The organism is Streptomyces phaeochromogenes, assembly GCF_001418655.1.
GTDB classification, from domain to species: Bacteria; Actinomycetota; Actinomycetes; order Streptomycetales; family Streptomycetaceae; genus Streptomyces; species Streptomyces phaeochromogenes.
Genome location: NZ_LIQZ01000214.1, coordinates 1 through 56,600 on the forward strand (window position 1 = coordinate 1; position 56,600 = coordinate 56,600).

Consider the following 56,600-nt stretch of genomic DNA (forward strand, 5'->3'; position numbering starts at 1 on the left):
CTCCGGAGCCGTGTGCGCAGGTTCGAATCCTGCCGGGGGCACTTCGCTTCAACCAGCCAGATCATGAGGCTGACCAGCGCATGTGCCGAGCATGAAGAGCGGGAACCAGTCTCACTGGGTCCCGCTCTTTGTCGTTGTTACGCACTGATCGCGATAGACCTGCGATAGAGCCCCGTAACCACCACGGCTGCCCTACGACATCCCGCGCCGATCACTCCTCGCTTGACGCTCCCGCCCAAGCTCGCAGGCGACTGCCGAAGGCGCATTGCCGGAGCCCTCAGTCAGCCCCTTCTCCCAAGGGGTAGCACTCCTGAATCAACACAAGGAGCTGCTGTCGCACCGAGGTGAGACTCTCGAGCGTGGTCTGCATCTGCGCGGCCATCGCATCGAAATCGCTGTCACCGAGTCCGCGCTTAAGCGCCTCATTGACGGCACGGCAATGCTCGTCCACCCACTGCGATCTAGCGCTTACCGCGCACTCAAAGTCAAACAACAGTCCAGGACAGTAGATGTCCATCAGGGTATGAAGAGAACGCCTGGCGGCTTGCCGGCGCTTAGCACCACTCCACCGTTGCAGTACCGGAGCCGAAGGCTTCAGCACCGAGTCAATGTCGCCTTGCACCCTGATCACCCAGCCGCCACCCTGCGCGACGCCAACCCTCGCGAATACGCCCCTGCGGACATTTGACCTGAGGTAAGCAGAACGGGCCTCCGGCAACCTCAGCTGCCCCAACAGGGCGACAGCTTCACTCGTTCGTTCTGCTGCCCCACACCATTCACGCAAGATCTCGTGAAGCTCTATGAGTGCTGCGTGCATATTGGGCCACGAGGGCGTCCCGAGTGCTTGACTCGCGACTCCCTTGAGAACTGCGGCCCCTGCCTTCGCTACGGCGACCTCGGCTCCCGCCATTTCGCCCCCTATGGTCAATTCAAGTGCACTCATCATGCCCTCGCCTTGGGTGGTGCACCAGGGTTTCTGAACCAAGGTGCACCGCGTTGGCGACCTCAAGGGTCCGCTTTCAACCTGGATCTGCTCCGACGGCCCGATCACCTCAGCTACACCTGCGGCCACGCCAGTTCCTTTTCGATCTTCTTGTTCATAGCCTCCTCCTGGCCGTAGATGCACCCCTCGTAGACGCGGTGGATTACCTCAGGCGAATTGCCGACCCTCCGGGCAACCTCAGCCACGGGCACGCCAGCGTTCAGCCACGTCGTGATGCATGTGTGCCGCAGGTCGTACGGCCTCCCTCCGAGAATGGACGCCTGAAGGTCCGGCGACAGGGCGTACTCGCGAGCGTCCCGCCACACGCGCCAATAGGTGCTGCTACCCACAAGTCCACCCCGCTCGTTTGTGAAGAGCCGCCCATCCTTGGCTGTGCCGAACTCCTTCAGATGGGCACGGAGTATGGCCACGAGCGGCGGGGGGATCGGGACCGGCCGGTCTTCCTTGGCCTCCCTCGACTTCAGGCCGCGCTTGTCGTGGCGTTCTCCGCTGTCTGTCCACTGCTTGCCCGACACGGGGTGCGTGTCGTGAAGCGTCAGAACGCCCCACCCCTTCTCCGGAAGGAAGCAATCAGCCTTGCTGAGTCCCACGGCCTCGCTTGGGCGGAGCCCCGCGAAGTACATGACCGCATAGAAGCCCACCAGGCGCCGACCCTTCTTGCGGTCCCAAGTTCCGACGTACGAGACCGAGGCGAGGAGTTGAGCAGCCTGCGTCTTGTTCACGAGAACGCGGGGGTCCACTCGGTCCGATGAAGCACTCTTCACCCTCTTGATAGCGGTGAGTGGATTCTCCGTCAGAAGCTTGCGCTCGATGGCGTATTCAACCGCGGTGTTGAGCGCGCGCCGCCGGCGACGGGAGGTCTCCCCCGCCGCTGGGTTGCCGTCCAGTTTGAAGGAGATCCGATACTGGACATCGCGAAGAACCTTCGGGTCTTCCAATGAGGAGACGAGAAGCGACCTCTTGGATATCCACCCGTAGGCGTCCTCAAGTTCCTCCGGCGGGTCAAGTTCGGCGTTCTTGGGAATGACCGCCCACCGGAAGGCAAGACGCAACTCTTCCGGTGACGGCATTTTCTGTTCCTGCTCCACCAGTGCCAGCGTCACCGCGGCGAGCCCGTCAGCGATTCCCTCACGGGTCTTGGCCGCGGCGGTCGGCCAGCGCATCTCCATGTACTCGCGACAGAACACGAACCAGGCCAGTTCCTCACGGGCTTGCTCCGCGCTGGCCTCGGCTCGTACCTCGGATTCAGGTAGACCGTCCGTGATGCGGAATGCCTCGCCACGGCGCATCGCCTGCCACAGATCAGATCTACGACTATCCGCGAGAGCCACCGTGGCGAAGGTTGCGCTACTGACCTTCCCTCCGACTTTCCAACGCAGTTGGTAGGGACGGGTCTTGCTCTGCGCCTTGGACACCTTCCACAAGCGGACATCGAGAGAAAACCCATCCGGGGCTGAGCTGTTGTTCTGCTCGGCCCGACTGTCGGCGCCCTTCGTCACGCAGTCTCCTCCAACGTCTGGAGCCACCGGCTCAGTTCGGACCGCCGGATTCGCACTGCACCGTTCGGGAGCTTGATGGACTTCGGGCCCTTCTTGTACTGCCGCCAGCGGTAGAACGTCGCTCGCGGTACACCTATCTCTTCGATCACTTCGGGGATGGTGAGCATCTCGTCGCGGGGCTTGGCCACGACTCCTCCTTGAGCAAGAGGGCAAGGGAAGGTGGTGAGACCAGCCGAGAGCCGTCACAGAAACCACGAAATACACAGAAACCCTGGATTGGTGGGCTGACCTGCGGTGATGCCGCGCGGTGTGGGCTGCCACAGAAATCGCGGAAAGCTCCACAGAAATAGAAATCCGGTCTGGCGGGTCCGGTGCCCGGCTATTTCTGTGGCTTCTCGGTTCGTTTCTGTGGCAGCACCCTGCAAGCCCCTGACGCGGCTGTCTGCGCTGGTCAGGGGCTCGCCGGGGGTATTTCTGCGATTCTGTGGTTTCTGTGGCGGGGTCAGGCGGTCGGGTTGGTCAGGCGGGGGTGGACCAGGTAGCGCGGGGAGGGCGGCCGGCCGCGTCCTCCGGTCCGCTGGACGGCTTGGGCGCGCACGTACCCGTGGTCTTCCAACAGCGCCAACACTGGATCCAAGTCATTGGCGGTGCGGAACTCGGAGCGGGAGAGCTTGACCATCAGGTCGCGCTTGCTGACCTCACGCCACCCGTGGGTGCGCAGCGCTTCCAGCACAGTGCGGGCCCGTTCCGCGACGCGGTCGGCGCCCATGGAGTCGAACGCGGCGAGGCTGTGGCTGATGAAGTACTCGGCCAGCGCGATCGCGTCGCGCATGGTCGCTTCCGCCACGGGCACCGTGTGCCCTTTGGTGAGGTGTTCGGCGAGGTGGAGCAGGGCGGCCATGCGTGCGGCGGCACCGACCAACTTGCCACCCCAGTCCCCGATCTGCCCCATGATCCCGCCGCGGGCTTCCAGCATCGGCTCCACCCGCGCCTGAAAGGCGGTGAGGGTGGCGACTGCCTCGGGGGTGAGCTGGATGACGGCGGGGTCGGTCCACTCGGCGAGGAACAGCGTCAGGTCCAGGACATGGCGCCGGTAGGTCTCCATCACCTGCTCGGGGATGGGGTCCGGTTCAATCTTGCGGCGGCCGACCAGCGACTCGGGCACGGAGTAGAGGAACCTGCCGAGCAGGCCGCGGCCCTTGAATCCGTCCTGGCGCCCGATGTCGTCCAGTACCTGTGGCTGGACGCACAGGCCCATGGTGAGGGCGGGGTGTTCGATGTATTCCTCGCGGGTCTGCCGGTCGACCTTGAGGCGGTCTCCGGCGTGGCCTTTGAGGAAGACTCCCATGTTGGGCTTGCCGGAGTAGCGTCCGGCGATGATGTCGAAGATGTCGCCCTCGGCGGACATGACGGCGATCCGGCCGCCCTGCTCTGCCATGCGTGAGGTGACCGTCTCGGCGGTGGTGTCGTCTGCGAGCAACTGTGGTTTGGCCGGCACGCTGACGCTGTCCGCGGTCTGCGCCAGCGCGATCGCGGTGGCCACCATCTCGTCACGCTCGTCGCCGTTCGCGGTGGCTGCTTTGGTGGTGGCCTTGTCGGCCGCCTCCTTGGCGAGGCGTGCGGTCATCTCGGCTTCCACGATGGCCGGTTGGGTCAGCGTGCGCAGTTGCTGTTCCGCCTCGTACAGCGGGTCGGTGAGCAGGCCGAACACGGCCGATTTGCGGTTGGCGGGTGGCAGCGAGACGACAACGTAGAGGTTGGTGGGCTCGCGCCAGTGCCCGCGTACCTGCACCACCGACCGGCCACCGGCCGCGGTGGCCAGCACAGACAGCGCGACGCATCCGGCGAGGTCTACCGGAGTTTGGGTCTCCTCTGCGACCGCGGCCACGAACTCCCGCAGCCAGGACGGCAGCGAGCCGACCGGGAACGCGGCGAGCTTGCGCGGTCCGGCGAGGGGAACGGGGTCCTCCCACACAGGTGGGGGTGGCTCTTCCGAGGTGGACAGTCCGTCCCACAGATCGGGGTTGCCCACAGGCTGTGTGGTCATGAGACCGCCCTCCCTCCGACGGTGGTGGCGTGCGGGCAGATGCCGACGGCACGGCCGCGGGCTCGTTCGTGACGCCCGCAGGCACAGAGCCAGTCCGCGACCGGTACGCCCACGCACCGGATCTGAACACCCGGGGTGATGCCGGTGACGGTGACCGTTTGCGAGCCAGAACCAACAGCAGTGCGGACGCCTTCGGCGACGTCCTGTCGGCCACCCATGGCCGCCTGCGATAGGCGCTGTGTGGCGTTCTGAGACTCTTTGGGAGTATTGGCGGGCTTGATGGTCATGCCGCGCCGCTTTCGGCCGTCCGGAGACCGTTGGTGACCGCGCGGTGGGCGTAGGGCTCGGGGACGCCGACGGAGACGGCCGCGGCGACGATCTGCCATCCGAGGGCGTCCAGTCCGCACGGTCCGGGGCACTGTGCGTGCTGCGTGGCGAGGAACCGGGCGACGCCGAACGCCCGTGAGGCGGCGCCGGATTCGGTGCGGGCGCGCACGAGGGCGAGACCGCGGTCCAGGCCGGTGCGCACGTACGGCTCGGTATGGCGGCATCCGGTGGCAACCGTCCGGTCCCACGTGGCGCGCCCGGGGAGGGAAGAGACCACCTCGCCGCGCGGAGGGGTGGTCTCTTCCTTCACGACCAGCGCACGGACGGCAGACGGCAGCACGGTCATGGTGCCGGTGCCGGGTCCCAGCCAACGGGCGTAGGCCATACGGGACTTGATGTCCACGCCCGGCCGCACCGCGTTGGCCGACTGCATGGCGCCGCGGTAGATCCAGTGCTCACCGCGAGTGGTCGGCACGGTCCGCGTGACGGGCAGTGTCGCCCTGGCCCACGCGAGGGCGTCCGTGTTGTCGAGGTCCACGACCGTCAGGCCGACCCCGCCCGGGTGGTAGGCGACGGCCGCGGCCTGTCGCCACGCCGCGGCCCATGCGGGCGAGGTGATGACGCTCGGGTCGGTGGTTGCGGCGGCCCACGCGTGGCATACCGAGGGGCAGTGGCAGGTGCCTGCGTGCTTCATGTTCGGCCGCCCGCCGCAGGCGTTCTTGGCACAGGTTCGGCAGTTGCCGAACGGCAGCTTGCCCGCCCGCAGCGGGAGTGCCGGCACACCGGCCGCGGCGAGATCCAGGGCGGTTGCGAGGTGATGGCTTCCTGCCGGATGCATGCCGTGGGGCGGCATGGTGGTGCGGTCAGGTGTCATGCTGGGGTTCTCCTGCGTTCTGTTGGAGGGACAGGGAGAACCGGGCGGGCGCGGTCTTGTGGTGAGAGGCGCCCGCCCGGGCACGTCTAGAAGGGCGGTTCGTTGCTGTAGCCGTCCGGTGCCCACGGGTCGCGGACGGTGCGGCGTCGTCGCAGCCACCGGGGAAGGCGCGGCAGGGGCAACAATGTCCAGCGGCGGTGTTCGTTCCAGCACGTGCAGGGGTCCCACTCGGTACCGGCGTACTCGCCGTTGTGGTCGCCGTAGTCGTACTCGAAACCACCGTCGCGCTCACACTCCCGGCAGTTCGGCCGGGGCGTGTCGGTCAGCACCAGCGTCCGGCGGAGCCACCCACCGGTCACCTGGATACGCAGCCGGGGCAGGGCGCGGCGACTCATGCGGACTTCCTTCCAGCGGTGGGGAGTTCGGGCAGGCCCGCGGTCTCCAGGGCCGCGGGGTCGAAGCCGGGCAGCATCGCGCGGGCGGTGAGCGCCTGCGCGAGGGATTCGGCGTAGGCGGCGCCAGTGCGGGCCACCTCGATCTGTGTGCTGCCGCGGATCGTCTCGACACGCTCGACGTGGGCGCGCTCCTCGCGCCGCTCGCTCACGCGCCGCTCGTACGAAACGCGCGTGCGGCGGTCCTGTCGCCAGTACCGAGCGGCGAGCCCGTAGGCGACGGCCGTGGCAAGCGCCCAGAGCAGCAACGGCAGCGAGAGGCCGTCGGCGTACCCGGCCACACCCGCCAGCGCGAGCCCGCCGGAAGCGGCGAACGCGGTCCCGGCGATGACGGGGTCTCCGGCGCGGCCGACGCTCGCGCACGCTCCGGCCGCCGCAGCGGCGAGGGACAGCGCGGTCATCAACACGGCGTTGCCGACGGAGTGTTCGGCGCCATTCGCGTTCCAGATCCGCGCCAGGATCAGCACCGTGGACGTGGCGAGCGCGGGCGCGGCTTTGGGGGCGATGAGGGCGAGCCAGTGGCGCGCCACGATCTGCTCATTCACGGCGGTCTCCTACAGGTCCGGGAGCGCGCTGACCACAGCGCTCATGAGTTCGTTGACGGTGGAGGCGGCGCCGGTGGAGGCGAGGTAGAAGCCGAACATCACGGCGACGAACGCGGAGCCCGCTCCGAGGGTCTTGGAGCGCAGCAGCATGAACAGCACGAAGCCGAAGAGCAGGGCGAGAGAGATGGTCACGGCCATGGCGAATCTCGCTTTCGGGCGAGGTGGAAGGGTTGATACGTTCCGTGGGCCCCGGGTGCTGGCAAGTTCGGGGCGATGACCAGCGACCGCGCCCACCTAGCGTCTGCTTGATGCGGGGTCCGTCTCATGACGGGCGGTCGCCGGCCGCATGCTCAGCCAGTGCCCGCGCGGTAGATGCGGGCCCACCGGTTGTAGAGCCAGCGGCCCACACGTATGCGCTTGCCGGTGGCCTTGCAGCGGCGGCAGTCCTTGCCGCGCTTGGGCCGTCCCTTGCGGTCGGTCTTGAGCGCGTGGCCCATGCCGCGGCACTTGCGGCAGTTGCCGAACGGCGAGGACGCACACACCGTGGCGTAACAGATTGTTACGCCGAGAATGAGGGCGATAGCGAGCAGGGCAGGGGTCATGGCGGGCCCTCCGGGCGGGTTTCAGGGGTTTCCGCAGGTGGGCCGCTATCCGCTAGCGGCCTGATCACAGCAGGTTTGAGGCGCTAGCGGGGTCGCTAACGTTAGCGGGGGGTGCCGCTAGCGCTAGCGACCCCGGAAGCTCAGCCCGCGTCCCGCTTTCCGTCACGCTCCGCAATCGCGGCCGTGATGTGGGCACGCTCGATGCCGCGCCGGTTGACGACCTTGCCGTCCACGCGGCGGCCGACCTGGATGGTGGCGATGCCGTGCGGCTTGAGCGCCGCGGCGAGCGCGTCGGGGTCCCATCCCTCGTAGACGTCGGGGCGCAGTTCGGCGAGCCGGGACACGACCGTCTCGGACCACACCTTGAGTTCCTTGGCCGGGACGACGGCGAGGATGTCGGCGAGCAGGTCGTAGCCTGCGCTGACGCTGGTCTCCGGCTCCTGCCCGAGGGCGTATCCGGCGAGCGTGCCCGCCTTCTCGCGGACCGCGCGGGCCCGCAGCGCAATGCGCTCCGCTTCGACCGCGTCGACGAACACGGACCGCACGATGCGGGCGTCCGCTCCCTCGCCGACGAAGTAGCAGATGCCCTTGTCGGCCCAGCTGAACATGGTGGCCCGCACACCCCGCTTGTACGAGGACGTACCGAGGACCATGTCGTTCTCCAGCTGGCCCATGACCTTCAGGCACCACCGGGCCGACGCGTTCGCGCTGATGCCGGTAGGCAGCGACTTGGCGTCCGGGCGCTGCGTGGCGAGCAGGAGCACGATCCCGGTGGCCGGGCCGCGCTTGACCAGGTCCGTGCAGATCTCCTCGAACTCCGCGCCGTACTTGGGGTGTTCGAACCACTTCTGGCACTCGTCCACCCCGATCACGATCGGGTGCAGACCCAAAGAGGGCTTGTCAGCGAGTTCGCTGGTCACCTTCGACTCGGGGCAGATGTCCCGGGGCAGGGAGCGGATCACCTTGGCGCGGCGGCGCAGTTCGCCGCGGACCTCGCGCATGTCGGCGAGCGCGTATTCGAAGTCCTCTTCGTCCTCGCCGGCGCGGTGCCGGTAGGCGACCGCGTCGCCGACCGGGTCAAGGTCGCCGGTGCCCTTCATGTCGTAGGTGTGCAGCTCCGCCCGCGGGTCCAAGGCTGCGATGAGCATGAGCAGCCTGAGCAGGAAGGTTTTGCCCATGCGCGGGATCGCGCCGATGACGCCCGCGATGTACATCAGGGTGATGTCGACCCAGCGTCCGCGCTGGTCGGTGGCGAACGCGGCAGGCTTGAACAGATCCACCGCGCCCGCCTTGGCCAGCGGCCACGCAGGTGCCTTGGTCTTGGACATGTCCTGATCGCCCACCCACAGCACGAGACGCCCGGTGTGCTCATCCGGGACCGCTTCGGGCCACACGCAGCCGAGCGGGCGGCGCAGGCCGGAGGCGAGGCGCTCGCGGCGGTCCATCACGTCCGTGACCGTCACCCCGTACGGGAGGTCACCCTCCGCACGCCAGCCGGGACCATCCCGGGTGATGGGCGCGGTGAACGCGAACCCGTCCCGACCCTTGCCCTGCGCCTGATTGATCGCGGGAATGCCGAGCGCACCCAGGGCCCGCAGCACGATGTCACTGGTGAGCTTGACCGCGGTGGGCAGCTCCACAGCCTTGTGGATGACCGGAGCATCAGCCTTACGTCCGGCGCCCCCGAGCGCCAGCGTGACCGCACCGACCGACACGGCCTGAAGCCAGCCCGGAGCGAGCACGTAGATAGCCAGCGCGGAGCCGAGCCCGATGAACATCGCCAGCACGGCCACCAGGGTGCGCAGCCGGACCCGACCATCCCGCTGCCGGGACAGCTTCAGGTACTCGGCTGCGTCCTCGCGCCGGACCGCGGCGAGTCGCACCGGCTCACCCTCACGGTCGGCCACCCACCGCATCGTGGCGCCCACGAACTTCGCGGCACCGGACGGCGCCTGGAAGGTGAGGCGGGCGGCGTAGACCGGGGAGCGCAGTGCGTGATAGCCGACCGAGTGTGCGTAGTGGCGGGCCACCCACGCCGACGCGGTCCGCAGTTCCGCGAGGGACTTGAGCCAGATGGGAACGACCGACCGGCGGCGGGCGCCTTGCAGGCGACCGAGGTAGCCCGGACCGGCCGCCTTCGCGGTCGGATGGTCGACCATCACGGGGGCGGTCGGGTCGGCCGACTCGACCGCCGACCGGTCCAGCGCGGAGTCGGCCGACGGGTTGGTGTCGGGTCGGGCGGTCGGGTCGGGCGACTCGCTGCGGGCGGATCGGGCCTTGTCGAGGTCGACCACCTCGCCCCCGGACGGGGCGGTCGGGTCGGCCATCTCGGCTTCCAGCCGGTTGAACAGTTCGTTGTCGTCATCGGGGTGATTCACTGACAGTTCCTTCCACTTCAGGGTGTGAGGGAGAGCGGGCCCGGCCGTCGCTGTAGGAGGTGAGCGGTCGGGCCTGCGGATGAGCATGAAGTGCGGCAAGCAATTTGGAACGGGTCCGGCTGTCCGCAGTTGTCCGCAACTCAGCGGACAACTGCGGACAGCCGTCAGGCGGCGCGCTGTTCTTCGAGGGCGATGCACAGGCCACAGATGCCGTACGAGGTGGGGATGCAGTAGCCGACGTCCAGTTGGCAGCTCGGGCAGGTGCGGCGGGCGAGCATCGCCAGCGCGAGCGCACCCCACTTGCGAGAGGTCATCGGGCGGACCGGCTTGGCCAGGTCCTCGCGGTAGAGGTATGCGACGCGTACGCCACCGGCGCGCCGGTTGACCCGCATCACCTGTGCCGCGATCGGCTGCCCGCCCGGACGCAGCCCCTTCGCGCGGAGCTGACGGCGGGTGGTGTAGCCGTCCGGGGCGAGGCGCCACGGGTAGGTGGGCACGCCGTAGCGGGCGCCGGTCGGGTCGAAGCACTTGCCGTAGACGGCGGACATCAGGCCGCCACCTCGACGACCGGTGCGTCAGTGCGGGCGCCGGTGCGGCCGGAGCGGCGGCCGGTGACCGTGGCGAACAGTCGGCCCAGTCCCGCGTGGCGCAGTCCGGCGCGGCCCTGTTTGGCCGCGTACATCGCCTCATCCGCCCGCCGCAACAGACCCGACAGGTCGTCCGCGGGGAAGTCGGAGGCGCGGACCCAGCCGAGCGAGACGGTGGTGTGCATGTCCGGGTCCTGGCCGTCGACCGGGCGGGCGAGCACGCCGTGCAGGACGGCGAGCAGGTCACCCGTGGTCCCGTGGTCGTCGATGACGACGGCGGCGAACTCATCGCCCCCGAGCCGTCCCACCACCCCGGACCGGCCGACGTGGCGGGCGAGGCGCTCCGCGGTCGCCTTCAACAGGGCATCGCCGGCGGCGTGGCCGTGGGTGTCGTTGATCTGCTTGAAGCGGTCCACGTCGGCCAGCACCACTACCGCGCGCGGGTCTTTGAGCAGGGCCGTGGCGCGGCGGGTGAACCCGTCGCGGGTGCGTAACCCGGTGAGCGGGTCGCGCCGTGCCGTGTGCAGGCGAGTGCGTAGCCACCAGACGTGGGCTGCCCAGGCAGCTATCAGGGGCAGGGTGGACAGCAGGACCGTGGGCAGGGTGCTCATGCCGCTGCCCCCTCGCCGATGTCGTCGGTCGCGTCAGGCTGACGTGAATCGGTAACGGCGTTGTCGACCGCGTGCAGCGGGCGGTCGTTGGCGCGCTCGGCTTTCAGCGCGTCTCGGAGCTTGCGGGCGTTGGCGGCCGAGCAGTGCACCGCGGTACGGACGGCTTCCGCGTTCAGCTCCGCATCCGTCCACGTCGCGGTGAGCGTGCGCGCCTTGCTCAGCAGCTCTTCAAAGGAGCGCTGCGGAGTGCCCTTGGCCTTCGGCTTGGGCTGACGGCGCGGGCGCGGCGTGGCCGCGGACGGTTGTGCCGGCCGATTCTCCACCGGCGCCGGTACAGGAGTGTCCTGGTCGGTGGCGGGGGCGAGTTCGCCCATGCGCAGCATCACGCGCTCGCGCCGCGGTGTCTTCGTGCGCCACTTGCGGCCGTAGCGTTCGCGCAGGTCCGCGCGGGCCAACTGCCGCTCCTTCTCCCGCGCCAGCGCCTCCGTGTAGGAGGTGACCTCCCACAGCGTCATCCGGCGCCACAGCGCGAACGTGGAAGGAAAGGCCAACAGCCAGCGGGAGAACCTGATCTTCTCCATGCGGCGGCCGGTGGCCGCGCCGATCCGCACGGCGTAGATGTGCGCGCCGATCTCGGAGAACACCACCCACAGCAGCGGCATCGTGCCGTGCGCAACCTTCGCCCACACGTCGTGTCCGGCGGCGACGTTGAGTCCGCAGGTGATCAGGGTCAGGATCCAGGGCACGAACCGCACCCAGGCGAGCGCCATGTCCATCCGGATCAACAGCAGGTTGGCCACGGTGAACACCGGGATAGCCACGTCGATGCCGACTGGCAGCATCCACGCCTCGCTGAAGCCCCAACGGGTTGCAGCCTCGGAAACGGCGTCGAAGGAGGAGATCAGACCGAGCGCACCGACTCCGGCCGCGGCGAGCGCGCCAAAACCGGCGAGCCCCATCTCAGGCTTGGTCAGCGGCGGCACCCCGGACGCGGGCGCCTCGGGGGCGAGGGGTGTGGCGCTCATGCCGCACCTCCCACGGTGATCAGGGCCGCGATGATGAGCAGCGCGCCGCCCGCACAGGTCAGGTCGACCGCGCGGCGCAGGCCGGTGAACTTGGCGACCGCGATGCGGGACAGGCCCGCAATGTCCGCGGCCCGGTCGGTCGCCAGGGCGGCAGTGATCTGTTCGGCGGTGAGCGTGGCCCACAGCGGAAAGCCGTGCCGGCCGCGCAGGTTCGGGCGCACCGACCGCAGCAACAGCCCGGCCGCCGCAACCAACAGCGCCATCCCGAGACCGCCCACGATGCAGGCGGGCAGGGACAGCGGCATGTCCTTGGCGACCGTCCACGATCCGGCGAGGACCGCACCGACGAACGCGAGCAGCAGACCGGTCTTGGTGTCGGTCCGCGTGATCTCCGCTTTCACCTCCGCGTGCGCGGCGGCGAGCATGGTGTCCTGGGCGCTCATGCCGCAACCCCCTTGCGTGCCACGCGGCGGCGCCGGGCGGGGCGGGCCAGCGGGATGACGTCGAACAGGTCCGGGTTGTCCTCGATGACCTGCGCGGCCATGCGGATCAGGTCGTCGGGAAGGTCGGGGTCATCGGCGAGGATGTCGCGCGCCGCGTCCTCGCGGGCCGCGCGCTCTTCGTCGCTCTCGCCCTCGACCCCGAGCCACAGCTCAACCGGGGTACCGAGCGCCAGTTCCGCGAAGTCCGCGGCAGAAATGGCCTGTTGGCGGCCGATGTACGTACGCATGAAAGATCTCCGGAGGGTGGAGGGACAGGGAAAGGCCGGGCCGGTCGCGGTGGTTGGTGAGAGGCGACCGGCCCAGGAGATGAGCGGCCCCGTACGGGGCGGTGGTACGGGTCAGCGGTTGCGGACGCGCCCGGAGAGGCTGTTCGCGGACACGCTCAGGTGGCGGGCGCCGGAGATCCGGACGTCACCGGAGACGGAGTGGGCGCTCACGGTGCCGGAAGCGGCGCCGGTGGCCGTCACGGCGATGTCGCCGGAGGTGCTGTTCAGGTTCGCGGCGCGGCCGTTGTAGAGGTGCACCTCGATGTCGCCGGAGACGGAACAGGCGGCGACCTGCTCGCTCACGTGACCGACGCTGATGTCTCCGGAGGTGGTGTTCGCGGTGAGCTGCCGGACGCCCCCGGCGTCCAGGTCGCCGGAGACGGAGCGGAACTCCATCCGGTCGACGTCGCCGGACACGAACGCGTCCGCGGAAGTGGAGACCACCGCGAGGGAGGACCCGACGGGCAGCATGACCGTGGCCGTGATGGGGCTGACGGTCTGGGTGTTGCCCATGCCGCCGGAGACCACGCGGCCGTTGATGACGGTCACGCCGGTCACCGATCCGTAGACCGTGCCGACGCTCTGCACGATGCGGTTGCCGCGGGTGCTCTGCACCATCACGTTGCCCGGCATCTCCGGCACCTCGATGGCCAGCGCCTGCCCGTCCTGGCGGGTACTGGCCCGGTTCACCGCGTCGGCCGCGGGCCCCGTGCTGTCGTCGGTGTGCAGCGTGATGCGGGCGGTCGTGACGCTGCTGAGCACCTGCACACGGACGTCGCCGACCGGCAGCGACAACCCCAGCACGATCGGGCCGGAGGTCTGCGAGGCAAAGGTGCGCTCGGTCATGGTCAAGCTCCTCAAAGGGGCGTTGGAGTGGGACACGGAACGTGCGAACGGGACGGCCGCGGTCGTGAAGTGGTGAGAGACGGCCGCCCCTCGATGTGGTCGTGCCTTGCGAGCCAACGGAGCGCGGCTCCCCCTCACCGCACCTGCGAGAGATGCGGATCGGGCAGCCGGCCGGCGCACCAAGGTGCGGCGGAAGTTGAGGTGGTACGTGTCTCCTTCATCGCGACCGCGCTCCCGTGTCAGGTAGAGCTGTCCGGCCTCGAAGTAGGCGTATGGAGACGTGACCTTTCGGTCTGAGCCCTCCGGTGAATGCCAAGGCGCCGGGTCGCCTCCCCCCGTCCGATGCGGGGCTCCTGGTCGTGCGCTCGTTCGGTTCGCTGACGCGACTCGAACAGGAGGAACATGTATTACGTGTTCCTCATCTTGCAGAGAGAGGTTCGCTCCGTCAAGCCCTTCGGCTGTTTGAGGTCTGCGGGCCCCTCGTGCTCGATGCACCTACAGACTGGCGTCGGCAGCGGCGACGATCGACTTCGCAGTTGTACGGCTCAGGTCGTTCCTAGCTACCGTGAAGTCGAACCAAGTCGTCCCAGGAAGTCGGAGGTTGGCCGTGGCGAACGAGCGACTGCGCGGCGCGATAGTGGACTTGGGCCTCACGCTCGATGAGGTCGCCGAACGACTCGGGGTCGCGGCCAAGACGGTCGAGCGATGGATCAACGAACCCGAGCGCAAGCCATATCGCCGCTTCCAGTTCGCAACAGCATCGCTGTTGAGGTGCGAGGTGTCGTACTTGTGGCCGGACGAACGCACGTCAGCTGAGGTCGCGGCCGCTGGCAACGCGGAGTTGGTCAGGCTCTATCCACACCGATCCGTCGTCATGCAAACCCTCTGGACAAGCCTCTACGCCAAGGCCACCCGTCAGTTTGACCTGTTGGTGTACTCCGGGTTCTGGCTCACAGAAGACGCGTCGTTCCACCGCATCGTGAAGGAGAAGTCGGCCGACGGAGTGCCCATCCGCTTCATCCTGGGAGAGCCCACTTCGCCGGCCGTGGCGGTGCGCGGCGAGGACGAAGGGATCGGCGCAGCGATGGGAGGCAAGATCCGGAACGCTCTCATCAACTACGGTCCGCTCTTCGACCTCCCCGGAGTGGAGTTCCGGTTGCACGGTACGACCCTCTACAACTCCATCTACCGGGCCGATGACGAGATGCTGGCGAACGGCCACCTCTACGGCGTGGGCGCCTACATGGCCCCCGTATTGCACCTGCGACGCGTTCCCGGCGGCGAACTCTTCGACGCCTACGCTGAGAGCGTTGAGAAGGTCTGGGAATCGGCCCGCCCGATCTCTGAACCTGCCGATTGGGAAGGCACTGCCCGATGAGCCGCATCGACTACTTCCGCGACCCGAACGCTCCTCACGCCAACTCGGTGGTGCCCTCGGTCACCGCGGTCGTCCGAGACGACGGGGGACGGTTGCTGCTCATCCACAAGACGGACAACGATCTGTGGGCACTGCCCGGTGGTGGCCACGACATCGGCGAGCGCATCGGTGACACGGCCGTCCGTGAGGTCGCGGAAGAGACCGGCATTGACGTTGAGGTAGACAGCATCGTGGGGCTCTACACCGACCCTGAACATGTACTGGCGTACGACGACGGAGAGGTCCGGCAACAGTTCTCCATCTGCTTCCGAGCCCGCCCCGTCGGCGGTTCCCTGCGTACGAGCAGCGAGTCAAAAGAGGTCCGCTGGGTTGACCCAGCGGACCTTGACGGGCTGGACATTCACCCGTCGATGATGCTGCGCATCCGCCACGGCCTCGATGACACGCGGCGAGAGCCCTACATCGGCTGACTGTCGGCGGAGACCTGCGCCAACCGGCCCTCAACACGCTTCGCCGCCGCATGGATCTCGGGGGCCGCGCGCTGGATGAACCGCCCGACGATCGTGTCTGGGCCGTACCGGTGCACGATCTCATCCATCCGCTCGGTCGAGGAGGTCGGCGTCCCATCGGGCGTCGTCGTCATGTCGCAGTACAGCAGGGCGTCGACCAGGTCCGGACGCTCTAGCTCGAACTCCCCTTCTAGCTCCTGCCTCAGCCCGCGCTCCTCGGCTTCCAGCAGGGCGCAGGAGTGGTGTGCCACGAGACGAACGACCCGCTTGTCTGCCCGCTCTTGGTCTCGGAGGAATCGCGCGCCATCCAGGGGGTGAAAGCCGGTCGTGGCGATGGCCGGCGAGTACCCAATGTCATGCAGCACCGCAGCGGCTTCCAGCAACTCGGCATCGTCACCCATGATCGGGCCCAAGGAGCGAGCGCGCTCGGCAACCCCCAACGAGTGCGCCCACCGGCGCGGGAGCGGATCGGACAGCAGCGATTCGGAGAGCGAGTACGCCCACTCAGTCAGTCCCATGGCGGCCAAGACTAGGGCCGGGTGGTCGGAGTGGGGAGAGCACGCACAGTTCGCCCCTTGCCGTGAACGGTAGCGAGCAGGCCGTTTCCCTCCATCTGGGCAAGGACACGGCGAACGGCGGTACGCGAGGCGCCGAAGCGCCCGCAGAGTTTCGCTTCCGACGGGTACGTGTCGCCCACGGAGAGAGAATCCTCCGCAATCAGATCAGTCATTCGCTCCGTCAGGGAGCGGCGGTCACCGCTCCGGACGACCCGCCACCCGATGCCAGGAGCGGAGTGAACAACTCCGTCCGCTTCCAACGTCTTGAGCGCTCGGCGGATGGTGTTGCGGGAGACGCCGTGCGAACTCATGAGGGCAGCCTCCGACGGCAGAGTGTCAACGTCACCCGATGCGATCTGTTGACGCAGCACCTCAGAAACCTGCAAGTACGTACCTCTCGGACTCGCCTGCGGCACGTGATCTCCCCTTCCTCAACCCCATCGGACCCTCCCCTGGTGGATCCTGGCTCCAGCTTCCCATAAAGGGGCACCTTGGAGCCCTGCCGACCTCGATCCGGCATCTCCTCGGTCTGCGCACCCCACCCCAACGCCTAGTCCATGAAATACGTTGCTCGCGTTGGCCAAGGAACTGCTTTCCCATCCAGCTGGATGCTGAGCCGATCGCCACTCTGTCGGCGCCTCGCGAGCGCCTCAACCAACTCATCATATGGCAGCGGTTCAAATAGACCGGGAAGAAAGATCGTGTGCTCACCGAGAACGACAGCCACGCAACGAAGTTCACGAGGGCGCTCCACCAGGATAATCCGCCTCTCGTCAGGGGACGCGCCAGGGGAGCGGAGAAAGTACGTCTGCAAGATATTCACGTCTGGCTGCTTGAGCTGGTCCCTGAACGGATCCATCACCTCTCTGAGGATGTACCCCCAGCCCAACGCTGCAAAGGCCGCCAGGTACGCCGCACGAATCCAAGAGACCCTGGCGCGCACTTCATCAAATCTAGTATGTACGGTGAATGAAAAGTTAGGCTGGTCATCCCCACTATCGGCGTATGCGTTAAGCGCCTCAAAGTGAGCAGCCTCCACCTTCGGATCATTCTTCTTCGGTACACCAAAAATCTGAACGCCACTCTCTGTCCGTTGAGCTACTCCCCTGAGTGGAATGCCATCAATGTAGACCGTGGCCGAAAGCTCACGGCCAGTCACCTGCCCACGCATGAAGGCATCAGAATCAGCCCTAGTTGCTGCGTGTGAATCAAAATCTGAGCCCGCCGTGTTGTTGCAGCTTTTACATGTCAGAAGTAGTGGGCGCCCACCGACACTCTTCGGCGGAACGTCCTCGATAGTCAGAAGGCCAACCTCCACGGCTGCGCGAGGGTAGGCCACTAGACAGCACGGACAAGCATAGAAATCCTCGTCCGGGAGTTCGTCGGCAACACCAAGCAGTTCAAGCACGTGCCTGAGCTTGGGCGCTCCCTCATCGAACCATCTCAACCGCTTATCCATAGCTCCCTAACTTACTGAACCTAACCATCAAAGCGATCGCAGTCTCGCTCCATCGAGAAGCCTAATTTCACAATTACGGCTTGTTGGACTTCCCACCCTTCCGCCCAATCACGGACCGCAGAACCTTCAGGATTTCCAAGCCGCGTTCATGGAGAACCGTGACCACTGCACCAAGGAATGAAGCCCCGGCAAGAGCTGCGGTAATCAGGGTGGTAATGAGCTCGGCGTCCATTACGCTGGCCCCCGCTCGCTGAGGTAAGTCGTGAATCCGGCACTTAGCAGTGTAGTGATGAGCAAGATGAATGAATTTCGGCCGAGAACCGCTGGATCAATATTCTTGTCATCCGCACCAGCGGCGAGGAAGGTTGCAAATAGCAAGACAGCAACATTCCAAAGTGTCCAGAATAGAGGAACATTTTTGGCTCTCATATGCGCCTGCGCGATCGCCGAAGCCGCTAGACCCATGCATACGATATACAGGTCAGCACGGGCGCAAAACTCGAAGAAACCAGGAGCCTGATGATTCTTCAGAGAAGTCTCCTGAACCAATTGCGCAATTGGCGGAAGGATCGCAAAAACAACGGCACACATAAACCATGTGCCAAGTTTCTGCAAAGGCGTGTGCTCGGGTACTGGGGCGCCCACTGACGCCGGCCCTGCGCTACCAGCACCAGAACCTCCACCTTGGGGCGAGATGGGAGGATTAGTCGTGTTTGCCCCTTGAGGTGAGGCAGATGGAGGTGGAGTGGACAATTCGCAGAGCCCTCGATTCAGCGCTTCTTCTTCGGCACCCATTCTCTTACCGCAACGGGAGCACCAACGTCTCGACTTCCGAGAATACGGACAGGCTAGAACATTCGTTCCAATTTTGGTCGTTCGCAAAACCGTCCCACTCGGTCAGACTCGCCTCGATCAACGCCCAACCCTTCGGCCGCTGCCCTCGACCAGCCGAGATACCCCAGGTAGCAGCTTGGATCAGAAACCCACCCTGCCTTAGGTAACACCACCCACCCCACAAAACTCATAGCGCCACGACCGTCTCACTGGACCCGAAATCTTCCCGGGAACCCACTCAACTCAGGCGACATGCTTCCCAGTTCTGCGTAACCTCGTTCCTTGGCAAGTACAGCATGTGGCTGGCATGGTCACCTTACTGATGTGGCATCTCCGGAAGATTCGCGCTTTCCCCTGATGATGGGAACACGCCCCTGTTTTGAAGTCAGTTTGTGTACCCATTCATCCTCTATAACAAGGACTACAGGCACCGCTGAATCACCGAGGCCGTTGTCCGCACGGGCGGAAACTTACAGTTATGGCACAACCGACCACACCTAGAATCTGGGACTCCCAGAACACCACAGACAGACGACGCATGGTTGCCGCGTTCGCCCGCCTCTACACCGACGCCAAGATCGTGTTCACTCTCCGCGTCGCCGCCGTCTTCATGCTCGCGATCGCCAGTGCCGTAGTAGCGCTCGCCAAGCCTGGCTTACGTACCATGATCGGCGGCGGCGGCGGCATCTTTCTGCTGGTGCTCTCGTTCGTCATTGGGAGCATCGAAAAGTGGTTCCGGACGCGGGCGTCGGCCACCCAGGAGAAGTTCGACACCGATGTTTTCCAGTTGCCTTGGAACAGTCTTCATTCCGACCATCCCCCTCAGCACGTCATCTCCAAGGCCGCGGCACGCTACAAGGGAACCCGCGATAAGGACTGGTACACCGATACTGGAATGACCCACCGCCCGTTTGATGTATTGACCTGTCAGGCTTCCAGTTTCGGTTGGGGAGCCACGATGCACCTAATTTGGGCATGGATGCTCGTAGGAGTAGCCGTAGCCATGGCCGGGATCGTCGCAATCGTTGGATGCCTGGTTGACCTTTCAGGTGGAGACATATTTGTCTCCCTCATCATCCCGTCTCTTGCCCCATTCAAGGAAGTGGGTGAGCAGATCAAGGCAAACTTTGAGGCGGCGAGAACCAAGGAAGCTGTTGAGCGCAAGGTCAACGACATGTGGGCAAAAGGCATGGATGGTTCACATGTTACGACGGATGAAGAATTGCGCTCTATACAGGACAAGATCCTGCTCCTTCGCCAGAGCAATCCGTACGTCCCCGACTGGCTCGACGACGCATTCCATGAGAAGAATGAGGCGGCCATGCGATCCGGTGTCGCTGACAAGGTCGCACAGGCTGAGCGTCACGGGCACGCAGGCTGAAGCCGGGCAGTACACCATTGAGATCGCCGGATGCCGATAGGCGTCTCGAAGGCTTGAGACACCATGGAACGAATCAAAGGCAGGAACCACGAATGGCAGAGACCACGCTCGGCTACCTCAATGACTTGATGTCGAAATACACTCCGTCCAGCACCTATTTCGACGCAGCGCGGACTCATCGCTGGGGGATCCAGAATCGACTGGACTCATGGCTTGGCGTGAAAGAAATGTTCGAAACTGGCTCCCTGAAACACGGAACCGGCGTGTGGTTCTACAGCGATGTGGACTACATTGTAAGCCTTAAGGGTTCCCGTCCGACACAGGCCACAGCACTCAACAAGGTTCGCGATGCCCTCAAGGACAAGTACCCCAACACCACGGTGCGCGTCAGTCGGCCTGCGGTTGTCTGTGAATTTGCCAAGGGGAGCGAGACCGTCGAGGTTGTCCCGGCCTTCGATGCTGTTGGTGGTGGCTACTGGATCCCTGACCCCAAGACTGGCGACTGGATGAAGTCCCACCCCAAGGACCACAATACCTACGTCAATGACGCCAATAAGAAACACTCTGGTGCGGCAAAGAAACTAGCCCGCCTGGCGAAAACATGGAAATATAAGCGCTCTGTCCCTGTGTCGTCCTGCTACCTCGAAATGCGCGCAGCAAAGTACGCGGACGGCGAAACAGAGTGGGTCCTACCTATCGATATCTATCGATACCTGAAGAACCTCCGCGACATCGAACTCGCAGCGATGAATGACCCCACGGGATTGGGTTCACGCTTCAACGCCTACTCGTCCGATTCCACCAAGGCCAACGCCATTTCCAAGCTCGATACCGCAGTCAGCCGAGCCTCAAAAGCCAAGAACTACTATCACGCCGGTGACCACACCCAAGCAATCGAACAGTACAAGTTGCTCTTCAACCAGTAGCAAGCCAGAGCCCTCCCGCCCCGTGCATGGATCGATACACCGGGGTGCCCGCCACAACCCATCGCCTGCCAGGTGCGGAGCCGCGTCACGCAGAAGTACTACCCGTAGGTGTTCATGGGAGCAGGATGTCGCGACAGCGCCCGCACTGGGAGGGGTGCGCATGGTACGCGATAGAGATCGGGCGCTGAATCAACTGACTACGACGTATGGCCAGGTCAGAGCAACTTTGGAGAGTGCTCTTGGCATGCCCTCCGGAGCCGTGTGCGCAGGTTCGAATCCTGCCGGGGGCACCCTTTATAAGGTGCCCAAAGACCCCGCCATCAGCGCTTTAGCTGAGGACGGGGTCTTCGCGTATGTGCAGGCAGATGCCGCTGAAAGCAGACGTTTGCCAGTGATCACGTTGTAATAGCGTGTTGATCTTGAGGGGCTTCGCCGCAGGTCACGCGACCTTTTCAGCTCCCTCCAGCGTAGTAGTCCGGGCACGACGAAAGCCCCGGATCTCTCCGAGGCTTCGCGTCGATCGGTCCTGCGGACCGTTTCACTTTTCGGGGATGTCGCCCTCCTCTCCCAGGCCCTTCAGAATCCGGTCGTTCATCTCTTGCTCCTGGCCGTCGATGCACTTGGCGTAGATCTTCAGCAAGACGTCAACCGAGTGGCCGGCGCGTGCCGCCACTTCCGGTGCGGGCACACCGGAGTTGAGCCACTGGGACACTCCTGCGTGTCGCAGGTCGTACGGCCGGAAGGCGAGCACCGACGAGACCTGTTCGGGCAGGAACGCCAGCTCTCGCGTCTGCTTCCACACACGCGAGTACGACGAGGCAGCAACAACGTTGCCTCGCTCACTGGCGAAGAGCCGACCGTCCTTGGCAGTGCCGAACTCCTTCAGATGCTCCCGGAGCAGGCCAACCAGCGGAGGCGGGATGGGCACGATGCGCACCTCGCCCTCCGCGCGCTGCTTCAGGCCCCGCCGGTCGTGCGCCTCCCCGGAGTCCGTCCACGCCTTGCCTGCCGTCGGACGCGTCTCGGCCAGCTCGATACGTCCCCAACCCGAGGCAGGGAGTACGCAGTCCGACCGACGCAGGCCGAGCGCTTCACCGGGGCGCATAGCGGCGTAGTACAGGCACCCGAAGAACGCCCGCAGCCGTCGACCACTCGCCCGTTCGTAGCCGCCGACGTACGTCACCGCAGCCAGCAACTCCCGCGCCTGCCTCGGATTGACCACGACTCGACGGTCAACCTCTTGCACCGCCCGCTTGCCACGTTTGCGGCGCACTCGGCTCAGCGGGTTGGACTGTAGAAGCTCCAACTCCACTGCGTATTCAAGCGAGTTGAATACGACCGCACGACGACGCCGGTAGGTCTGCGTGGCCGCAGGCTTGCCGTCCAACTTGCGGCCAAGACCGTCGATCAGCTCATGCACGCGAGCGATCTCCAGCAACTCGGCTACGGGCAGAGAGGCTCGCTCGATCCAGCGCACCGCCGAAGCAATCTCCTCCGGCCGATCCTGCTTCCTCCGTGACACAGGAAGGAGGTATGAGCGCAGCGCACGCCGTACTATCTGCGGCGTTGGCCGTCCCCGAACCGGTTTGACCAGTACAGGGACGACCGTCGCCAACGCGTCGGTCATGCTGTCACGCTGCTTCGCCGACGCCTCAGCCCAGCGAGCATCGATGTACTTGAGCGCCAACTCCAGGTACGTCAGCGCCGCCTTGCCACCACGCAGCGAGTCGGGCAGCCCCGATACCGTGTCGAAGGGCTCGCCCTTGTCAACGGCTCGCAGCAGCTTGGCCCTGAAGCGGTCGGCGAGTGCTGTTGTCTTGTACGACTCGCTGAAGGCTTGCCCGTCAACAACCCATCGGACAAGGTGAGTTGGCTTCTTGGTCGTCTTGTTGACCGAGAGCTTCCAGACGGAGACCTTGTACGACTTCACGACGCGGCCTCCTCTGCGCGCTCCGCCAACCAGTCGTTGAGCACGTCGCGGCGAACCCTCAACTCCCCGTTGGGTAAACGGATGCAGGCCGGCGCAAGGCGCAGTTCTCGCCAGCGATAGAAGGTGCGCCGGGAGATCCCGCCCAGCTCTTCGAGCACCTGCCGCACGGTGAGCAGTTCGGCCGTCTTCTCACGCGCCATGAAGACCACCACCCTCCCGTACGGAGGCCGCCAGGAGTGCCGCCTCCGGCGAGTAGCCGCGCCCTGCATAGCGCCACTGGCCGACGGTGACGGTTGTCCGCCCGCTGATACCGAGGGCGGTCCGCTGCTCCTCCGCACGGTGTTCTGCACGCGCCTCTCGGAGTGCGGTCAGAGTCGTCGAGTAGCGCCGTGACTTGGTGGAGAAGTGGCCGCCGTAGCCGAGCATGTGGGCCCAACGGCGCAGCCCCAGAGGCTCGAAGGGAGGTAGACCGCCGAGCCACCAGCACGTACTGATCATGCGGAGAACGTGAGCCCGTACCGGCAACAGGACCAGTTCCCGCGCCTGGTGAATCCGGCCGTCGACCGCGCCGGCGGACTCGGCACCCTTCGTGGCGTACTTCGCGATGTAGCCCGCAACAGCCACGGAGGCCAGCCGCTCCCCCGCTCCGAACGCCGCGATGGGCCGCACGTCGACCTGTTCGCCGAACCGCAGCACGCGAGTGCCGACGACATCCATGCCAGGAGCGATGAGCCGCACGCGGCCGACGACCGCCTGTATCGCGTCCATCAGCAGAGCCGTTGTGGCCCAACCGGGCGGAGCCGAGGCCGGTCCGTCCGGTCCGTCGAGGCGGACCACGGCATGGAAGTGGACCAGGCCCCGTCGCTGGTACTCGGCCACCTTCGCGTACGACAACCGGGCCACGTCCCCGAGTTCGGTACGGGACAGCCCGGCCCGCCGTGCGATCTCGCGACGCAGCTCCAGTGCGAACCGGTGCCACAACTGCCCGGCGTACGCCTGCCAGAGGACAGCCCCGGCGTAGTCGTAGCAGCGCGGGCACAGAGGCTCACCGAGACGGGGCTCACCCTCTGCGTGCCGCTCATGGCATCCGACGGGCGAGCCGTGCGGGCAGCACTCCCCCACCTTCCGGGGACGGCATGCCCGTACATGCTCCGCACGCTCACGACGGGTATGAACCGGCCCGAAGCCGGGAGCGGTGAGGGTGGCAAACACCCGAGGGTGCCCGCTCACCGACTCCGTGACGTTCTTGCCACCGACCAGTCCAGACCGGATCAGTTGATAGGTGTCGGCCCGGTAGAGACGGGAGCAGGACGGGCAGACCGACGCACGCCGGTTGCCGCATGCGGTCAGGAGGCGACCGCCGTAGACGTCCGACGCGTACGAGAACAGGGCCTCGCCCGTAGTCGTGTCGACGACGGTTGCCCCGCCGACCAGGTGGATCGGGTTGGTGCAACCGGCGAGGCTGACGATGTTGCTCCGCCAGGCTGCGAACTCCGGCTCTGCTGCCCTGGTGAGCAGGGCAGCAACGTTCTTCGGCATGGACGCGGTCATTGCCGACCACCGCCTCCGAACGCATGCCACATCACGGCAGCGATTGCTTCCGTACGGGTCTTGGCGCTGAACCGGAGCGTCGGGTCCGTGAGCCAGAGTGCGGCGGCATGCGCCGGGCACAGATGACGCTCGAAGCCGTCGAGCCCGACGAGGACGATCTGTTCCCGTCCGTCGCAGGTCGACACCTTGGAGTCGACGACCCTGAGTTCGCACTCCGGCAGAGGGGATTTGCGCGAACGATGCGCGGTGGACAAAGTGTGAGTACTCCTTTCACTGCTCATGTGGCGGATGGAGTGGGTTCCTGACGGGGTCGGGTTTGGCGACTTCGCGCCCCGTCGGGAGCCCGTCATACGGGCGATCACTGCTGTTCCTTGGGCGGGATCGCGACGACGCTGTACGCGATCGGTCCGAAGGTGCGACGTGCGTCGTAGTAGCCCTCGCCGAGGTCCTCCACCGGGACGCCGAGCGGAGCGGCGACGTGTTCCGTGCCCTCCCTGCGAGCGGTGGAGTCGGCCGCGTCGACGAAGACGCCGAACGATGCGTTGCGCGGTACGAGGACACTGGGGTTCGCGGTGAGGAAGTCCGCCAGCTCGCGCAGGCCGGCGATGAGCGCAGCCCGGTCGCCGGAGCGGATTTCGTACGTGGACATGGCTCGCCCACCTCTCTGTTGTTCGGAAATCAGGTGAGGTCGCTTCAGAAGCGGAGTTGACCGAGAAAGCCGCTGACCGCGACGAGGACCGCCTGAACCACCGGCGCGGCCACGGTCTTTGCCACCAGGAAGCCGAAGGTCCCGCAGAGCAACGTGTCCGCCCAGCGCAGGTAGCGGATGCGCAGCAGGAACCAGATGAACAGGCCGAGCAGCAACACGGCCGACACGGACACCAGCACGACAGCCCCCTCTCACTTGGCCGCAGTGAGCAGTTCGGGCAGGACCGGGGCGAGGTGCGCGTACTCGGCCGCGATGGCTTCCGCGTCCACCTCGGTGACGAGGTGCGAGCGGGCACGTTCCCAGCCGTCGCCGGAGGCCAGCACGGCCGTACCCGCCTGTTCCGGAGTGATGGCCTGTGCGGCCTTGAGCGCGTCGGGGTTGAGATCTCCGAGCGCCATTTCGGCCGTACCGGGATCGGCCACCCGGTGGCACACGCGTCCGCCGAGTTGGGCACGCAGTGCCGTGACACCTGGACCCAGGTCGGAGCCCACCCGTTGGCCGGCCACGACGAGGAACACCCCGAGCGCCGCGCCGAGTTGAGCGAGACGGATCAACGCCGTACCGGCCGCGTGTGCTTCGTCCTTCTCGTTGCGACTCGCGACGAGAAACAGTTCCGCGATCTCGTCGACGATCACGACGACGGGTACCGGGCGTTCCTCGTCCGACAGACCCCAGATGTTGCGTACGCGAGCCGCCCGACAGACGGTCATGCGGTCGAGGGCCAGGTCGACGAGCGCCGCCAGGAGCCGAACCGCTTGCTCACGATTGGTCGCCAGGGCGGACAACCGGGGTTCGTAGAGCGACAGTTCCATGCCGCCCTTGCAGTCGATGCCGACGAGCGCGACCGGTTGCGGAGCCAGGCCCGCGACAAGTGCATTGATCAACGTCGACTTGCCAGACCGGGTGGCACCGACGATCAGCCAGTGCGGCACACGACGCAGGTCGATGACCCAGCCGGCACCGGTTTCCAGCACACCCACAGCGACCCGGAGCAGTTGAGCGGGCCCGCGCTGTTTCGGCAGTCGAGGAGCGGCGAGCGGATCGGCCACGGAGGCGGCGATTCGTACGACTCCCGGCCTCCAGGAGGTGACCCGCACCCCATGGACCTGCCAGTCCTCCGCCATGGCGGGCCCCGCCTTGACGAAGTCCTCGGGCACCTGGCCCGGCAACAGCCGTACCAGCATCCAGAATCCGCCGCCGGTCGGGCGTATGAGCCCGTGCCGGGGGACGCGCGGCTGAGGTGGAGGCGCCCCGTTGCCGACGAGCCCGGACACCACAGTCAGCGCTGGCCGACGGCTCACGGCGAGTCCACACCCGGCCATCAACGGCCGCCAGGTGCGCACCACTTGGACGACCATGACCGGGAAGCCGAGTAACAGCCACCAGGCCACGGGGTAGCGGCGGCGCAGGGCCGGGCCTGCGAGAAGCAGACCCGACACCAGCACTACGGCCACCACCAGAACCCAACTCGGCCAGACCGTCCCGGCCGAGGAGGTGGAGGAGGCCAGCGTCATCACTGCCCGGCCCCCTTCCCCGCCGGAGCGCTCAGGGGCCGGATCTCCGCCGCACGGAATGCGACCCCATGGCGCCCGTCGTTCTCCCACGGCGTGGCGATCAAGTCCCGTACGGCCACGGGCATACCGAGCTGGACACCGGCCGGCTCACCGGCGACGCTCACGTTCACCACGTCCGCCGATGACCCGGCCATCAGGCAAAGACCGACCTGGTACACGGTCTTGCCGGTGTCACGGTCAACGCGAAGCTGACCGGTCTCACGATTCGCTACCCGCGGAGCCGGGGGTACGGCACAAATGATCCCCGTGAACTTCGCGGTGTCGATCGGAAGGCTTGCCACTGATCTGAACTCCTCATCTCTGGCACCCGAAGGCCGATCCTTCGGGTTGCTAGACCACCCGTAGTACGGGCGACCGGAGTCCACAGTGCGACCCGTAGTACGGGTTGTCAACCGTCTTGTGATGGGAGAGGCTGTCCATGCAGATGGACGATCTGTCCACGGAGATGGATAACCGAGAAGCGATCACGGCCACGGAGGGCCCGCATGCCGCCGAAGAACACGCAGCCGAAGTATCGGCAGATCGCCGACTACCTGCGCGAAGGCATCCTGAACGGCACCTTCCCCGCCGGCCAACCGCTCCCCTCCGAGGAGGCGTTGGCAAAACAGTTCGGCGTGACGCGTCCCACAGTCCGTCAGGGCCTCACAGAGCTACGGGCATCCGGCCTGGTCGAGGTGATCATGGGCCGAGGCACATTCGCCCGCTCACCCCAGAGCCGCCCAAGCCTCACGCGCCCGCGCGGCGTACGCCTGGCCCCCGACGGCCGGTACATGGAGGCTGACGGCATCCAGTGGACGAACGCCGAGCCACCGGTCGCTACTCGCACGGACGCCCCCTTGGCCTTGGCGGATCTCCTCCGCATCCCGCCTGGCGAGCCGATGTTCACGTACGACGCCTTGCAGACCGCCGACCACGGCCGACTCCGCCAACTCCACCGCACATACGTGCCGTTCTCCGTCCTGGTCGACACGAAGCACGAGGAGGAGGCACCGCTACCGGCACCGGAGCTGTACGTCACGCTTGCCGAGCTGGGCCACGAACTCCACTTCACGGAGTACGTCCGCACGCGCATGCCCCTACCGGACCAGGCCCAAGCCCTCCGCCTGCCCGAAGGTGTCCCGCTCCTGCATGTCATCCGTGTAACGCTCACGGAGGGGGACAAGCCGCTCGCGCTGGAGGAGTTCCACCTTCCCGGTGACGACCTGGAACTGTCGTTCAGGCTGTAGCCAAGCCTCAGTTGGCTCAGACTTTCTCCACGTCATCAAGGCGGCTCGCTCCGCTCCCCGCACGCGGCCCGGCCCCCGGCCGGGCCTGCGCTCCTGTCTCCGCCCCGCTCCAGCCCGGCCGGTGTCCGTACCGCGCTCAGGTGGGGGAGCCGAGAGCCGTGAGGCGGATACTCCGTGGTGAGCGGCCGGGATCGGCCGGCACCGGGATGGAGGGGGCGCCGTCACCGACTGCGGGCCCGTAGGGGTGCGAAGGGGCTCCCATCCCATCCACCGTCGACCCAGGCAGAGCCGAGCAGACGCGGCCCAGGGCGTCAAGGTCGTTCGTACAGTGGCGCGCTCCACCTTGACGCCCTGAACCACGCCCGCTCCACGGAGTGTGGGTCGACGGCGGACGGGATGGGAGCTGGGTTGGTTGGCGAGCCGAGGAAGGGCCAGCGGAATTCGCGAGATCGGGTATCAACCCAGAAGATACGAAACCTTCTCAACGGCGTCAGGGAGCTTCGCTACAACTGGACATGCTTGATGCCCACCCCTCCACGACCTCTGTAGGTAGTTGGTGGCCACTCTCTCAGCCACCACTACATCGGCATACGCGGCAGCGCATCCCAAATAGAGCATATCAATCAGATCATTCGGCTCCCACCTAGCGCGGATAGCCAGACGATGACCAATCGCATCCCCGTACACCCGGAGCGAGGGCATGGAATCGATTCGCTCATAGAGCTCAACAGCCAGCCGTTCCTCTATGGGAATACCCAAACTATGAGCCGCAGCGACACCCTCTAATACCAAATCACTGATAGCCAAAGCTCGCCCATCGATCGCCTTCTGCTTGGGCGATCGCGCCTGGAATTCTGGATCCATACTTACTCTATTGAAGTGCTCATGCCAACCTGCAACCGGAGACGGAACCCGCTCCGGATTCATAAGGACGTCGTAAATACTAGCGAATGCTGTGAGCCTGTTAGTCAATTTCGACAAGCCCGGCGGAAGGTCAGATGTGGCGGTGACTCGCTCCTTCGTGTCCATAGCGCCAGCAGCCAGGCTAAAGACGTCGAGCTCAGGGAGATCAGCGCAAGCTGTGTACGCTTTCGATAGCGCTTCACCCATTTCATGCGTTCGCACCACTACAGGACTCCGCATCTGCCATCCCCGTGAAATCCTGAGGATGGTAGACGCGAGATTCTGCCGCCTTTCGTCAAATAGCGCCGAGGTCTCAAGGGCGTGAGCGGATGACACCGGAATGATCACACGCCCTGCCTCGGCGTATTCAATCAGGCGCTCTGCAGCTTCAAGGTCTTCATCATTTCGAACCCGAGCGCGGTCAAAAATAGAGTTACATAGCGTACTCCAGTGACATTGATCCAGGTAAACGACTGGAGGGCGGGTTGACTTAGAAGCTGCCCCCTCCGGGTCCACCTCAAAAATATCTCCACGCACGCTTTCTAGGCGAATTACCTCACTGGAAAAATCGTAGGACACTTTCCTAAGTGTGCTGCCTGGATCACCGCCACCCAAGTTAAATTCCACTACACGACCATCACGGAACTTTATTCTTACTTCTCCCGTGACCGGATTCTCGGCGATCTCTTCGAATGCCTGGCTGATCTTGTCAAGATCAGGATTATCCTCTGTCATTGTTTACGTCTCCCCTCGCGCCCAATGCCTAGACCACGCAGTACGAGGCCTCGTCAGAGACCGACCGTATCTGGTTGATGATCCGAGAGGAGCCTCAGCGCGCCATCCAGCCGGACATCACCTGCTGACATCAACGACGGCGCACACAGGCAGCCTTGAACCACCCACGATGCCCGACGCGAGGGCCTCGGGGCTCCCTGGCGGCTGATGCATCGAACTGCTAGAGCTCGCAAGATGCCGTCGACAGAAGCCAGCGCCCGACCACGGCGTGGTTTGGCCGCAACTTTCACCTCCGGTACGGAGTGTTACCTAGCAGAGTGACCGACACCCTCCGCTGTTGAGACAGTTGGAGCAGGGCCGCATTAGCCAAATAGAGTCGACAGAGTGCCAACCTGCTGGCACAGTCATGCTCCATGGAGACAGACATGCAGACTGCCGTAATCTGGTCTGGAATCTTTAGTGACGCGAATTATTTCGGTCGCTACTTTCGAGACGTAACGCGCCACGGCGACGATTCGTTGAACTCCGTGTTGGCCTTCTGCATGGCGCCATATCTCTCGCTCGCCATGCACGAATCTCTGCAGAAGGCGGGAAAGGTCGATGCCAACATCTCCGCAGTTTTCGAGAAGGATACAGTCGCCATTAGTGCCCGGTCTCGGCATTCATTGAAGCTCTTCGAAGACACCAAGCGAGGCATTGAGGGGCAGATTTCGTATTTTCGGGACGAGGTGTTCACTGCGCATTCTGCCAAGTTCCTCGGTAACACGTGGCTTCCGCTGGCTCGCTTTTTGGAAACCGATCTCGGCCTGTATAGCTATGGCGGGCGACTAGTGACAACAACCCATGCCGCGACGTTCCATCTCGGCTTTGATCCGAACGAGCTGCTCGCTGAGGAAGCTGGATCTCATATCCGAGCAGTCTTTGAGGAGTACGGATCGTACTTCGCAGGTTTGGGAGCCAGCCTCGATGATCAGGGGGCGGATACTTTTGTAACTTCGTTGAGCGCTTCGGTCCTGGATGAGTCACGCGATGTGCGCGCCAGCAAGTACTACCACAAGGTCTTCAATGGACCAGACACGCCCGAGCTAAATGCAATACTCACAACCTTCCGAGCGATGCTCAATTTCGCCGAAATCGTCGTGTCGTCTGGTATCGATCGCCAGCACCTCGACTACACGGCTTTTAAGATCGGATACCTTTCGCTTTATCAGGTATTGCGCAGCGTGCGTATTCTATTGGACGATGCGTCCTACCGTCTCACGACTCGCTCCGCTGCGATTGCTGATCGCATCGTTAATTTGGAATCAGCACAGGATATCCTGGATCCGAAGGTCAAGCCTTTCCGTAACATGCTGATGCACTACAATCTGTCGCCCAAGGTGGACATGGCCAAGGTGGACTTTTCTCAGCCCTTCTTTGGCACAGTCCCCATCTATTTCCCTCGACACGACATCTCCAGCTTCATTCAGCTCGTGAATCAGTGTAGCGCCATCACTGCATCGCTTTTTGACGAGTGGGCAGAAGGGGATTAAGGCGCACGGTGGAACTATCGCCAAGGCTGACGGTTGTGCGATGAGTCCCTTGGTAAGGCTTCTTGGGCTCCGGCTGTACCGCAGCGAAGTACAGCAACCGCAATGACCTGTACGAGGCGGTGGCAGCCGCACGGAACTGATGCGTGGCCCATGCGACCGTCGATGACCGATCCACATAGAGCTACGGACAGAAGGCCACACCACCCCGTCGGGGCCCGCCACTGGGCCGTCTGCTGTCGTTCAACCGCCACCAACAGTGAAGCCAACCACTAAAGCGCAGCGGTGTAGCCCAGATCTGCGACGAGGTGGGTTGCTGAGACCACTGCAACACCCAAGGCGCAAAGACCAGTCTCGCATGCCTATTGGGTCACCGCCGGTCTCAGGAAATGTCTCGACCAGGGATTTGATAAAAAGGCTCCGGCAGTGATACGTCCCATCTATCCATCGCTGAGTGAATCTCGACTGCCAGTCGCGACGAAGCGTCATGCCGAGGATTCAGTAGCACGTTGCGACCGTTCGATGCTATGAAATCGAATCCTGGAGAAAAAGCCCACAGATCAACCTTATACGGGTCGATACCCAGGAGCGTGCAAATATATCCGAGACCAGAGTCAACCGCGCCGAATTTATCGCGTTCAGCAAAGAGTCTGCCACACAGATCCATGAGGGCGTACCCTTTAGGTGCGACTTCATAGATCGTACCGGAGGTACGAGGATCTGAACTCGGAACGATGAAACCGGTAAGGCTTAGGCGGATAATCCGCTCCTTGACCGGGCCGGCACCGATTCCGATCTTCTTGGCGAGCTGCGTGTAGTTACCGAAGCCGGAATCTTCAACTTCCGCTAGGACAGCGAGACTAAGTCCGCTGGTGCCGCTCCATGTCGCGAACGAAGAGACGTCTCGGTCGGTGATCCCTCCTAGCACGACCGACAGCAAGAGGTCGCGGGAGACGGATTCTTTCAACTCCGAGTGAACTAGTTTCCGATGACTTTCCGAGTCCGCGTCAAAATCCTCAGGGACCCAGAAGACACGCAGCCGATCAAGCCTCTCCGAGAGCCCCGTTTTCTTATAGTCAGAGATAGCTTCATAAAGGACAGCTTTGTTCTTCATGGTGCTGCGCGCCACGTAAATGAGGGCATCGGATTCCGATTCGGATAGCAGCATCCGAACATCCTTATCGATGCCCTCGGTGTGCTTCCAGAGAGTCTGACCTGAGACAGCCCTCTTCCAGTTGGTTGCCAGATCACAAGCGAAGTCGAAACGCTTACGTTCCGCCTCTTTGTATGCATACAGGCGGGACTCGGACGCGGCATCCATGATTTGCAGAATCGAATCAGAAAGAAAAGCGTGCTCCGCAGACTCGGCCACTGCGCCCCCCGTGGTCACTCAACGCTGATGCACGGATCGTACGGGGCACCACTGACATGCGCCCTCAGCAAGCCGCCTGCGCAGGCCAGTTGGACAGCAACCCGACCCAGGCTGAGCACCAGCGGCCTCTGCTCCTAGACTTGACGGTCGGCTCTGACACCCGGAACCGACCATGCCGTAAGCGGTGCTCACCCTCTACATCGCTCAGGACGAGGGCGTGAAGCCATCTGACTGGTCGAGGCGGAACTCGGAGCTCGGGGCCGTCGGGGTCCAACCCTCACGCAGGGCAAGCCGAACAGTCGCAGCAACACCGGACGGCAGTACAGGCTCAACCTCTCGACCAATCCAGTTGCTCGGATGGGGGTGGTTGGTCGTGACCACAAGCGTCATCCCTGTGGTGTCGGCATGCTCGACCGCGAACGTGCACGGCGACCAGGCCAGACCCTGGAAGTACGTCGGCCTGCCTCGCAGCCGCCAGCGGTAGGCCGTGGCGTCGACAACGACCCGTCGTGATCCCTTGCGGACCAGTGCCATAACTCCCCCTCCAACAGCGAAGATTCTAGCGAGCCCGACCCTTCCGTCCGTCTCAGTTTCCGTCTCATTCAGCGCCGTTCACGGCAGTTCAGGCGAGACCGAAGGCGGTAGGCCCTCAGACCACCGACCGCGCTTGAACGCAGGTGAACGGCCCCGTTCGAAGCCTCAGGGACCACCACCACAGTTGGAAAGCGTGTTGGTCCAACACTCGGAGATGGGCGACGGGCGTAAAGCAAGTGCCGGCGCACGCGCCATGGTTGAGGATGCCGCCATGACCAACGACCTGGTGGCGTTCCTCAAGGCGCGCCTGGACGAGGATGCCGACCTGGCCCGGCGCTGTGACATGGCCGGATTCTCTGCGGAGTGGATCGCGCACAAAGCCGCAGTCGACTTCGGCCGAGGTGATCTCACCAGCTTTCACACCGCAATCGCGCGGCACGTGGCCCTGCACGACCCTGCCCGCGTGCTGCGCGAAATCGAGGCCAAGCGGCACGTGCTGAACCGTCACACGCTCAGCCCGGCCGAAGGTGATCCCGAGCGACCGTGGGAGGGCCGTGACGACTGCCAGTTCGACGGCGACCTCTGGCCCTGCGATGACCTACTCGATCTCGCCCTGCCCTACCAGGAGCACCCCGACGTTCCCGAGCGCTATGAGGCGAACCGGGTAACCGAGGAACGGAACGACCGCACCACAAGCGCACCAGATAGGGCGGGGAACAGCGGGGAACCACGGTGAAGACAACCGAGGCCGTCGAAGCCGTACCCCCACCGTTCGCCCTGGTCAACGCCAAGATCACCCGTAAATGCCCGCAGCTTCCCAAGTTGAGGGCGTGAGCTCGATTCTCGTCGGCTGCTCCGGTTTGCCTGTCAGGAAGGTGGCCAGGCCTCTTTGTTGGCCAGACCGGCAAGGCGTGAAGTATATGAGCGCACCGTTGCCGGGTGTTGTTCCGTCTGAGGGGGACAGGGGCATGCGTTCGGCACCGGTTTGGGGGTTTTGCCGTCGAAGCGGGGAGTGGGTGGCTACGGTCGCTGGTGCAATGGGGCGTAGTGGCGCGCCGCAGGTCGGTGCGGGGGCGGGGGATGGCTATGTCGGAGCGTTTGTTGCTGGAGGTGGCCGGGGACGGCCTATTGACGGTGTTGGCGTGGCCGGAGGGCGAGTCGTATCCCAGTCGGGTAGGGGATCCGGTGACGTTGACGTGGCCGTTGGACGGGCCGGTGCTGGAGGATTTGCGCTGGTATCTGGAGGAGTATCTGCGGGCGCCGTTCGGCGTGTACGACGAGCGGGGCCAAAAGGTGGCCGCCCGGGTGCCGGGGTGGGGTAAGCAGATCTTTGAGGCGGTGTTCGGCGCGGGGCCGGCCCGGGATGCCTATCTGCGAGCGCGGGCGCGGGCAGAAGATCGGGACGGCCGGGTGGAACTGGTGGTGGTGTCGGGGGCAGCAGCGCCGTTGGGGTGGCCGTGGGAGCTGATGGCTGACCCGGGACGCCCAACGCCGCTGGCGCTGGATGCGCAGGTGACCCTCTCGCGCACCATGCCGACGGCAAGTTGGGGGAAGGTCTTCAAGGTTGGGGGGTCGCGGCTGCGGGTGCTGATGGTGATCTCCCGGCCGCGCGGCACCCGGGACGTGGGGTATCAGATGATCGCCCGTCCTATGCTGGGCCGACTGGCGGCGGTGCGCGGGCAGCTGGAGCTGATGGTGCTGCGCCCGCCGACCCTGGCGCACCTGCAGCAGGTGCTGGCCCAGGCGCGGGGGGCGGGTGAGCCGTTCCAGATCGTGCACTTCGACGGGCACGGGGTGTTCGGCCAGACAGTCGGCCCGTTGGGCGGGGCAGGGCGGCCTGTGATGTTCCGGGGGCCTGGGCCTCAAGGGATGCTGGCGTTCGAGAAGCCGGAAGGCGGATCCGATCTGGTGCCCGCGGATGAGGTGGCGAGGGTCCTCAACCAGGCCCAGGTGCCGGTGGTCGTGCTCAATGCCTGCCAGTCAGCGGTGGTGGGATCGCAGATCGAAGCGGCGGTGGCCACCCGGCTGCTGCAGGAAGGCACCGCGGCCGTGGTGGCCATGGCCTACAGCGTGTATGCGGTGGCAGCCGCGGAGTTCATGGCGGCCTTCTACGAGCGGCTGTTCGCCGGGGACCGAGTAACCGAAGCGGTGGCCGCCGGCCGCCGCCGCCTAGCCCAGCAGGACCTTCGGCCGTCGCCGAAGGGCATGATGCCGCTAGTCGACTGGATGGTGCCGGTGTTGTATTCGCGCAGCGAGGTCCATTTTCCCGGGCTGCGCACCGAGCGCCAGGCCGACCAGTCGCTGGAAGAGATGCTGGATCGTATCCGCGAACGCCCCCATACCGGCGAGACGCCCTCGGAGGCGGCATTGGAGGCCGTGGGCGAGTTCATCGGCCGTGACGCCCTGCTCTACACTCTGGACTTAGCCGCCCGGCTGCAGCATGTGGTCGTGCTGCACGGGCCTGGCGGGACAGGCAAGACCGAGATGGCCAAGGCATTCGGCCGGTGGTGGCGCGACACCGGCGCCCTGGACCACCCGGACGGGGTGATCTGGCACTCCTTCGAACCCGGCGGCGCCTCCTTCGGCCTGGACGGCGTGATCACCAGCATCGGACTGCGTCTGTTTGGCACCCAGTTCGCCCAACTCGATCCCAGCCAGCGCCAGGCCCTGGTGGAAGAGGTCCTGCACACACGTCGACTGATGTTGGTGTGGGACAACTTCGAATCTGTCCACACCATGCCCGACCCCGCCCAGGCCACCCCGCCCCTGCCGAAGCAAGACCGCAACCAGTTGCGCGATTTCCTGGCCCGTATCGCCACCCACGGCACCAGCGCGGTCATCGTCACCAGCCGCGCCCCGGAAACCTGGCTCGGTCCCCAGATGCGCCGGGTGGAGGTGCCCGGCCTGGACAGCGAGGAAGCTGGCCAGTACGCCGACCACCTGCTGGCCCCCTACCCCGATGCCCAACCACGCCGGGAGCTGAAGGCGTTCGGGGAGCTGATGCAGTGGCTGGACGGGCACCCCCTGAGCATGCGCATCATCCTGCCTCTCCTGGACACCACCGGCCCACAAGACTTGCTGGCCGGCCTCCAGGGCGCCACCCCGCTGCCCGACACTGCAACCGGCGAGCGCACCACCTCCATCGCCGCCAGCATCACCTACTCCTTCACTCACCTGCCCACCCCGGACCAGCACGCCCTGACCGCGCTAAGCCTCCTCCATGGCGTCGCCGACGCCGACGTCCTAGGCATTTTCTCCGCGGACCCGGACGTTCCTGAGCCGTTCCGCGGGCGCACGGCCGCCGAGTGGAGTCATCTGCTGGACCGGGCAGCGGGTGTGGGGCTGCTGACGCCACTGGGGGCGGGGATGTACCGCATTCACCCAGCCCTACCCGCCCACCTCACCGCACACTGGCAAACCCAAGCCACCGAGACCTACTGCGACCAGCACGCCGCCGCCACCCGCGCCCTCCTCAACGCCCACGCCGCCTTCGGCGACGGGCTCATGGACGAGATCAGCAGCGGCGACGCCCAACTCGCCTTGGCATTGGTCCATCATCAGCAGCGGACGATGAGCAGGCTGCTCGGCCACGCCTGCGGCCACGCCCTGTGGCCCCAAGCCCGAAAGATTGCCGAGCCACTGAGTAAGTACTGGGACGCCCGAGGGCTGGTAGCAGAGGCACGGGCCTGGGTCGACCGGGCACGGTTGGCCCTGGAAACCCCCTACGGCAGCCCACCCAACCTGGACACCCCGGCCGGCTCCTTCTGGCTGTTCCTGGTCGGCTCCCAAGCCATCCGACAGATCCATGCACATCAGTTGGAACAAGCCGAGCGCACCTACCGCGACATCCTCAATGCCCTGCAACAGCAGCCCACCACGCCCCAGCAACAGGCCCATCTCGGCGCGGCCTACCACCAGCTCGGTGTGGTCGCCCAGAGCCGTGGCCAGCTGGAGGAAGCCCGGGACTGGTACCGCCAATCCCTCACCATCAAAGAAGACCTCGGCAACCGGCGCGGCATGGGCAGCAGCTACCACCAGCTCGGCATAATCGCCCAGAACCGCGGCCAGCTGGAAGAGGCCGAGGATTGGTACCGCCAATCCCTCACCATCAGCGAAGACCTCGGCAACCGGCCCGACATGGCCCTCAGTTACCACCAGCTGGGCAACGTCGCCTGCATGCAGGGGCGACTGGAAGAGGCCGAGGATTGGTACCGCCAATCCCTCACCATCAGCGAAGACCTCGGCAACCGGCCCGACATGGCCACCTGCTACAACGAGCTGGGCAACGTCGCCTACCTGCGGGGGCGACTGGAAGAGGCCGAGGATTGGTACCGCCAATCCCTCACCATCAGCGAAGACCTCGGCAACCGGCCCGGCATGGCCACTACCTACCACAGGCTCGGCATGGTCGCCCGGAAGCGCGGCCAGTTGGAGGAAGCCGAGGACTGGTACCGCCAATCCCTCACCATCAACGAAGACCTCGACAACCGGCCCGACATGGCCACCGTCTATGGCCAGCTGGGTAACGTCGCCTACCTGCGGAGACGACTGGAAGAGGCCGAGGACTGGTACCGCCAATCCCTCACCATCAACGAAGACCTCGACAACCGGCCCGGCATGGCCACTACCTATGGCCAGCTGGGTCTACTCGCTGAGGCGCGACACCAGCCGCAGGAGGCACTGGAATGGATGGTCCGATGCGTGGCCCTGTTTGATCGGTTCCCACACCCGGCAACCGAACCGGGCCCCGATCATCTCAAGCGGCTGACTCAAGCGCTGGGAACCACCACCCTCGAACAAACCTGGCAGAGCATCACCGGCAACCGTCTGCCGCCCGCAGTACGCCACCATGTCATCACTCACCCGCCCACAGCTCCCTGACCATCACGAGGAGAGCACCACATGGCCGACCCGGTCGGACTGGGCGCACGAGCCGCAGCACAGCGCCTCGCCACCCCGCACAATCTCAACCTCACAACCGATGTGGAAGCTGCTCTCCACACCCGCGAGACCACCAACCGCCCCGATCAGTACCTGGACCCGATCTCGATCGGTGCGCTCATCGTGAGCATCGCCAGCCTCACCTGGACCGTCTACAACGATCTCAGAAGGCACACCCCCGCGCCCGACCGCGACGTCATCAACCGCCACGTGCGCATCCGACTCGACCAAGCCGAAACACCCCAACCAGCCCTCAGCGCCGCAGACCGCGACCGGTACATCGACATCACCGTTGAAGAAACGCTCAATGCAGCTCAAGACCCCGCCTCGGGCCAGAACTGATCCAAATCCCTGTATCGCGGGCCCGAGCCGCGGGCAGTTGCAACAGGCCAGGCGTTGCCGACAGCGTTCTACGCCGGTGAACGCCCACGGTTGCTGTACAGCGGCGGAGTACAGCAACCTGAGCAACCGACCGTGACCGACCGCCGCTCTAAAGGATCACACGGTGGCCTATATGACTTCTGTCGACCGATCTCTATAGAGCCACGGATCAGAAGGCTGCGGCCGTTTGCACCCACCACGGCCGCCCCACAAGCACACCAGATCCAGCGGGGAACAGCGGGAAATGTCGGTGAAAGCAGCCGAGCCCGGTAGGGCTGTACCCCGGCCATCTGCCCAGGTCAGTGCCCAGGCCGCCCACAAATGCCCGCAGCTTCCCAAGCTGATGTGGCGGTTGTCCTACCGTTCGTCCGGGCTGCGGCGCTGGGGCGCCGGTCCCGGCCGAGCGGCAGGACAACCAACCGCGACCGAGCAGTGGTTCATGCCGCAGGAGCTTCCCGAGGCGAGAGCCGAGGCGCCTTCTTCGTCATGTCACTCGACTCCGCAGCAAGCCCGGCCGCAATCAACCTCGCCAGCAGCTCGGCCGCTTCAGGCCGAACGGTCCCGAGCTGCACGATCCCGTCACCGAAGACGTTCACGTCGGCCACCAGGCCAGCGAAGTCGGAGTCCAGGCCGAGCAACACAAGCTGATCAGCCAGAGTGCCGGCGCCTCGCCGTGCGCGGTTCCAGCCGCGTACGTAGGGCACGCCAGGTGACAAGTTCTCGGCTCGTTTGGCCACCACTCCGCGCCGGTCGGTCATGGCGTCAGGCCCTTCCCTCGTGTTCTTCGGCAATGGACGATCCGTGACTTCCGTCATTTCCGTCTTGGCGGTATCCGCTTGCCAGCGCCAGGCGAAGGAGTTCCGCGAGGCGCTCGGCCGTGGCCGGGGACACTCGGCCCAGGTCGACGAGGCCATGCCCGAACGCGCTCACGTCCGCGCGCAGGTAAGGGAAGTCCTTTTCCAGGCCGGCGCGAACGAGGACGTCCCGCAGTGCAGTGGTCACATCTCGGGCCGCGTACCAGCCGTCGCTGTCGAGAGGCGACCACGCGGCAGCGTCGCGCCCGTGGGTCGGCTCATCCGGCATCTGTGGTCGTCTCCTCAGGGAGGGCAACGACCGCTGAGTAGGGCGTCGGGTACTGCTCGTCGAAGCGGTCCATCCTTGTCAGGAGTTCCGCGGAGGCGACCAGGACGGTTGCGAGGGCGACCGGGCGCCGCGGATTGGCTTCCGGTCGGCGGGTAGGCGCGCGAAGCCATTGGTAGCGGTCCTCGGACAGAGGGATGGCTCCGGGGACGACGATGGCGCAGCCGTGGTCGAGGTACCGGTACGGCGGTGGCGATGACGTTTCGCGTTCGAGGTAATACGTGAAGACCTCGCGGCCCTGCGAGCCCAGAAAGAAGCCGACTCGCTGCGCCCTGCGGTCGACGACCGCCGGCCCGAACAGCATGCCGTTTCGTCGAAGACGGTCAAACATCTCCATCCCGAGACGCTGGTCCACGCTCAGCACGTCGAAGAAACGGCCGGTCGACAGCGCGCAGGGCCTTCGGGGATCGTCCGCCCAGACTTGCCGACACTCGGCGGGATTGTCCGCTGCGGCGGAAAGCCACTCCATGCCACTTCTGGTCATCCTCTGCACGTCATCTCACCTCGGTCAGAACCCAGTTGCGGCCGCAACGCCGCCTGTCTCCAGACTCAGGGGCACCACCCCGGTGAGAGCAGATGACGAGAGGTGACGGGGGATGACACGTCTCGGGTACACGCGTCTTCCCCCTCACGGGTCAACAACCCACGAACTCCGGTTACTTGCAGCGCACACCGGAGAACAGCGCGTACATTCGGTCGGGAAGCCAAAGAATCGCGTGCCCCAGAAGTCGCACCCATGTACAAGTGGGGAGGGAACGGTCACGTCCTCGCTGGAGCCGATCAGCGTTCACTTACGGCAAGCCCGTGTAGGTCGCGGCTGGAGTCAGCCGCGGTTGGTACGGGAGCTGCGTCAGGTTGCGCTCCGCCGTGGCCACCAACTTCCGTCGGACGCCAGCGTGAAGCGCCGTATCGCCAGTTGGGAGAACGGGCACAGCACGCCGGACGACTTCTACGGTCCACTTCTGTGTGAGGCGTACGGCCTCAGCGCCGCCGAGTTGGGGCTGAACCACGAGGGCGAGCGAGACACCGGACTCCTTGACGCCAGTTATCCGGCGAGCCCCGAAGGGGCCATCGAGACCGTCGGCCTACTGTGGCGCGCTGATCTGAACCGGTACGAACCCCTGTTACAGGCCGAGCCGTCCGAGCCCGCATGGAACGAAGCCTCGCTTCGGTGGCTGGTCGCACCTGAACCGGCCCTTCCTCGGCAACATCGAGATGGAATGCGCGTTGGATTCGGAGACGTAGCCGCCATCAAGACGACCGCGGACATGTTCGCCGAGTTGGACGACCGTTTCGGTGGCGACCACGCTCGGCATGCTGCTGTCCAATACCTCAGCACCGAAGTGACGCCGCTCCTGCGCGGGCAGTACACCGAGCAAGTTGGGCGGGCCCTGTTCTCCACCGTGGCGGAGGCAACTCTCCTGGCCGGTTGGATGTCCTACGACGCCTGCCGACACGGCTTGGCACAGCGGTATTTCCTCCAGGCCCTCCGGCTGGCCCAGGACGCCAACGACCGCCGCCTCGCCGGGAGCATCCTCTCCGCCATGAGTCATCAGGCGACGTTCCTCGGCCGCTACACGCAAGCCGCGACACTCGCTCGGGCCGCCCTCATGGGCATTTCTCCCGTGGCTACTCCGACACTGCGCGCCCAGTTCCACGTCATGGAAGCCCGCGCTCTTGCCCGAACTGGCGACGTGCGAGCCTGCGAAGCCGCTCTGAGCGCAGCCACCAGGGCGTTGGAAAGCCGCAACAGCGACGACGAGCCCGAATGGATCAGCTACTTCGACGAGACCGAGCTTGCCGCCGAGGCCGCGCACTGCTTCCGTGACGTCAACAGCGCCCGACAGGCCGTCGCTCACGCCGAGAACGCCATGAGCGGCAGTCACGTACGAAGCGACTTCTTCGCGACCATGGTTCTCGCCGACGCGCACCTACGTGCCGGCGATGTCGAGGAGGCGTGCAGGGTGGCACTCGACGCGCTGGACCTCGGCGAACAGCTCAAGTCAGCCCGATGTGTCAGCTACCTCGCCGAGTTTCGGCAGGGTCTCGCCGCCGTCGGCAACACCACGGAAGCGCGAGCCTTCACGGAGCAAGTCGGAGAGCACAGACTCTGGGTGGCTTCCGAGGCTCACGTCAGCGTCTGACTCCCGTGTGTAGAGCCGCCGCTCAGAACGGGCCCCACTCGTCTCGCCCCTCGCCCGTACGCAGTGACCGCACGCGCCGCGCGAACTCCGCCGCGGAACGCTCGCTGCCGGCGACTTGGTGGCCGAGCCAGGAAACCATCATCAGTTCACGGAGATCCGCCAAGGTCTCGTAACCGGGCCAGTTCATCAGGTCGAATCCGTACCGGTGAACGAACTCGTCGTACTCGGCCTTCGTGTGCCAGCCGTACCGGTCGTAGAACATCGCGGTCTGGATCAGGTCCCACTCGCGCGGGGCCAGCGCGAAGCCGTCGAGGTCGATGAGAACCGCGCGACCATCCCGGTGGCGGAGCACGTTACCGATGCTCGCGTCCCCGTGGATCATCCCGAAGGGGAGGACGAAGTCCAGCCGGTCGTAGTCCTTGTGCAGCTTTGCGGCACGGTCCTCCAGGAACGTTCGATCTTCCTCCGTGACGCCGTCCATCCGCCTCAGGGAGGCCGACAGATTCGCGAACGGATCGAAGTACGGGAGCCTCAGGGACTCAGGCTCCTCAAGCCAGTGAAGTCGGCGCAGCAGGTCGGCCAACTCGCCCACCGTGGCGTACTCTTCGTGCTCCTGGACGCTCTCCCAGAAGGTCACGACCCGACCGCCGACCACGAGCGGTTGCGTGATGCCCGCAGGCACCCGAGTAGCCGGAAGGTCTTCCGCCTCCAGCCACCGCGCCACTCGTACCGCCCGCTCCATGTCTTCCAGGACATCTAGGTCACGGGCAACGCGAACGATGCTCGGGGACTTCGATAAGCGGTACACGGCGTTGGAACCGAGCCGCAGCAACTCGGCGCCGTCGGAGTCCAGTCCTGCCGTCTCGCACGCCTCTCGTAGGACCACCTCAAGGCCGTCTGCCGTGAACTCCGTACCGCCGTCCTGGCCCCCGCCGCTGCCCGAGATCATGTCTTCGACCATACGGCGCCACCCCGCCGCTCGACAGGCCGCCCACGTAATGGGGGCGTGATGACCTTGTTCAGCGGGTCCCGTGAGGACCGCTCCCCCGCAGGTCAGGGCCACAAGAGGCTCACGACCTCACCTGGGCTCCGGAGCCGTGTGCGCAGGTTCGAATCCTGCCGGGGGCACCCTGTATGAGGTGCCCAGAGACCCCGCCATCAGCGCTTTAGCTGAGGACGGGGTCTTGGCGTGTGTGCGGGCGGACGCCGCCGGGGTGAGTGCACAACGGGCTCATAGAGGCGCTCGGTTTCCGGGTTGAGTCCGCACGTCGCGTCGGTATCGTCCCCGGCCATGGAGATAGGCGACCTGCCTGGATGGGCAGCTCTGGCGGTATCGATCGTTTCGCTGGTCATCAGCTACCGGCTCGGCGTCCGTTCTGCTCGGGCCTCGGAGCGGTCGACCGAGGCATCGCAGGTGTCCGCACGGGAGGCACGACGTTCGTCGGATGCTGCCGAGCGGTCGGCTATCGCGGCGGAGGGCTCACTCGCTCTCCAGCGGCAGGAGGCTGAAGAGCGACAAAGAGCGGCAGAGCCACAGGTGGAGTTGCGAGTCGAGCGCACTGGAGGCAGCAGTCGCTTGCGTCTTCGCAACGTCGGTGGAGTCGTGGCAACGGGAGTGACGATTCACGATGCTCCGGGCGTCAGCACCCAGAATCGAGAGTTCAGCTTCCGAACCCGAATCAGCAACGTGACACTCGCTCCTGGAGAGGCACGCGAGTTCTTGATCTATCGCACGGGAAACCCGCGCATGCCGACACACCTTTGGGTCACATGGCAAGGGCAGGCAGAGCGGGTCGCACTCGCGGTTCCGGCGTGACGACGAGGTCCAGCAGTGGAGGGGCGGGAGCGGTGAAGGCTGGGGCGGTCGGCTCCCCGATTTCCGGCAAGCGTGCGTAGGCAGCCGGCCTGCCCAGCTCTCGAACCCGGCTCTCCGTGCCGACTCCACTCAGGAAGAGCCGGGCCAGCCCCGCAGAGCGGATCAGTCAATACGCAGCGGCGGCGCCGCACAACTGCCGTGGAGATGTGCGCTGTTCAACGCCAGGCGGTTCGATTCCGCCGTCTTCGGCAGCCCAGGCAAGGAGTTCAACCAGGTGGTCAGTCGGGAGACGGTTCTGCGACTCGTCGAGCGGCCCTTCGGCTGTTCTCCGCGTGTTCTCCGCGGACTCGGTGGGTCCGGCTCAATAGAGTGCCGACGTCGCGGGCGGGGCGTCACTCGGCCTCAGCCGCGAACCGGTCCGTGCCCAGCACAGTAAGCAAGCTGAGCTTCTCGTGGCTTTCCGTTCCCGGGGTGGCCGTGAAGATGAGTAGGGACTGGCCCTGGTCTGGTTCGAGGAGGAGTTGGCAGTAGAGGTCCAGCCGGCCGACCTGGGGGTGGATGAAGCGTTTGGTTTCGCTCCAGCGGAGGCCTACCTCGTGGAGGTCCCACAGGCGGGCGAACTCGTCGCTGGTGCGGAGCAGGATGTCCGCCAGGTCCGCCGAGGGGGAGCCTGGGCCGTCGCGGGTGACGGCAGCGCGTAGCAGTGCGGCGTTGGTTCGGCTGTTGTTGTCGTGCTGGTCGGGGTGGTAGCGCTCGCGGGCAGCCGGATCGGTGAACCAGCGGTACGTCGCGCTGCGGGCGTTGCCCGTGTACTGGGTCTGCTCGCCGAGCAGTGCCACCGCGGACGGGGTCTGCAGCAGCGTCTCGCCCATCGGGCCCATGACCTGCGCTGTGGTGCCGGCCAGGCCGTCCATCACTCGCATCAGGCCCGGGCTCACGTGCTGGAGGCGCAGGTCGCGGCGGGCGGTGCGGTAGCCGGCGAGGAGGAAGAGGTGGTCGCGTTCGTCGGGGGTGAGCCGTAGGCCACGGGCGATGGCCGCGACCATCTGTTCCGACGGCTGCGGGCCGTCGCCGCGTTCCAGGCGGGCGAAGTAGTCGGCGGACATGGTGCACAGCTCCGCCACCTCCTCGCGGCGCAGGCCCGGAGCGCGTCGGCGTTGTCCGCGGCGCAGGCCGACGTCCTCCGGTTGCAGCGCCGTACGACGGGTGCGCAGGAAGGCGCCGAGGGACGAGCGGTCGAACGTATGGTCCATGGTCCCCATCGTTGGCCATCCTGCGCGGCTCAGCCACGACCTCCCGTTCAGTGGCCTATCCACGACCTCCCATTCAGTGGTTGAGCAGGTCCTTCCAGCGTCCGTGGTGCGGCGAGTTCACTGGCGATGCGATCAACGGTCGCCGCACACCCATAGCCGCGGAACCACAACCGCAGAACCACAACCGCGAAACCACCGGCCACGGAGCCAAGTCCCATGACCAGCATGCCCAGTTGGACCGCCAACGACCTCCCCGACCTGACCGGCCGCACCGTGGTCATCACCGGTGCCGGTCGCGGCCTCGGGCTGATCACGGCACGCGAACTCGCCGGCGCCGGTGCCCGTGTCGTGCTGGGGGTACGCGACACCGGCAAGGCCCGCCGCGCCGTCGACGGCCTGCCCGGGATTTTCGACGTCCGGCCGCTCGACGTGTCGGACCTGACCTCGGTGCGCGCCTTCGCCGACGCCTGGTCCGGTGGCATCGACGTCCTGATCAACAACGCCGGGGTGATGGACATCCCCGCCGCGCGTACCGCCGACGGCCTCGATCTGCAGACCGCCACCAACTACACCGGTCCCTTTCTGCTGACCAATCTGCTGCTCCAGCACGTCACCGACCGCGTCGTGCACGTCACCAGTGAGCTGCACAGGCAAGGAAGGATCGACCTGGACGACCTCGACTGGCGGACGCGCAAGCACAACGGGATGCAGGCCTACCAGGCGTCGAAGCTCGCCGTCGTGCTGTTCTCGCTGGAGCTGCAGCGCCGGCTGACGGCCGCGGGCAGCCCCGTACGCTCGGTGCTTGCCAGCCCCGGCATCGCCCGTACCTCACTGGCGGCCCAGTCCCGGTCGAATGTCATCAACCGGTTCACGTTCCTCACCAACGCCCCCGAGCGCGGAGCGCTGTCACTGCTCTACGCCGCCACCGAGGACGTACCCGGCAACTCGTACGTCGGGCCGGACGGCCTGGGCGGCTTCCGGGGCTCCCCGGCCATCCGTCGGCCGGGCAAGGCCGGCCTCGACCCGGCCATGGCCGGCCGCCTGTGGGACGCGACCGCCGAACTCGTCGGGGCGGACGCCCGCTGAGCCACCCGCTGAGCCACCAGGACACACGCCACCTCAAGGCTTACCTGGAGGCCCCGACGGGCGCCTTACGTCCCTTCTGCTGGTGAACATCGGACACCCGGACGGCGAGGACTCCTGGCGCGAGCGGCAGGCACGGCTTCCCGCCGACGAGGCCCTGCGCTGGGCATAAGCAACTCCCGTACAGATATCCCCCCTTCAGCAATCCCCCCTTCAGATATCCCCTTTCAGATATCCCCCTTACGACAACCCGAACTTGGTGGAGACATGACCTTGCAGACACACAAGATCGGCGGGCGCGGCCTCGTCGCCTCCGTCGAGGGGCTCGGCACCATGGGCATGACCGCGATGTACGGCACCCCGGACGAGGGCGAGGCGATCAGGACCGTTCGCCGGGCGGTCGAGCTGGGCGTCACGATGTTCGACACCGCGGACATGTACGGGCCTTTCAGCGGCGAGGAGTTGCTCGGGCGGGCGCTGAAGGGCCGCCCTGGAGAAGACGAACTGGTCGTCGCGACCAAGGGCGGTGGCGTCACTCTCGACGAGACCGGGCAGTTCGTCGGCGGGCCCAACGGGCACCCCGACTATCTGCGGGCGTGCGTGGAAGGCTCGTTGCGCCGGCTGGGCATGGATCACATCGACCTGTACTACCTGCACCGCGTCGACCCGGGCGTGCCTGTCGAGGAGACCTTCGGCGCCCTCGCCGAGCTCGTGGCGGAGGGGAAGCTGCGGTACCTCGGGATCAGCGAGGCGTCCCCGGCGAGTATCCGGGCGGCGCACGCGGTGGCCCCGCTGTCGGCGGTGCAGACCGAGTACTCGTTGTTCAGCCGCACCGTCGAGGTCAACGGCGTACTCGACACGGTCCGTGAACTGGGCATCGGATTCGTGGCGTACGCGCCGCTCGGCCGCGGCTTCCTCACCGGGGCCGTGCGGTCGCTGGACGAGCTGCCCGCCCATGACTTCCGGCGCACCTCGCCGCGCTTCGCCGACGTGAACCTGGAACAGAACCTGGCACTTCTCGACCGGATCGTCGCGACGGCAGACGGCCTCGGCGTGACGAGCGGTCAACTCGCTCTCGCCTGGGTGCTCGCCCAGGACGGAGTCACGGCTGTCCCCGGTACGAAGCGGCGCAGGTGGCTCGAACAGAACGTCGCCGCCGCCGGCATCGAACTCGACCCCGCGACCGTCGCCGGGCTGAGCGCCGCGATTCCGGTCGGAGCCGCGGCAGGAGACCGCTACGCGCCGATGGGGATGGCCTCCATCCAGGAGTGATCCCAGTACCCCGGAACCCCGCGGTACCCCGGTACCTGCGCGAGGCGGTCCGGGCCGACGAGGGCCCGACTCAGCACTGCTGGTCGTACTGGAGACCGGCAAACCGTCTGGCGGCGATGTCCTCCCGTGTGCCCACGATCAGGTTCATGGTGAATACGTTGTAGTCGATCGCCTGCCCGGCCAGTTGCGCGAAGAGGACGAGCTCGCCCACGTCCGGTGCCATGTCCCACGAGTCGGAGAACCCGCCGAGCTGCACGCAGACGCCGGGGCGCTGTCCGCCGAAAGCCATGTCGAGGATGGCCTCCTCGAAACTGTCCAGCGCGTCCTCGGCTCCGTCCTCGGCTCCGGCTCCGTCCTCGGCTCCGTCGTTGGCTCCGTCGTTGGCTCCGTCGTTGGCTCCGCCCTCGTCCAGGAACGCGCGGGTCCGTGGGCCCGCTTCCCCGTCACCGTCGAGGGTCAGTCCGGGAACGGGATACAGGGTGCGTGGTTCATAGACCCTGACCTGCCCGGCCTCACCGTTGGATTCATTGGATTCCTTGGATTCATACGTCGCGGAGCGCTCCGTAGTGGCTGCTCCGGCAGGGACATGGAGCACCACGGACGACTCCGGCGGGTACTCGATCTCGGTGAACAGCAACAGGTGGCCGTCGGCGGGCAGTTCGATGTCCAGGACGTCCTGAGGCAGGGCCGTGCAGTCGACGCTCAGCACGAGCGGCTCTCTCGGTTCGGGCCAGTCCACCCCGTCCGGCAGTGCGGGGAGCCCGCCCGTTCGTGCGGCGGGGCGGGCGTTCTCCTGCCGGGACACCGGCACTTGTTCGTACGGCACCAGATAGAGGCACGGCCGGGTCCGGGCCATCAACTCCCGTGCGACGGGGCCCGGAACGCCGTACTTGGCGGCCGTCTCAAGCACCAGCGCTTCGTCGATCGATGTCATGCTCGCGATCGTGCCATGGGGCACTGACAGGTCACGGATCGCGGGATACGGCGAACTCGGCCGCGGTGCCTGCCGTCGACAGGTGCGTACCCGCGAATCTCCGAAGATCCGCTCACGCCTGGGCCGCCAGCAGTTCCAGCTCGTGGCCGACCGCGTCCGCCAGCCTTCGGGCGGCTCCGCGCTCCGCATGGCTGACCACGGTGAGTGTGACGGTCCGGCCGCAGGCGACCGCCCCGAAGTTCACGGTGCCCGGCCTGTGCAGCGGAGGGAGTGCGGCGATCCGGAGCAGGGGCCTGTGGTGCAGGGAGGATTGGCGATTCCGCCGCTTGAGTGCCGTCGTGCCGACCGCGGCGTAGGCGGGTGAATAGCCGCGCACCGCGAGGGAGTCGAGCACCCACGGCCCCGTGCGGTTCGCCGCCTCCACGATGCGGGTGACGTCGTGTTGTTCCCGGCCCCGCGAGCGGACCCCGGTGAGCAACTGGCGGCAAACCGTCAACCGGGCGTGGGGAGTTGACGTCTGCGACGGCAGCGGGACCCGCACGGCCGAGACGGTGTTGCCCGGCTGATGGGCGGTTTCCCGGGTGCGCAGGTCCACCGGGATCGATGCCTGAACCGGTGCCGCGTCCCGGCCGTCGGCCGTTTCGGTGTGGCCGTAGGTGGATCGCAGCGCGCCCGCGGCCCAGCCCAGGACTCGACCCGCCGGAGCGGGACAGCTCACCGATCACCGTCACCCTCAGCCCAACGATCACCCGACACCCGGGTCACCGGGCCTCGACGGGTCCCCCGGAGGGCCGGACCGGATCGTCGGACACCCTCACACCCGAACGAGTGCAAAATTTACCCTGAGCAATGATTGCATTGTGCTTCTGATCCGTACTCCCTGGAGTCCGAGCCGTTCACCCAGGAGGCACCATGCGCGTAACGCAACGCACGGCAGGAACCGTATTCGTCATCGGTGGGCTGGCCGTGACGCTCACCGCGCTCGCCTACCCCGCCCTCGTCGGGATAGAGAAGACGACGACCGACCAGGCACGGATCATCGCCAACACGCGGTACGGGCCGTTGACGGAGGCGGACCGGGACTTCGTCATCAAGGTCCGGGCGGCGGGGTTGTGGGAGCACCCGCTGGGGCTGATGGCCATGGAGCGGGGGACGACCCCGGAGATGAAGGAGGCGGGGAAGCATCTGGTCGCGGGGCACTCCGGGCTCGACGAGATGTGCCGGAACATCGCTCCCGAGCTGGGCATCACCCTGCCCAACCAGGCCAGCCCGCAACAGCAGCAGTTCGTGGCGACCGTGGACGGAAACACCGGCAAGCAGTTCGACACGACCGCGGTGAACATCATGCGGGTGACGCACGGGCAGATCTTCCCGACCATCGCCAAGATCCGGGCCAGTACGCAGAACAGCATGATCCGGCAGCTGGCCGACCTGGCCAACGACACCGTTCTCGACCACATCACCGTGTTGGAGAAGACCGACCTCGTCAACTACGACCAGGTCAACTTCCAGCAGACCACCCCGCCGAAGCTCCCCAAGGACGACACGACGCCGCCTGCGCCGCAGCCGGGCTCGCCCGTTCTCGTACTCAACGAGCCTCCGGGGCTGGACGTGAACACGAGCTCCCCGACGCCGGCTCCCAGCCCGAGCGCCGGGTGACCCGAACCGGAGGGAAAAAGCGCTCAGGCCTCGTGCGTCGCCGCCGCGTCCACCCAGCCCAGGGGGTACGGCTCCGCGTCGTCCAGCGCCGGGGCCAGGGGTTCGCCGCCCGCCTCGTTGAACGCCGTCAGCGCGTCGACGAGTGCCTCGCGCTGTTTCCGGGTGAGCCGTTCGACGATCGTGGAGATCTCGGCGCGCCGACGGGCGGTCACGTTCGCGACGGTGCGCCGCCCCTCCTCCGTGAGCTGCAGCAGGGTCTCGCGGCGGTTGGTGGGGTTGGTCTGCCGGTCGGCCAGACCGGCGGCGATGAGCCGGTCGATCATGCGCATGGCGGTGGACGGCGCGACCTGGAGCAGATCGGCGAGCGTGACCAGTTTGGTGGCGCCGCGCGTGGCGAGCACCACCAGCATCCGGACCTGCGGCAGCGTCACGCGCTCCTCGACCTCGGCGAGCGAACGCGCCGAGACCGCGACGAGAAGGCGGGAGGCGGTCATCACCGCATGGGTCACCGCGTCGACATCGTCCATGGCCCCGGCGGGGGTCTCGTGCTCCGGCATGTGTCCTTTGTATCCCGCCGAGGTGCCCGGCCACTCACCTGATCCGCACAGATTTTCCTTCTCCATGGCCTGCGTACGGAAGAGGACGGCCCGATGCCCCGGCCGTGCGGGTCGTCCGGGGACAGGTCAACGGCCCGGGGCCGGTCCCGTGCTCCTCCGGACGATCAGTTCGACCGGTACGACGCGGCCGACGGCCGGCTCGGGCGGGCCGTCCAGCTGGGACAGGAGCAGGTGCAGGGAACGGGTGCCGATCTCGGGGAAGTCGGTGCGGACCGTGGTCAGCGGGGGCAGCAGGTGCGCCGCCTCGGGGATGTCGTCGTAGCCGACGACGCTGACGTCGTCGGGGACGCGGCGGCCCGCCTCGTACAGGGCCCGCAGCAGGCCCAGCGCCATCTGGTCGTTGGAGGCGAAGATCGCGGTGACGTCGGGCCGGACAGCCAGCCGGCGGCCCAGTTCGTAGCCCGAGTCGGCGCTCCAGTCGCCGATGAGGGGCTCGGGGACCTCGGCCCCCGCCGCCTCCAGAGTGGCCCGCCAGGCCTCCACCCTTCGGTCCGCCGACAGCCAGCCCGTGGGGCCCGCGATGTGCCAGACCGTCGCGTGGCCCAGCGCCAGCAGGTGTTCGGTGGCCTTGCGCGCGCCCGCCCGGTTGTCGGCCGTGACGAAGGACGCGTCCTTGCCCAGGTCGTTCTCCAGCACCATGAGCGGGGTGTCCAGTTGGGCCTCCGCCAGCGCCCTGCCCACCCAGCGCTGCGGGGCGATGGCGATCACACCGTCCGCGCCCTCGGCCGACAGCGTGTCCACGGCCCGTACGACGGTGGCCCGGTCCGCCGTGTCCAGCGCGATGGAACTCACCAGGTAACCGGCCTCCTGGGCCGCCGTGTTGATCGCGGTCAGGATCGAGGCAGGACCGAACCGCGCCGCGTCGAAGGAGATCACGCCCAGCATGCGCGTTCTGCCGCTCGCCAGGGAGCGGGCGCTGCGGCTCGGGCGGTAACCGAGCGTGCGCATCGCCGTCAGGACCGACTCGCGGGTCTCGGGGCGGACGGACGGGTTGTCGTTCAGTACGCGGGAGACGGTCTGCTTGGAGACACCGGCCAGGCGCGCCACGTCGTCCATCACCGGCCGCGCTCCCGCGAAGTTGCGGCGGCTGCGGCCCTTGGGGAGGTCCTTGGGAGGGCCTTGGGGCGGCGCGCCGTCACCGGCACTTCGGGTCATGACGGGTGATGTCCTTCGGGTTCGTCCCGGCGGTCGTGCCCCGCCCGGCTGGCCCACAGGATAGGCCGCCGGGAGGGAGCGGGACCCGGCGGCCGGGCCTCGGGGCTCAGCCCGCCCGCATCACCCACGTGCGCCCCGGGCGATGTCCCGGACGCGCCCCGGGGCGACCGGTCCGCCACGCGGCCGGCCCCGTCACCGCACGCGATGGTCACGAGCCGCGAGCCGGGGTGCGGCGGGTGCGGGAACGCGCGAGTGGTGGGGCATCAGGGCTTCACCGGGCCGAGGTCGGGCGTGTCGGTGAGCAGCGCGCGGGTGCCGGTCGTGGCCTGGAGCTCCAGCAGCACCAACTCGTTGGTGCCGCGGCGCAGTACGGGCGCCGGGACGTACAGCGTGCGCTGCGGGCCGCGGTTCCAGTAGCGGCCGAGGTGGAAGCCGTTGACCCAGGCCTGGCCCTTGGTCCAGCCGGGCAGGGAGAGGAACGTGTCGGCGGGCGCGTGTACCTCGAAGGTGCCGTGGTGGAAGGCGGGACCGGCGTCCGCGGGCGCCTCGGCCGCAGGGGCGAAGGGCACGGAGCGCAGGTTGTCGAGTGCCAGCGGATGGCAGTCCCAGCCCTGCAGCGCCGTGCCCTTGAAGGTGACCGGGCCGAGCAGCCCCTTCGCCGCGCCGATGCGCGGGCCGTAGTTGACACCGCCCATGTTCTCCACGAGCACCTCGAGCGAGGCACCGGCCCGCGGAACGCGCACGGGCAGGACCTCCTCGTGGCGTTCACGTTCGAGTACGCCGACGGGGGCGCCGTCCACGAAGACCTGGGCGCGGTCGCCGACACCGCCCGAGAAGTGCAGGAGCCCGTCGCCGTCGACCGGGACGGTGGTGCGGTAGAGGACGTAGCCCGACCGCAGGCCCAGCTCCTCCGCGGTCACCGGGTCGGCGTCGACGCGGACGGGCTTGGCCAGGACGGTCGCGTGCGGGAGCAGGGCGGCCCGGCGGTCCAACTCCACTGTGGTGAGCGGGAGTTTGCGGGACGGCGCGGGGACCGGCTCGTCGGGGACGGGGGCGTGGCGGGCGATCACCTCGCGGAAGGCGTGGTACTTGGGGCCGGGGTCGCCGGACTCGGTGAGGGCGGCGTCGTAGTCGTACGACGTCACGATCGGCTCGTACGCGTGGTCGTGGTTCGCGCCGTTGGTGAAGGCGAAGTTGGTGCCGCCGTGGAACATGTAGATGTTCACGGACGCGCCCGCGGAGAGCAGCCGGTCGAGATCGGCGGCGGCGTCATCGGCATCCCGCACATGGTGCGGCTCGCCCCAGTGGTCGAACCAGCCGATCCAGAACTCCGCGCACATCAGGGGCCCTTCGGGCTGATGGGCGCGCAACTGCTCAAGAGAGGCCTCGACCCTGCTGCCGAAGGTGCCGGTGCTGAGGACACCGGGCAGGCTGCCTGCCGCCAGGTGCTCGGGGTTGGCCTGGTCGCAGGTGAAGAGGAGTTCGTCGATGCCGCGTGAGCGCAGGGACTGGGCGAGGTGTTCGAGATACGCGGTGTCGTCGCCGTACGCCCCGTACTCGTTCTCCACCTGTACGGCGATCACCGGGCCGCCGTTCGCGGCCAGTTGGGGCACGATCGGGGGCAGCAGCAGGTCGAGGTAGCGGTCGAGCGCGTCCGTGAAGCGGGGGTCGCTGGAGCGCAGCCGGATGTCGGGGTCGGTGGTCAGCCAGGAGGGCAGGCCGCCGCCGTCCCACTCGGCGCAGATGTACGGGCCGGGGCGCAGCAGGACGTGCAGTCCCTCGGAGCGGGCGAGGCGCAGAAAGCGCGGCAGGTCGAGGAAGCCGTCGAGGACGAGGGTGCCGGGCTCCGGCTGGTGGAGGTTCCACGGTACGTACGTCTCGACCGTGTTGAGGCCCATCAGACGGGCCTTGCGAAGCCGGTCGGTCCACTGGTCGGGGTGGATGCGGAAGTAGTGCATCGCGCCGGAGATGATGCGGAACGGCTCGCCGTGGAGGAGGAAACCGTCGGACGACGTCGTCAGAGCGGACATGCGGGAACTTCCTTTCGGTTCAACGGAGTTCGGGCACGGAGTTGGGGCCTGGAGTTCGGGGCGGGGACCGGCCGGGCCGGACCGGGGAGTCTTCGTCAGCGGACGTCGGCGTCCGTGTCCGTGTCGATGTCAGCGTCGGTGTCGGCAGTCCGTGTCGTGCGGATCAGCCACACCGTGGCCGCCAGGCACAGCGCCGAGACCGCGGACAGCAGGAGGGGCACCGCACGGACGCCGGACCACTCGATGGCCTTGCCGAGCGCGGGTCCGGCCGCGACTCCGCCGATCATGGACGCGGCGATGACCACCGCTCCGGCCCTACGGGCCTTCGGGGCGGCCCTGTTGAGCCAGGGCAGCCCGGTGGGGAAGATCGGCGCGATGAACAGCCCGACACCTGCGTACGCGTAGGGCGCGAGGCCCGGTACGGCGGCCAGCAGCAGGCAGACCGTCATGCCGGCGCACGAGACGGTGATGATGGCCTGGGCGGAGTAGCGCAGGGCGATCGGTGCCACGAGGAAACGGCCGACGGTCATCATCAGCCAGTACACGGAGGTCGCGGTGGCGGCGACCCCGGCGCCGTAGCCGACGGTCTCCAGATGGGTGGGCTCCCAGCCGCCGACGCCCGCCTCGATGCCCACGTGCAGGACGTAGAGGGTGACGAAGACCGCGAGCACGGACCCGAGACTGCGGCCGAGCACCTGCCGTCCGCCCCGCGCCCCCGCCGGTTCGCCGGTGGCGGGATGCGGAACATGGTCGCGTACGCCCCTGAGGCAGAGCAGCAGCGGCAGGTTGGCGGCGGCGAAGACGAGGAAGACCGCCGGATAGTGCTCGGAGCCGACCAGGCCGATCAGGGCCGGGCCGAGGATCGCGCCGACGCCGAAGTGTGCGTTGAGGATGTTGAGCATGGCGGTCGAGCGATGGCCGAAGCCGACGGCGAACAGCTGGTTGAGCCCATAGTCGATGCCGCCGAAACCCACCCCGGCGAACAGGGCCGCGGCCAGGGCGAGCGGCCAGTTCGGCGCCAGCGCGAAGCCCGCCGCACCGACGCCCATCAGGAGATACGAGGCGCCGAGGATCTGCCGGTTGCCGAACCGCCCGTACAGCCGGTCGAAGAGGAGGACCCCCGCGACCCCGCCGACGAAGTGGGCGCTCAGCCCCAGTCCGGCCGCCGAGGGCGAGAGCCCGAACTCCTCGCGGAAGGCGGGGATCGCGGGACCGTACAGCGACTGGAGCACACCGATGAGGACGAAGCCGACGCAGGAGGCGACGACGGCCGCCGGGCTGAACACGGGCTTGTCCGGGCCCACTTGGACATGATTCGGGACGCTCGCGACCGGTTGCGCGGTCGGCGGGCCTGTCACGTGGTCACTCACGCGGGACTCCAGTGGACGGCCCACACTCCCGTGGGCGACGAGCCGGCCCGGACGCCGGCGGCAGCGCTACGAGAACCATGATGTTACCGGTAACTCAGCGCCGTCAAGATCCCTGCGGCAGGACAGTGCGGGGTGAGGTCGCGGCCCGGGCGGAAGCCCCGAGTCGGTCAGGACAGGGTGGCGCGCAGGGCGGCGTGGAGGCCGGCCGGGTCCGTCCAGTGCCGGGTCCTGGTCGGCGGCACCCGCCAGTGCAGGCCGGGGGCGTACGTACGGTGCCGGGGCGGGATGGCCACATGCGAGCCGGTGCCGAGGATCTGGACCGGAGGGAGGTCCCAGTCGGCGGCCTCGCCGGGTGGGACGAGCCAGTAGAGGATGCCGTTGCCGCCGTAGCCGTCCTCGATGACGGCTCCCGTGCGCGGCCCGAGGTGTTCGAGGATGCTCAGGCCCGTGGCCAGCGGAACCCGCACCGCGTCCCACCACTCGCCCGCCGGGAGTGTCCGCACGTCCGGTCCGAGGGGCCGCAGCCATCTGGGGGCATCGCTGCTCGGCATGGTCCGGCTCTCACCGCCTCTCGCCCGGGGAGCACGACCCTAGGGCGGACGCGATTCACCAACTTGCCAGTACGCGTAGGGAACTTGTCGACATGCGCAGCACGTCCCGTGCGCTCTCGTTCGCGAACCCTACGGCCGCGTAGCGTCACTCGCCGTATTGGGTTCGAGCGGTTCGCGTTTCAGAAACTGGGAGGCTCCCATGTCAGAGCAGGGCTCCATCGTCATCGACCCGTCCGGTCGCGACATCCACGGCGAGGCGACACGGATACGCGAGCGCGGTCCGGTGACACGGGTAGAGCTCCCCGACGGTGTGGAGGCCTGGGCGGTCAGTAGTACGGACCTGCTCAAGAAGCTGCTCACCGACCCACGGGTGTCGAAGGACCCGCGGCAGCACTGGCCGGTGTGGATCAACGGGGAGATCTCTCCGGAGTGGCCGCTGTTCACCTGGGTCGCGGTGCAGAACATGTTCACGGCGTACGGGGGTGAACACAAACGCCTGCGGACCCTTGTCTCGAAGGCGTTCACCGCCCGCCGGACGGCCGCGCTGCAGCCGCGTATCGAGGAGATCACCAAGACGCTGCTCGACCGTATCGACGAGGCCGGGCGGCGGAGCGAGGTCGTCGATCTGCGCGAGGAGTTCTGCTATCCGCTGCCGATCCAGGTGATCAGCGAGCTGTTCGGACTGCCCGAGGAGAAGGGCGCGGAGCTGCGGGCCGTCGTGGACGGCATCTTCAACACCGCCGCCACGCCCGAGGAGGTCACCGACATCTATACGAGGCTGTACGCGGCCCTCGGTGAACTCGTCGCCGCCAAGCGGGAGTCGCCCGGCGACGACCTCACCTCCGCGCTCATCGCTGCGCGCGACGACGAGGGTGACACGCGGCTGAGCGAGCAGGAGCTGCTCGACACGCTGGTGTTGATGATCAGCGCGGGGCATGAGACCACGGTCAACCTCATCGACAACGCGATTCACGCGCTGCTGACCCATCCCGAGCAGCTCGCCCATGTCCGGGCCGGGCGGGCCACCTGGGACGACGTGATCGAGGAGACCCTGCGGGTGCAGGCGCCTGTGGCCAGCCTTCCGTTGCGGTACGCCGTGGAGGATCTGGCCGTCGGTGAACTGGGCGGGCCCGAGGGGGTGGTGATCGGCAAGGGGGAGGCGATCCTTGCGGCGTACGCCGCCGCCGGGCGTAACCCCGCGGATCACGGGGCTGATGCCGACCTCTTCGATGTCACCCGGGTGGGCAAGGAGCACCTTGCCTTCGGCCATGGGGTGCATTTCTGCCTTGGCGCGCCGCTGGGGCGGATGGAGGCTCGCATTGCGTTGCCTGCCCTCTTCGAGCGGTATCCGCGCCTTGAACTTGCCGTGCCTGATGGTGAGTTGAGTCCGGTGGCGTCCTTCATCTCCAACGGTCATCGGTCTCTGCCGGTGCGGTTGGGCGCGGCCGGCTGACGGGGGGGCACTGAAGGCACCGGTGCCTGGGGCTGTTTGCCATGTGCGGGTCCGTCCTCGTTGCTCGCGCAGTTCCCCGCGCCCCTAAAGGCACCTGTGCCCAGGGCGGTTTGGCACGTGCGGGCCCGT

55 protein-coding genes are annotated in these 56,600 nt (G+C 66.5%); 14 read left to right on the forward strand and 41 right to left on the reverse strand.

What is annotated here, in order from left to right:
* Positions 1-277: 277 nt before the first annotated feature.
* The 16 genes from AOK17_RS50845 to AOK17_RS27315 form a co-directional block, all read right to left on the reverse strand.
* Positions 278-631, reverse strand: coding sequence for a hypothetical protein (locus AOK17_RS50845; protein ID WP_157881402.1), 354 nt, complete (start codon positions 629-631; stop codon positions 278-280).
* Positions 632-1,056: 425 nt separating this feature from the next.
* Positions 1,057-2,502 (reverse strand): tyrosine-type recombinase/integrase, encoded by a 1,446-nt coding sequence (locus tag AOK17_RS27245; protein ID WP_169801954.1) that lies wholly within the window; start codon positions 2,500-2,502, stop codon positions 1,057-1,059.
* The gene (locus tag AOK17_RS27250; RefSeq protein ID WP_055615198.1) at positions 2,499-2,690 is read right to left on the reverse strand and encodes a helix-turn-helix transcriptional regulator; all 192 of its coding nucleotides are present in this window, start codon (positions 2,688-2,690) and stop codon (positions 2,499-2,501) included. The genes AOK17_RS27245 and AOK17_RS27250 overlap by 4 nt, the downstream gene beginning before the upstream one ends.
* A gap of 314 nt (positions 2,691-3,004) precedes the next feature.
* Entirely contained in the window at positions 3,005-4,549 is a 1,545-nt protein-coding gene (locus AOK17_RS27255; protein ID WP_169801955.1) for a YfjI family protein, read from the reverse strand.
* Positions 4,550-4,832: 283 nt separating this feature from the next.
* Entirely contained in the window at positions 4,833-5,750 is a 918-nt protein-coding gene (locus AOK17_RS27260; RefSeq protein ID WP_425424640.1) for a bifunctional DNA primase/polymerase, read from the reverse strand.
* Between the two features lie 86 nt (positions 5,751-5,836).
* Positions 5,837-6,145 carry a hypothetical protein gene (locus AOK17_RS27265; RefSeq protein WP_245697392.1) on the reverse strand — a complete coding sequence of 103 codons (309 nt, stop codon included), beginning with the start codon at positions 6,143-6,145 and terminating at the stop codon, positions 5,837-5,839.
* Positions 6,142-6,747 carry a hypothetical protein gene (locus AOK17_RS27270; protein ID WP_055615199.1) on the reverse strand — a complete coding sequence of 202 codons (606 nt, stop codon included), beginning with the start codon at positions 6,745-6,747 and terminating at the stop codon, positions 6,142-6,144. The genes AOK17_RS27265 and AOK17_RS27270 overlap by 4 nt, the downstream gene beginning before the upstream one ends.
* Before the next feature lie 9 nt (positions 6,748-6,756).
* The gene (locus tag AOK17_RS27275) at positions 6,757-6,945 is read right to left on the reverse strand and encodes a hypothetical protein (RefSeq protein WP_055615200.1); all 189 of its coding nucleotides are present in this window, start codon (positions 6,943-6,945) and stop codon (positions 6,757-6,759) included.
* A gap of 152 nt (positions 6,946-7,097) precedes the next feature.
* On the reverse strand, positions 7,098-7,349 hold the full coding sequence (locus AOK17_RS27280; protein WP_055615201.1) for a hypothetical protein: 252 nt from the start codon (positions 7,347-7,349) through the stop codon (positions 7,098-7,100).
* 140 nt (positions 7,350-7,489) lie between these two features.
* Positions 7,490-9,727, reverse strand: coding sequence for an FtsK/SpoIIIE domain-containing protein (locus AOK17_RS27285; protein WP_055615202.1), 2,238 nt, complete (start codon positions 9,725-9,727; stop codon positions 7,490-7,492).
* A gap of 164 nt (positions 9,728-9,891) precedes the next feature.
* Complete coding sequence (locus tag AOK17_RS27290) at positions 9,892-10,275, reverse strand: RRQRL motif-containing zinc-binding protein (RefSeq protein ID WP_055615203.1); 384 nt, start codon at positions 10,273-10,275, stop codon at positions 9,892-9,894.
* A complete protein-coding gene (locus AOK17_RS27295) occupies positions 10,275-10,925 on the reverse strand; it encodes a GGDEF domain-containing protein (protein WP_055615204.1) in 651 nt (216 codons plus the stop codon). Before AOK17_RS27295 ends, AOK17_RS27290 begins: the two co-directional genes overlap by 1 nt.
* The gene (locus AOK17_RS27300; protein ID WP_425424641.1) at positions 10,922-11,884 is read right to left on the reverse strand and encodes a DUF2637 domain-containing protein; all 963 of its coding nucleotides are present in this window, start codon (positions 11,882-11,884) and stop codon (positions 10,922-10,924) included. Before AOK17_RS27300 ends, AOK17_RS27295 begins: the two co-directional genes overlap by 4 nt.
* Positions 11,885-11,946: 62 nt before the next feature.
* The gene (locus tag AOK17_RS27305) at positions 11,947-12,393 is read right to left on the reverse strand and encodes a Pycsar system effector family protein (RefSeq protein WP_055615206.1); all 447 of its coding nucleotides are present in this window, start codon (positions 12,391-12,393) and stop codon (positions 11,947-11,949) included.
* Positions 12,390-12,680 (reverse strand): hypothetical protein, encoded by a 291-nt coding sequence (locus tag AOK17_RS27310; protein ID WP_055615207.1) that lies wholly within the window; start codon positions 12,678-12,680, stop codon positions 12,390-12,392. Before AOK17_RS27310 ends, AOK17_RS27305 begins: the two co-directional genes overlap by 4 nt.
* Positions 12,681-12,791: 111 nt before the next feature.
* On the reverse strand, positions 12,792-13,565 hold the full coding sequence (locus tag AOK17_RS27315) for a DUF4097 family beta strand repeat-containing protein (RefSeq protein ID WP_055615208.1): 774 nt from the start codon (positions 13,563-13,565) through the stop codon (positions 12,792-12,794).
* A 607-nt stretch (positions 13,566-14,172) separates the two neighbouring features.
* Here AOK17_RS27315 and AOK17_RS27320 point away from each other — a divergent pair.
* Both AOK17_RS27320 and AOK17_RS27325 read left to right on the forward strand, forming a co-directional pair.
* Positions 14,173-14,943, forward strand: coding sequence for a helix-turn-helix domain-containing protein (locus AOK17_RS27320; RefSeq protein ID WP_055615209.1), 771 nt, complete (start codon positions 14,173-14,175; stop codon positions 14,941-14,943).
* Positions 14,940-15,413 carry an NUDIX domain-containing protein gene (locus AOK17_RS27325; RefSeq protein WP_055615210.1) on the forward strand — a complete coding sequence of 158 codons (474 nt, stop codon included), beginning with the start codon at positions 14,940-14,942 and terminating at the stop codon, positions 15,411-15,413. Before AOK17_RS27320 ends, AOK17_RS27325 begins: the two co-directional genes overlap by 4 nt.
* Here the strand turns inward: AOK17_RS27325 and AOK17_RS27330 are convergent.
* From AOK17_RS27330 to AOK17_RS50850, 3 genes are all read right to left on the reverse strand, one after another.
* Positions 15,401-15,970 carry an HD domain-containing protein gene (locus AOK17_RS27330; protein ID WP_206190841.1) on the reverse strand — a complete coding sequence of 190 codons (570 nt, stop codon included), beginning with the start codon at positions 15,968-15,970 and terminating at the stop codon, positions 15,401-15,403. The two genes, AOK17_RS27325 and AOK17_RS27330, sit on opposite strands and share 13 nt — an antisense overlap.
* An 11-nt stretch (positions 15,971-15,981) precedes the next feature.
* Positions 15,982-16,425, reverse strand: coding sequence for a GntR family transcriptional regulator (locus AOK17_RS27335; protein ID WP_055615212.1), 444 nt, complete (start codon positions 16,423-16,425; stop codon positions 15,982-15,984).
* A 134-nt stretch (positions 16,426-16,559) separates the two neighbouring features.
* Entirely contained in the window at positions 16,560-17,417 is an 858-nt protein-coding gene (locus tag AOK17_RS50850; protein WP_157881403.1) for a hypothetical protein, read from the reverse strand.
* 1,363 nt (positions 17,418-18,780) lie between these two features.
* Here AOK17_RS50850 and AOK17_RS27345 point away from each other — a divergent pair.
* Together AOK17_RS27345 and AOK17_RS50855 are read left to right on the forward strand one after the other, a co-directional pair.
* On the forward strand, positions 18,781-19,683 hold the full coding sequence (locus AOK17_RS27345) for an S-4TM family putative pore-forming effector (RefSeq protein ID WP_281198641.1): 903 nt from the start codon (positions 18,781-18,783) through the stop codon (positions 19,681-19,683).
* Between the two features lie 92 nt (positions 19,684-19,775).
* Positions 19,776-20,609, forward strand: a complete 834-nt coding sequence (locus AOK17_RS50855) for an SMODS domain-containing nucleotidyltransferase (protein WP_157881404.1) — start codon at positions 19,776-19,778, stop codon at positions 20,607-20,609.
* A gap of 538 nt (positions 20,610-21,147) precedes the next feature.
* Here AOK17_RS50855 and AOK17_RS27350 read toward each other — a convergent pair.
* From AOK17_RS27350 to AOK17_RS27385, 8 genes are all read right to left on the reverse strand, one after another.
* Complete coding sequence (locus tag AOK17_RS27350) at positions 21,148-22,539, reverse strand: tyrosine-type recombinase/integrase (RefSeq protein ID WP_055615215.1); 1,392 nt, start codon at positions 22,537-22,539, stop codon at positions 21,148-21,150.
* Entirely contained in the window at positions 22,536-22,739 is a 204-nt protein-coding gene (locus tag AOK17_RS27355) for a helix-turn-helix transcriptional regulator (protein WP_055615239.1), read from the reverse strand. The genes AOK17_RS27350 and AOK17_RS27355 overlap by 4 nt, the downstream gene beginning before the upstream one ends.
* On the reverse strand, positions 22,729-24,090 hold the full coding sequence (locus AOK17_RS27360; RefSeq protein ID WP_055615216.1) for a replication initiator: 1,362 nt from the start codon (positions 24,088-24,090) through the stop codon (positions 22,729-22,731). The genes AOK17_RS27355 and AOK17_RS27360 overlap by 11 nt, the downstream gene beginning before the upstream one ends.
* A complete protein-coding gene (locus AOK17_RS27365) occupies positions 24,087-24,344 on the reverse strand; it encodes a hypothetical protein (RefSeq protein WP_055615217.1) in 258 nt (85 codons plus the stop codon). Before AOK17_RS27365 ends, AOK17_RS27360 begins: the two co-directional genes overlap by 4 nt.
* A gap of 104 nt (positions 24,345-24,448) precedes the next feature.
* Positions 24,449-24,739 (reverse strand): hypothetical protein, encoded by a 291-nt coding sequence (locus AOK17_RS27370; RefSeq protein WP_055615218.1) that lies wholly within the window; start codon positions 24,737-24,739, stop codon positions 24,449-24,451.
* A gap of 44 nt (positions 24,740-24,783) precedes the next feature.
* Positions 24,784-24,978 (reverse strand): hypothetical protein, encoded by a 195-nt coding sequence (locus AOK17_RS27375; protein WP_055615219.1) that lies wholly within the window; start codon positions 24,976-24,978, stop codon positions 24,784-24,786.
* Positions 24,979-24,990: 12 nt separating this feature from the next.
* A complete protein-coding gene (locus tag AOK17_RS27380) occupies positions 24,991-26,313 on the reverse strand; it encodes an FtsK/SpoIIIE domain-containing protein (RefSeq protein WP_055615220.1) in 1,323 nt (440 codons plus the stop codon).
* Positions 26,313-26,654, reverse strand: coding sequence for an SCO3933 family regulatory protein (locus AOK17_RS27385; protein ID WP_055615221.1), 342 nt, complete (start codon positions 26,652-26,654; stop codon positions 26,313-26,315). Before AOK17_RS27385 ends, AOK17_RS27380 begins: the two co-directional genes overlap by 1 nt.
* Positions 26,655-26,858: 204 nt before the next feature.
* On the opposite strand from AOK17_RS27385, the gene AOK17_RS27390 reads away from it, so the two are divergent.
* A complete protein-coding gene (locus AOK17_RS27390) occupies positions 26,859-27,599 on the forward strand; it encodes a GntR family transcriptional regulator (RefSeq protein WP_055615222.1) in 741 nt (246 codons plus the stop codon).
* A gap of 456 nt (positions 27,600-28,055) precedes the next feature.
* Here the strand turns inward: AOK17_RS27390 and AOK17_RS50860 are convergent, their stop codons facing one another.
* Complete coding sequence (locus AOK17_RS50860; RefSeq protein ID WP_157881405.1) at positions 28,056-29,237, reverse strand: hypothetical protein; 1,182 nt, start codon at positions 29,235-29,237, stop codon at positions 28,056-28,058.
* A 425-nt stretch (positions 29,238-29,662) separates the two neighbouring features.
* Here AOK17_RS50860 and AOK17_RS27395 point away from each other — a divergent pair, with 425 nt between their 5' ends.
* Positions 29,663-30,769 carry a hypothetical protein gene (locus AOK17_RS27395; protein WP_055615223.1) on the forward strand — a complete coding sequence of 369 codons (1,107 nt, stop codon included), beginning with the start codon at positions 29,663-29,665 and terminating at the stop codon, positions 30,767-30,769.
* 379 nt (positions 30,770-31,148) lie between these two features.
* Here the strand turns inward: AOK17_RS27395 and AOK17_RS50865 are convergent, their stop codons facing one another.
* On the reverse strand, positions 31,149-32,138 hold the full coding sequence (locus tag AOK17_RS50865; protein ID WP_157881406.1) for a hypothetical protein: 990 nt from the start codon (positions 32,136-32,138) through the stop codon (positions 31,149-31,151).
* 805 nt (positions 32,139-32,943) lie between these two features.
* On the opposite strand from AOK17_RS50865, the gene AOK17_RS27400 reads away from it, so the two are divergent.
* The 3 genes from AOK17_RS27400 to AOK17_RS27410 all read left to right on the forward strand — a co-directional run bounded on the left by AOK17_RS27400 (position 32,944) and on the right by AOK17_RS27410 (position 37,955).
* Positions 32,944-33,408 (forward strand): DUF6221 family protein, encoded by a 465-nt coding sequence (locus tag AOK17_RS27400; protein ID WP_063997294.1) that lies wholly within the window; start codon positions 32,944-32,946, stop codon positions 33,406-33,408.
* A 350-nt stretch (positions 33,409-33,758) separates the two neighbouring features.
* Positions 33,759-37,553, forward strand: a complete 3,795-nt coding sequence (locus AOK17_RS27405; RefSeq protein WP_169801956.1) for a CHAT domain-containing tetratricopeptide repeat protein — start codon at positions 33,759-33,761, stop codon at positions 37,551-37,553.
* 21 nt (positions 37,554-37,574) lie between these two features.
* Complete coding sequence (locus tag AOK17_RS27410; protein ID WP_055615225.1) at positions 37,575-37,955, forward strand: hypothetical protein; 381 nt, start codon at positions 37,575-37,577, stop codon at positions 37,953-37,955.
* Positions 37,956-38,431: 476 nt separating this feature from the next.
* Here the strand turns inward: AOK17_RS27410 and AOK17_RS27415 are convergent, their stop codons facing one another.
* The 3 genes from AOK17_RS27415 to AOK17_RS27425 are packed head-to-tail and all read right to left on the reverse strand — an operon-like array spanning position 38,432 to position 39,618.
* Positions 38,432-38,752: a hypothetical protein gene (locus AOK17_RS27415; RefSeq protein ID WP_079053311.1), complete on the reverse strand. Its 321-nt coding sequence runs from the start codon at positions 38,750-38,752 to the stop codon at positions 38,432-38,434.
* 4 nt (positions 38,753-38,756) lie between these two features.
* Positions 38,757-39,077 (reverse strand): hypothetical protein, encoded by a 321-nt coding sequence (locus AOK17_RS27420; RefSeq protein WP_055615227.1) that lies wholly within the window; start codon positions 39,075-39,077, stop codon positions 38,757-38,759.
* On the reverse strand, positions 39,067-39,618 hold the full coding sequence (locus AOK17_RS27425; RefSeq protein WP_206190846.1) for a bifunctional DNA primase/polymerase: 552 nt from the start codon (positions 39,616-39,618) through the stop codon (positions 39,067-39,069). Before AOK17_RS27425 ends, AOK17_RS27420 begins: the two co-directional genes overlap by 11 nt.
* 232 nt (positions 39,619-39,850) lie before the next feature.
* Here AOK17_RS27425 and AOK17_RS27430 point away from each other — a divergent pair, with 232 nt between their 5' ends.
* Positions 39,851-41,278: an NsdA family TPR-like regulatory protein gene (locus tag AOK17_RS27430; protein ID WP_483855182.1), complete on the forward strand. Its 1,428-nt coding sequence runs from the start codon at positions 39,851-39,853 to the stop codon at positions 41,276-41,278.
* Positions 41,279-41,300: 22 nt separating this feature from the next.
* Here the strand turns inward: AOK17_RS27430 and AOK17_RS27435 are convergent, their stop codons facing one another.
* Together AOK17_RS27435 and AOK17_RS27440 are read right to left on the reverse strand one after the other, a co-directional pair.
* Positions 41,301-42,227, reverse strand: coding sequence for a phosphotransferase family protein (locus tag AOK17_RS27435; RefSeq protein ID WP_055615242.1), 927 nt, complete (start codon positions 42,225-42,227; stop codon positions 41,301-41,303).
* 1,259 nt (positions 42,228-43,486) lie between these two features.
* Positions 43,487-44,347 (reverse strand): MmyB family transcriptional regulator, encoded by an 861-nt coding sequence (locus AOK17_RS27440; protein ID WP_055615243.1) that lies wholly within the window; start codon positions 44,345-44,347, stop codon positions 43,487-43,489.
* A gap of 216 nt (positions 44,348-44,563) precedes the next feature.
* Here AOK17_RS27440 and AOK17_RS27445 point away from each other — a divergent pair, with 216 nt between their 5' ends.
* Both AOK17_RS27445 and AOK17_RS27450 read left to right on the forward strand, forming a co-directional pair.
* Complete coding sequence (locus tag AOK17_RS27445) at positions 44,564-45,433, forward strand: SDR family NAD(P)-dependent oxidoreductase (protein ID WP_206190844.1); 870 nt, start codon at positions 44,564-44,566, stop codon at positions 45,431-45,433.
* 264 nt (positions 45,434-45,697) lie between these two features.
* Positions 45,698-46,702 (forward strand): aldo/keto reductase, encoded by a 1,005-nt coding sequence (locus tag AOK17_RS27450; RefSeq protein ID WP_342671523.1) that lies wholly within the window; start codon positions 45,698-45,700, stop codon positions 46,700-46,702.
* A gap of 70 nt (positions 46,703-46,772) precedes the next feature.
* Here the strand turns inward: AOK17_RS27450 and AOK17_RS27455 are convergent, their stop codons facing one another.
* Together AOK17_RS27455 and AOK17_RS27460 are read right to left on the reverse strand one after the other, a co-directional pair.
* Positions 46,773-47,636, reverse strand: coding sequence for a YwqG family protein (locus tag AOK17_RS27455; RefSeq protein WP_245697394.1), 864 nt, complete (start codon positions 47,634-47,636; stop codon positions 46,773-46,775).
* 112 nt (positions 47,637-47,748) lie between these two features.
* Entirely contained in the window at positions 47,749-48,354 is a 606-nt protein-coding gene (locus tag AOK17_RS27460; protein WP_055615228.1) for a hypothetical protein, read from the reverse strand.
* A gap of 194 nt (positions 48,355-48,548) precedes the next feature.
* On the opposite strand from AOK17_RS27460, the gene AOK17_RS27465 reads away from it, so the two are divergent.
* Positions 48,549-49,295, forward strand: coding sequence for a DUF4142 domain-containing protein (locus AOK17_RS27465; RefSeq protein ID WP_055615229.1), 747 nt, complete (start codon positions 48,549-48,551; stop codon positions 49,293-49,295).
* 23 nt (positions 49,296-49,318) lie between these two features.
* Here AOK17_RS27465 and AOK17_RS27470 read toward each other — a convergent pair whose 3' ends face one another.
* The 5 genes from AOK17_RS27470 to AOK17_RS27490 all read right to left on the reverse strand — a co-directional run bounded on the left by AOK17_RS27470 (position 49,319) and on the right by AOK17_RS27490 (position 55,018).
* On the reverse strand, positions 49,319-49,852 hold the full coding sequence (locus tag AOK17_RS27470; protein WP_055615230.1) for a MarR family winged helix-turn-helix transcriptional regulator: 534 nt from the start codon (positions 49,850-49,852) through the stop codon (positions 49,319-49,321).
* A 126-nt stretch (positions 49,853-49,978) separates the two neighbouring features.
* Entirely contained in the window at positions 49,979-51,067 is a 1,089-nt protein-coding gene (locus AOK17_RS27475) for a LacI family DNA-binding transcriptional regulator (protein WP_055615231.1), read from the reverse strand.
* A 263-nt stretch (positions 51,068-51,330) separates the two neighbouring features.
* Entirely contained in the window at positions 51,331-53,097 is a 1,767-nt protein-coding gene (locus AOK17_RS27480) for a glycoside hydrolase family 35 protein (protein WP_055615232.1), read from the reverse strand.
* Positions 53,098-53,192: 95 nt separating this feature from the next.
* On the reverse strand, positions 53,193-54,383 hold the full coding sequence (locus AOK17_RS27485) for an MFS transporter (protein ID WP_055615247.1): 1,191 nt from the start codon (positions 54,381-54,383) through the stop codon (positions 53,193-53,195).
* A 251-nt stretch (positions 54,384-54,634) separates the two neighbouring features.
* On the reverse strand, positions 54,635-55,018 hold the full coding sequence (locus tag AOK17_RS27490; protein WP_055615233.1) for a hypothetical protein: 384 nt from the start codon (positions 55,016-55,018) through the stop codon (positions 54,635-54,637).
* Positions 55,019-55,217: 199 nt separating this feature from the next.
* On the opposite strand from AOK17_RS27490, the gene AOK17_RS27495 reads away from it, so the two are divergent.
* On the forward strand, positions 55,218-56,471 hold the full coding sequence (locus AOK17_RS27495) for a cytochrome P450 family protein (RefSeq protein ID WP_055615234.1): 1,254 nt from the start codon (positions 55,218-55,220) through the stop codon (positions 56,469-56,471).
* The last annotated feature ends 129 nt before the right edge of the window (positions 56,472-56,600 follow it).

Coding starts and splice junctions, on each gene's coding strand:
- AOK17_RS27255 (WP_169801955.1), bottom strand. CDS start 4,549: ATGACCACACAGCCTGTGGGCAACCCCGATCTGTGGGACGGACTGTCC.
- AOK17_RS27260 (WP_425424640.1), bottom strand. CDS start 5,750: ATGACACCTGACCGCACCACCATGCCGCCCCACGGCATGCATCCGGCA.
- AOK17_RS27265 (WP_245697392.1), bottom strand. CDS start 6,145: ATGAGTCGCCGCGCCCTGCCCCGGCTGCGTATCCAGGTGACCGGTGGG.
- AOK17_RS27275 (WP_055615200.1), bottom strand. CDS start 6,945: ATGGCCGTGACCATCTCTCTCGCCCTGCTCTTCGGCTTCGTGCTGTTC.
- AOK17_RS27280 (WP_055615201.1), bottom strand. CDS start 7,349: ATGACCCCTGCCCTGCTCGCTATCGCCCTCATTCTCGGCGTAACAATC.
- AOK17_RS27290 (WP_055615203.1), bottom strand. CDS start 10,275: ATGTCCGCCGTCTACGGCAAGTGCTTCGACCCGACCGGCGCCCGCTAC.
- AOK17_RS27295 (WP_055615204.1), bottom strand. CDS start 10,925: ATGAGCACCCTGCCCACGGTCCTGCTGTCCACCCTGCCCCTGATAGCT.
- AOK17_RS27300 (WP_425424641.1), bottom strand. CDS start 11,884: ATGGGGCTCGCCGGTTTTGGCGCGCTCGCCGCGGCCGGAGTCGGTGCG.
- AOK17_RS27305 (WP_055615206.1), bottom strand. CDS start 12,393: ATGAGCGCCCAGGACACCATGCTCGCCGCCGCGCACGCGGAGGTGAAA.
- AOK17_RS27310 (WP_055615207.1), bottom strand. CDS start 12,680: ATGCGTACGTACATCGGCCGCCAACAGGCCATTTCTGCCGCGGACTTC.
- AOK17_RS27315 (WP_055615208.1), bottom strand. CDS start 13,565: ATGACCGAGCGCACCTTTGCCTCGCAGACCTCCGGCCCGATCGTGCTG.
- AOK17_RS27325 (WP_055615210.1), top strand. CDS start 14,940: ATGAGCCGCATCGACTACTTCCGCGACCCGAACGCTCCTCACGCCAAC.
- AOK17_RS27330 (WP_206190841.1), bottom strand. CDS start 15,970: ATGGGACTGACTGAGTGGGCGTACTCGCTCTCCGAATCGCTGCTGTCC.
- AOK17_RS27345 (WP_281198641.1), top strand. CDS start 18,781: ATGGCACAACCGACCACACCTAGAATCTGGGACTCCCAGAACACCACA.
- AOK17_RS50855 (WP_157881404.1), top strand. CDS start 19,776: ATGGCAGAGACCACGCTCGGCTACCTCAATGACTTGATGTCGAAATAC.
- AOK17_RS27355 (WP_055615239.1), bottom strand. CDS start 22,739: ATGGCGCGTGAGAAGACGGCCGAACTGCTCACCGTGCGGCAGGTGCTC.
- AOK17_RS27360 (WP_055615216.1), bottom strand. CDS start 24,090: ATGACCGCGTCCATGCCGAAGAACGTTGCTGCCCTGCTCACCAGGGCA.
- AOK17_RS27370 (WP_055615218.1), bottom strand. CDS start 24,739: ATGTCCACGTACGAAATCCGCTCCGGCGACCGGGCTGCGCTCATCGCC.
- AOK17_RS27380 (WP_055615220.1), bottom strand. CDS start 26,313: ATGACGCTGGCCTCCTCCACCTCCTCGGCCGGGACGGTCTGGCCGAGT.
- AOK17_RS27390 (WP_055615222.1), top strand. CDS start 26,859: ATGCCGCCGAAGAACACGCAGCCGAAGTATCGGCAGATCGCCGACTAC.
- AOK17_RS50860 (WP_157881405.1), bottom strand. CDS start 29,237: ATGACAGAGGATAATCCTGATCTTGACAAGATCAGCCAGGCATTCGAA.
- AOK17_RS27395 (WP_055615223.1), top strand. CDS start 29,663: ATGCAGACTGCCGTAATCTGGTCTGGAATCTTTAGTGACGCGAATTAT.
- AOK17_RS27400 (WP_063997294.1), top strand. CDS start 32,944: ATGACCAACGACCTGGTGGCGTTCCTCAAGGCGCGCCTGGACGAGGAT.
- AOK17_RS27405 (WP_169801956.1), top strand. CDS start 33,759: ATGTCGGAGCGTTTGTTGCTGGAGGTGGCCGGGGACGGCCTATTGACG.
- AOK17_RS27410 (WP_055615225.1), top strand. CDS start 37,575: ATGGCCGACCCGGTCGGACTGGGCGCACGAGCCGCAGCACAGCGCCTC.
- AOK17_RS27415 (WP_079053311.1), bottom strand. CDS start 38,752: ATGACCGACCGGCGCGGAGTGGTGGCCAAACGAGCCGAGAACTTGTCA.
- AOK17_RS27420 (WP_055615227.1), bottom strand. CDS start 39,077: ATGCCGGATGAGCCGACCCACGGGCGCGACGCTGCCGCGTGGTCGCCT.
- AOK17_RS27425 (WP_206190846.1), bottom strand. CDS start 39,618: ATGACCAGAAGTGGCATGGAGTGGCTTTCCGCCGCAGCGGACAATCCC.
- AOK17_RS27435 (WP_055615242.1), bottom strand. CDS start 42,227: ATGATCTCGGGCAGCGGCGGGGGCCAGGACGGCGGTACGGAGTTCACG.
- AOK17_RS27440 (WP_055615243.1), bottom strand. CDS start 44,347: ATGGACCATACGTTCGACCGCTCGTCCCTCGGCGCCTTCCTGCGCACC.
- AOK17_RS27445 (WP_206190844.1), top strand. CDS start 44,564: ATGACCAGCATGCCCAGTTGGACCGCCAACGACCTCCCCGACCTGACC.
- AOK17_RS27450 (WP_342671523.1), top strand. CDS start 45,698: ATGACCTTGCAGACACACAAGATCGGCGGGCGCGGCCTCGTCGCCTCC.
- AOK17_RS27455 (WP_245697394.1), bottom strand. CDS start 47,636: ATGACATCGATCGACGAAGCGCTGGTGCTTGAGACGGCCGCCAAGTAC.
- AOK17_RS27465 (WP_055615229.1), top strand. CDS start 48,549: ATGCGCGTAACGCAACGCACGGCAGGAACCGTATTCGTCATCGGTGGG.
- AOK17_RS27470 (WP_055615230.1), bottom strand. CDS start 49,852: ATGCCGGAGCACGAGACCCCCGCCGGGGCCATGGACGATGTCGACGCG.
- AOK17_RS27475 (WP_055615231.1), bottom strand. CDS start 51,067: ATGACCCGAAGTGCCGGTGACGGCGCGCCGCCCCAAGGCCCTCCCAAG.
- AOK17_RS27480 (WP_055615232.1), bottom strand. CDS start 53,097: ATGTCCGCTCTGACGACGTCGTCCGACGGTTTCCTCCTCCACGGCGAG.
- AOK17_RS27490 (WP_055615233.1), bottom strand. CDS start 55,018: ATGCCGAGCAGCGATGCCCCCAGATGGCTGCGGCCCCTCGGACCGGAC.
- AOK17_RS27495 (WP_055615234.1), top strand. CDS start 55,218: ATGTCAGAGCAGGGCTCCATCGTCATCGACCCGTCCGGTCGCGACATC.